General features: G+C 67.4%; 51 protein-coding genes (1 of these 51 only partly in view). 27 read left to right on the top strand and 24 right to left on the bottom strand.

Translation table 11 applies throughout. From position 1 onward, the window contains the following. Nucleotides 1–424: 424 nt before the first annotated feature. A complete protein-coding gene (locus tag OG804_RS22265) occupies nucleotides 425–1,378 on the top strand; it encodes an MBL fold metallo-hydrolase (protein WP_328389512.1) in 954 nt (317 codons plus the stop codon). Between the two features lie 301 nt (nucleotides 1,379–1,679). On the opposite strand, the gene OG804_RS22260 is transcribed toward OG804_RS22265, so the two are convergent. Further along, nucleotides 1,680–2,657 carry an NAD(P)H-dependent flavin oxidoreductase gene (locus OG804_RS22260; protein WP_328389510.1) on the bottom strand — a complete coding sequence of 326 codons (978 nt, stop codon included), beginning with the start codon at nucleotides 2,655–2,657 and terminating at the stop codon, nucleotides 1,680–1,682. 333 nt (nucleotides 2,658–2,990) lie between these two features. Here OG804_RS22260 and fadD5 point away from each other — a divergent pair, with 333 nt between their 5' ends. Further along, nucleotides 2,991–4,559 (top strand): fatty-acid--CoA ligase FadD5, encoded by a 1,569-nt coding sequence (gene fadD5 / locus OG804_RS22255; protein ID WP_328389507.1) that lies wholly within the window; start codon nucleotides 2,991–2,993, stop codon nucleotides 4,557–4,559. Between the two features lie 152 nt (nucleotides 4,560–4,711). Next, nucleotides 4,712–5,305 (top strand): cysteine hydrolase, encoded by a 594-nt coding sequence (locus OG804_RS22250; protein WP_328389505.1) that lies wholly within the window; start codon nucleotides 4,712–4,714, stop codon nucleotides 5,303–5,305. A gap of 346 nt (nucleotides 5,306–5,651) precedes the next feature. On the opposite strand, the gene OG804_RS22245 is transcribed toward OG804_RS22250, so the two are convergent. After that, nucleotides 5,652–8,036: a lysylphosphatidylglycerol synthase transmembrane domain-containing protein gene (locus OG804_RS22245; RefSeq protein WP_328389503.1), complete on the bottom strand. Its 2,385-nt coding sequence runs from the start codon at nucleotides 8,034–8,036 to the stop codon at nucleotides 5,652–5,654. A gap of 118 nt (nucleotides 8,037–8,154) precedes the next feature. Here OG804_RS22245 and OG804_RS22240 point away from each other — a divergent pair, with 118 nt between their 5' ends. Beyond that, entirely contained in the window at nucleotides 8,155–8,754 is a 600-nt protein-coding gene (locus tag OG804_RS22240) for a DUF459 domain-containing protein (protein WP_328389501.1), read from the top strand. A gap of 98 nt (nucleotides 8,755–8,852) precedes the next feature. Here the strand turns inward: OG804_RS22240 and OG804_RS22235 are convergent, their stop codons facing one another. Next, complete coding sequence (locus OG804_RS22235) at nucleotides 8,853–10,226, bottom strand: ABC1 kinase family protein (protein WP_328389499.1); 1,374 nt, start codon at nucleotides 10,224–10,226, stop codon at nucleotides 8,853–8,855. A gap of 99 nt (nucleotides 10,227–10,325) precedes the next feature. On the opposite strand from OG804_RS22235, the gene OG804_RS22230 reads away from it, so the two are divergent. Beyond that, complete coding sequence (locus OG804_RS22230) at nucleotides 10,326–11,117, top strand: GntR family transcriptional regulator (RefSeq protein ID WP_328389497.1); 792 nt, start codon at nucleotides 10,326–10,328, stop codon at nucleotides 11,115–11,117. A gap of 142 nt (nucleotides 11,118–11,259) precedes the next feature. Continuing rightward, on the top strand, nucleotides 11,260–12,279 hold the full coding sequence (locus OG804_RS22225) for a zinc-dependent alcohol dehydrogenase family protein (RefSeq protein WP_328389495.1): 1,020 nt from the start codon (nucleotides 11,260–11,262) through the stop codon (nucleotides 12,277–12,279). A gap of 159 nt (nucleotides 12,280–12,438) precedes the next feature. Here the strand turns inward: OG804_RS22225 and OG804_RS22220 are convergent, their stop codons facing one another. Further along, nucleotides 12,439–13,566 carry an NAD(P)H-dependent flavin oxidoreductase gene (locus OG804_RS22220; protein WP_328389493.1) on the bottom strand — a complete coding sequence of 376 codons (1,128 nt, stop codon included), beginning with the start codon at nucleotides 13,564–13,566 and terminating at the stop codon, nucleotides 12,439–12,441. Between the two features lie 181 nt (nucleotides 13,567–13,747). Continuing rightward, on the bottom strand, nucleotides 13,748–15,145 hold the full coding sequence (locus OG804_RS22215) for a glycosyltransferase family 87 protein (RefSeq protein ID WP_442941599.1): 1,398 nt from the start codon (nucleotides 15,143–15,145) through the stop codon (nucleotides 13,748–13,750). Nucleotides 15,146–15,430: 285 nt separating this feature from the next. Here OG804_RS22215 and rpsF point away from each other — a divergent pair, with 285 nt between their 5' ends. From rpsF to dnaB, 5 genes are all read left to right on the top strand, one after another. After that, a complete protein-coding gene (gene rpsF / locus OG804_RS22210) occupies nucleotides 15,431–15,718 on the top strand; it encodes a 30S ribosomal protein S6 (protein WP_328389491.1) in 288 nt (95 codons plus the stop codon). A 95-nt stretch (nucleotides 15,719–15,813) separates the two neighbouring features. Further along, a complete protein-coding gene (locus OG804_RS22205; protein ID WP_328389489.1) occupies nucleotides 15,814–16,356 on the top strand; it encodes a single-stranded DNA-binding protein in 543 nt (180 codons plus the stop codon). Nucleotides 16,357–16,411: 55 nt separating this feature from the next. Beyond that, entirely contained in the window at nucleotides 16,412–16,663 is a 252-nt protein-coding gene (gene rpsR / locus OG804_RS22200) for a 30S ribosomal protein S18 (RefSeq protein WP_058856132.1), read from the top strand. 18 nt (nucleotides 16,664–16,681) lie between these two features. Beyond that, complete coding sequence (gene rplI, locus OG804_RS22195; RefSeq protein ID WP_328389485.1) at nucleotides 16,682–17,137, top strand: 50S ribosomal protein L9; 456 nt, start codon at nucleotides 16,682–16,684, stop codon at nucleotides 17,135–17,137. Nucleotides 17,138–17,816: 679 nt separating this feature from the next. After that, nucleotides 17,817–19,199 carry a replicative DNA helicase gene (gene dnaB, locus OG804_RS22190; RefSeq protein WP_328389483.1) on the top strand — a complete coding sequence of 461 codons (1,383 nt, stop codon included), beginning with the start codon at nucleotides 17,817–17,819 and terminating at the stop codon, nucleotides 19,197–19,199. A gap of 15 nt (nucleotides 19,200–19,214) precedes the next feature. On the opposite strand, the gene OG804_RS22185 is transcribed toward dnaB, so the two are convergent. The 3 genes from OG804_RS22185 to OG804_RS22175 form a co-directional block, all read right to left on the bottom strand. Further along, on the bottom strand, nucleotides 19,215–20,099 hold the full coding sequence (locus tag OG804_RS22185) for a hypothetical protein (protein WP_328389481.1): 885 nt from the start codon (nucleotides 20,097–20,099) through the stop codon (nucleotides 19,215–19,217). A gap of 114 nt (nucleotides 20,100–20,213) precedes the next feature. Further along, a complete protein-coding gene (locus tag OG804_RS22180) occupies nucleotides 20,214–20,987 on the bottom strand; it encodes a hypothetical protein (RefSeq protein WP_328389478.1) in 774 nt (257 codons plus the stop codon). A gap of 269 nt (nucleotides 20,988–21,256) precedes the next feature. Next, nucleotides 21,257–22,366: an FAD-dependent oxidoreductase gene (locus tag OG804_RS22175; protein WP_328389476.1), complete on the bottom strand. Its 1,110-nt coding sequence runs from the start codon at nucleotides 22,364–22,366 to the stop codon at nucleotides 21,257–21,259. Between the two features lie 68 nt (nucleotides 22,367–22,434). Between OG804_RS22175 and OG804_RS22170 the strand changes: the two genes are divergently transcribed. Beyond that, complete coding sequence (locus OG804_RS22170) at nucleotides 22,435–23,115, top strand: TetR/AcrR family transcriptional regulator (RefSeq protein ID WP_328389474.1); 681 nt, start codon at nucleotides 22,435–22,437, stop codon at nucleotides 23,113–23,115. Between the two features lie 206 nt (nucleotides 23,116–23,321). On the opposite strand, the gene OG804_RS22165 is transcribed toward OG804_RS22170, so the two are convergent. Beyond that, entirely contained in the window at nucleotides 23,322–23,702 is a 381-nt protein-coding gene (locus tag OG804_RS22165) for a DoxX family protein (RefSeq protein WP_328389472.1), read from the bottom strand. Between the two features lie 17 nt (nucleotides 23,703–23,719). Then, a complete protein-coding gene (locus OG804_RS22160; RefSeq protein ID WP_328389470.1) occupies nucleotides 23,720–24,166 on the bottom strand; it encodes a YybH family protein in 447 nt (148 codons plus the stop codon). 123 nt (nucleotides 24,167–24,289) lie between these two features. On the opposite strand from OG804_RS22160, the gene OG804_RS22155 reads away from it, so the two are divergent. Then, a complete protein-coding gene (locus tag OG804_RS22155) occupies nucleotides 24,290–25,180 on the top strand; it encodes a LysR family transcriptional regulator (RefSeq protein ID WP_328389468.1) in 891 nt (296 codons plus the stop codon). Between the two features lie 126 nt (nucleotides 25,181–25,306). On the opposite strand, the gene OG804_RS22150 is transcribed toward OG804_RS22155, so the two are convergent. After that, nucleotides 25,307–26,569: a Glu/Leu/Phe/Val dehydrogenase dimerization domain-containing protein gene (locus OG804_RS22150; RefSeq protein ID WP_442941898.1), complete on the bottom strand. Its 1,263-nt coding sequence runs from the start codon at nucleotides 26,567–26,569 to the stop codon at nucleotides 25,307–25,309. A gap of 217 nt (nucleotides 26,570–26,786) precedes the next feature. On the opposite strand from OG804_RS22150, the gene OG804_RS22145 reads away from it, so the two are divergent. Continuing rightward, nucleotides 26,787–27,785 (top strand): LysR family transcriptional regulator, encoded by a 999-nt coding sequence (locus OG804_RS22145; RefSeq protein ID WP_328389466.1) that lies wholly within the window; start codon nucleotides 26,787–26,789, stop codon nucleotides 27,783–27,785. Between the two features lie 169 nt (nucleotides 27,786–27,954). Here the strand turns inward: OG804_RS22145 and OG804_RS22140 are convergent, their stop codons facing one another. The 4 genes from OG804_RS22140 to OG804_RS22125 form a co-directional block, all read right to left on the bottom strand. Further along, nucleotides 27,955–28,512 carry a sugar O-acetyltransferase gene (locus tag OG804_RS22140; RefSeq protein WP_328389464.1) on the bottom strand — a complete coding sequence of 186 codons (558 nt, stop codon included), beginning with the start codon at nucleotides 28,510–28,512 and terminating at the stop codon, nucleotides 27,955–27,957. 94 nt (nucleotides 28,513–28,606) lie between these two features. Continuing rightward, on the bottom strand, nucleotides 28,607–29,767 hold the full coding sequence (locus tag OG804_RS22135) for an epoxide hydrolase family protein (RefSeq protein WP_328389462.1): 1,161 nt from the start codon (nucleotides 29,765–29,767) through the stop codon (nucleotides 28,607–28,609). A gap of 207 nt (nucleotides 29,768–29,974) precedes the next feature. Next, nucleotides 29,975–31,084 carry a DUF475 domain-containing protein gene (locus OG804_RS22130; protein ID WP_328389460.1) on the bottom strand — a complete coding sequence of 370 codons (1,110 nt, stop codon included), beginning with the start codon at nucleotides 31,082–31,084 and terminating at the stop codon, nucleotides 29,975–29,977. A gap of 204 nt (nucleotides 31,085–31,288) precedes the next feature. Continuing rightward, nucleotides 31,289–31,864 (bottom strand): TerD family protein, encoded by a 576-nt coding sequence (locus tag OG804_RS22125; RefSeq protein ID WP_328389458.1) that lies wholly within the window; start codon nucleotides 31,862–31,864, stop codon nucleotides 31,289–31,291. Nucleotides 31,865–32,143: 279 nt separating this feature from the next. Between OG804_RS22125 and OG804_RS22120 the strand changes: the two genes are divergently transcribed. The 4 genes from OG804_RS22120 to OG804_RS22105 are packed head-to-tail and all read left to right on the top strand — an operon-like array spanning nucleotide 32,144 to nucleotide 37,896. Next, nucleotides 32,144–33,361 carry a hypothetical protein gene (locus OG804_RS22120; protein WP_328389456.1) on the top strand — a complete coding sequence of 406 codons (1,218 nt, stop codon included), beginning with the start codon at nucleotides 32,144–32,146 and terminating at the stop codon, nucleotides 33,359–33,361. Between the two features lie 12 nt (nucleotides 33,362–33,373). Continuing rightward, nucleotides 33,374–34,585, top strand: coding sequence for an HpcH/HpaI aldolase/citrate lyase family protein (locus tag OG804_RS22115; protein WP_328389454.1), 1,212 nt, complete (start codon nucleotides 33,374–33,376; stop codon nucleotides 34,583–34,585). Continuing rightward, a complete protein-coding gene (locus OG804_RS22110; RefSeq protein WP_328389452.1) occupies nucleotides 34,582–37,044 on the top strand; it encodes a phosphoribosyltransferase in 2,463 nt (820 codons plus the stop codon). Before OG804_RS22115 ends, OG804_RS22110 begins: the two co-directional genes overlap by 4 nt. Continuing rightward, entirely contained in the window at nucleotides 37,045–37,896 is an 852-nt protein-coding gene (locus tag OG804_RS22105) for an HAD family hydrolase (protein WP_442941597.1), read from the top strand. 76 nt (nucleotides 37,897–37,972) lie between these two features. Here the strand turns inward: OG804_RS22105 and OG804_RS22100 are convergent, their stop codons facing one another. The 4 genes from OG804_RS22100 to OG804_RS22085 form a co-directional block, all read right to left on the bottom strand. Then, nucleotides 37,973–38,938 carry a DUF389 domain-containing protein gene (locus OG804_RS22100; RefSeq protein WP_328389450.1) on the bottom strand — a complete coding sequence of 322 codons (966 nt, stop codon included), beginning with the start codon at nucleotides 38,936–38,938 and terminating at the stop codon, nucleotides 37,973–37,975. Between the two features lie 76 nt (nucleotides 38,939–39,014). Beyond that, nucleotides 39,015–39,779 (bottom strand): AIM24 family protein, encoded by a 765-nt coding sequence (locus tag OG804_RS22095; RefSeq protein ID WP_328389448.1) that lies wholly within the window; start codon nucleotides 39,777–39,779, stop codon nucleotides 39,015–39,017. Continuing rightward, nucleotides 39,776–40,468 (bottom strand): AIM24 family protein, encoded by a 693-nt coding sequence (locus OG804_RS22090; RefSeq protein WP_328389446.1) that lies wholly within the window; start codon nucleotides 40,466–40,468, stop codon nucleotides 39,776–39,778. Before OG804_RS22090 ends, OG804_RS22095 begins: the two co-directional genes overlap by 4 nt. Before the next feature lie 3 nt (nucleotides 40,469–40,471). Further along, the gene (locus tag OG804_RS22085) at nucleotides 40,472–41,095 is read right to left on the bottom strand and encodes an AIM24 family protein (protein ID WP_328389444.1); all 624 of its coding nucleotides are present in this window, start codon (nucleotides 41,093–41,095) and stop codon (nucleotides 40,472–40,474) included. A gap of 203 nt (nucleotides 41,096–41,298) precedes the next feature. On the opposite strand from OG804_RS22085, the gene OG804_RS22080 reads away from it, so the two are divergent. Together OG804_RS22080 and OG804_RS22075 are read left to right on the top strand one after the other, a co-directional pair. Continuing rightward, nucleotides 41,299–42,651 carry a TerD family protein gene (locus OG804_RS22080; RefSeq protein WP_328389442.1) on the top strand — a complete coding sequence of 451 codons (1,353 nt, stop codon included), beginning with the start codon at nucleotides 41,299–41,301 and terminating at the stop codon, nucleotides 42,649–42,651. A 20-nt stretch (nucleotides 42,652–42,671) separates the two neighbouring features. After that, on the top strand, nucleotides 42,672–44,234 hold the full coding sequence (locus OG804_RS22075) for a TerD family protein (protein ID WP_328389440.1): 1,563 nt from the start codon (nucleotides 42,672–42,674) through the stop codon (nucleotides 44,232–44,234). A 54-nt stretch (nucleotides 44,235–44,288) separates the two neighbouring features. Here the strand turns inward: OG804_RS22075 and OG804_RS22070 are convergent, their stop codons facing one another. The 3 genes from OG804_RS22070 to OG804_RS22060 form a co-directional block, all read right to left on the bottom strand. Next, complete coding sequence (locus OG804_RS22070; protein WP_328398609.1) at nucleotides 44,289–46,124, bottom strand: glycosyltransferase family 87 protein; 1,836 nt, start codon at nucleotides 46,122–46,124, stop codon at nucleotides 44,289–44,291. A gap of 110 nt (nucleotides 46,125–46,234) precedes the next feature. Continuing rightward, on the bottom strand, nucleotides 46,235–48,853 hold the full coding sequence (locus OG804_RS22065; RefSeq protein ID WP_328389438.1) for a transglycosylase domain-containing protein: 2,619 nt from the start codon (nucleotides 48,851–48,853) through the stop codon (nucleotides 46,235–46,237). 448 nt (nucleotides 48,854–49,301) lie between these two features. Then, nucleotides 49,302–49,715 carry a DUF5318 domain-containing protein gene (locus OG804_RS22060; RefSeq protein WP_328389436.1) on the bottom strand — a complete coding sequence of 138 codons (414 nt, stop codon included), beginning with the start codon at nucleotides 49,713–49,715 and terminating at the stop codon, nucleotides 49,302–49,304. Between the two features lie 306 nt (nucleotides 49,716–50,021). Between OG804_RS22060 and OG804_RS22055 the strand changes: the two genes are divergently transcribed. The 6 genes from OG804_RS22055 (at nucleotide 50,022) to OG804_RS22030 (ending at nucleotide 55,670) form a co-directional block, all read left to right on the top strand. Next, nucleotides 50,022–51,119, top strand: coding sequence for a DUF1707 SHOCT-like domain-containing protein (locus tag OG804_RS22055; protein ID WP_328389434.1), 1,098 nt, complete (start codon nucleotides 50,022–50,024; stop codon nucleotides 51,117–51,119). Between the two features lie 3 nt (nucleotides 51,120–51,122). After that, nucleotides 51,123–51,908 (top strand): DUF1707 SHOCT-like domain-containing protein, encoded by a 786-nt coding sequence (locus OG804_RS22050; protein WP_328389432.1) that lies wholly within the window; start codon nucleotides 51,123–51,125, stop codon nucleotides 51,906–51,908. A 304-nt stretch (nucleotides 51,909–52,212) separates the two neighbouring features. Next, a complete protein-coding gene (locus tag OG804_RS22045) occupies nucleotides 52,213–52,773 on the top strand; it encodes a PadR family transcriptional regulator (protein WP_328389430.1) in 561 nt (186 codons plus the stop codon). After that, nucleotides 52,766–53,857 (top strand): inositol-3-phosphate synthase, encoded by a 1,092-nt coding sequence (locus tag OG804_RS22040; RefSeq protein WP_328389428.1) that lies wholly within the window; start codon nucleotides 52,766–52,768, stop codon nucleotides 53,855–53,857. Before OG804_RS22045 ends, OG804_RS22040 begins: the two co-directional genes overlap by 8 nt. 326 nt (nucleotides 53,858–54,183) lie before the next feature. Beyond that, a complete protein-coding gene (locus OG804_RS22035; RefSeq protein ID WP_328389426.1) occupies nucleotides 54,184–55,122 on the top strand; it encodes a hypothetical protein in 939 nt (312 codons plus the stop codon). A 26-nt stretch (nucleotides 55,123–55,148) separates the two neighbouring features. Beyond that, on the top strand, nucleotides 55,149–55,670 hold the full coding sequence (locus tag OG804_RS22030; RefSeq protein ID WP_328389424.1) for a type VII secretion system-associated protein: 522 nt from the start codon (nucleotides 55,149–55,151) through the stop codon (nucleotides 55,668–55,670). A 46-nt stretch (nucleotides 55,671–55,716) separates the two neighbouring features. Here the strand turns inward: OG804_RS22030 and OG804_RS22025 are convergent, their stop codons facing one another. Beyond that, nucleotides 55,717–56,556, bottom strand: coding sequence for an SDR family oxidoreductase (locus tag OG804_RS22025; RefSeq protein ID WP_328389422.1), 840 nt, complete (start codon nucleotides 56,554–56,556; stop codon nucleotides 55,717–55,719). 67 nt (nucleotides 56,557–56,623) lie between these two features. Between OG804_RS22025 and OG804_RS22020 the strand changes: the two genes are divergently transcribed. Beyond that, nucleotides 56,624–57,217: a TetR/AcrR family transcriptional regulator gene (locus OG804_RS22020; RefSeq protein WP_328389420.1), complete on the top strand. Its 594-nt coding sequence runs from the start codon at nucleotides 56,624–56,626 to the stop codon at nucleotides 57,215–57,217. Nucleotides 57,218–57,317: 100 nt separating this feature from the next. Here OG804_RS22020 and OG804_RS22015 read toward each other — a convergent pair whose 3' ends face one another. Further along, nucleotides 57,318–57,671: the 3' portion of a GyrI-like domain-containing protein gene (locus OG804_RS22015; protein WP_328389418.1), read on the bottom strand. The gene runs 72 nt beyond the window's last position; only the last 354 of its 426 coding nucleotides appear in the window; its start codon lies off the right edge, out of view; it ends in the stop codon at nucleotides 57,318–57,320.

Genomic DNA, 57,671 nt, shown 5'->3' with positions numbered 1-57,671 from the left:
CGGACAGCCGGTCGGCCGGACAGTAGCGTCCGAGGCGGATGCCGGAATCCGGGGTAGCGGACAGTGACCACGCAGCGATCCCCGTGGTGGGGTCAATCCAGCACAGCAGCTGCGTGTCCGGCCTCACGCCTCGATTATGCCGGAGAACTCGGGCCGCACGGATTTTCGATTCTGTTGGCGCCGTGTGTCTTCCGGAGTCGGCCGATCGGTCGAGGGATGTAGCCTGCCCAACTGCCCGGTACGCGTCATCCTTGCTGGGTGCTGGGTGCTGGGTGCTGGGTGCTGGGTGCTGGGTGCTGGGTGCTGGGTGCTGGGTGCTGGGTGCTGGGTGCTGGGTGCTGGGTGCTGGGTGCTGGGTGCTGGGTGCTGGGTGCGACGGCCGAGTTCGGTGATCTCCGATGGTGCCGGGCGGTACCGTTGCCGGGTGGCCGATTCCACGGATGGACGAACCCGCACGCTGCCGACTCTGCTGAGCTGCTGCGCGGCACTGGCCGCCACGCCGGCGCGGTTGCTACGCCCTCGACGTGCCGATACCGGGTTCCTGGCCGGGCTCGAATCGGCGCCGCTGCCACCGGTGCGGGCGAGTGTGGGGCTGACTGTTCTGGTGCAGGGCCGGATGTCCGCGCCGACGACCGTCGTGGCGGAGGGTGTGCGGAGTCTCGGCCATCTGCCGATGGCCATGGCCGCCTATATCGTCGAGCATCCGTCTGCACGGTTCGTGGTGGACCCGGCGCTGTGCGCGCAGGTGCACCGGCGGGTGCTGCCGGGGTTGCCGTTCCCGCTTCCCCTGCTGGTCGCTCCGGACAAACCGGTACTCGGACTGGCGGACGCGCTGGCCGCCCGTGATATCGACCCGGCCGCGCTCGATTTCGTCCTGCCCACCCATCTGCACTGGGACCATATCTCCGGTGTGCTCGAACTGCCCGAGGCGGTGCCCATGCGGTTGCCGTCCGCGGAACTGAGTTGGGCGCTGGACGGTCCGCACGCCCCGGCCGGAGTGGTGCGGGGTCCATTGGCGGGCCGGTCGCTGGATCCGCTCGAACTCGATGGACCGCCGGTGCTCACCTTCGCGCGCAGCCGGGACCTGTTCGGGGACGGTTCGGTATTACTGGTGGACCTGGCCGGGCATACGCCGGGCAGTATCGGTGTGCTGCTGGCCACCCGCGACGGTCGCCGGGTGCTGCTGGCCGGTGACTCGGTGTGGAACCGGCTGCAGATCGAGTTGATCCGGGAGAAGGCACCCATGCCGGGGCAGTTGTTCGACGCAGACCGGGACAAGGCCTTCGAGACAATCCATCGTTTGCATGCGCTGCCCGACGGTATCGAGGTGGTCGCCGCGCACGACTACGACGCGGTGGCCGCGCTCGCCGCGCACTGAGCCGACCACTCGAGACCGTGCGTGCCTGCGGTGAGGTCATCGCCGACTGGTTGCTCGCCCGCCCCGAACCGTTCGGCTCGCCCACTTATCGCCGAGCCCGCCCTGGCACTACGCCGCATCGGGCGGCCATGGGCGCCCGAGCCGACCGGCGTCGCACGAGCCGGCTATCCGCCCGGCCGGCGGTGGAAAAGTGCGGGAAGCCAACCTTTCCCGGATGACTTCCCGCCCTCCTGCGTCGGATCGAATCGCCATTGGTCCGACGAGGCGCAGGGTGTTCCGACTCCCGTGGAAACGGGATCGTTCAGGCCGACGCCACGTAACCGGCCAACCGGGCGCTGATCAGTTCTTCGGCCTCGGTGACCATCCGGTCGATGAGTTCGGCGCAGCTCGGAATGTCCTCGATCAGGCCCTGGCACAGGCCGACCGACCAGATACCGGCGTCGAGATCGCCTTCCTCGAAGACCCGGCGGCCGCGGGCGCCCGAAACCAGTTCACGGACGTCTTCGAACTTCCCGCCGGCTTTCTCGATCTCGACCACCTTGCGGCTGATCTCGTTGGCGGCGACACGTGCGGTGTTGTGCATGGTGCGGAAAATGAGCTTGGTATCGCGCTCGGAGTTGGCGACGATCTGCTGCTTGACCTGCTGATCGATGGAGGATTCCTGGGTACACAGGAAACGGGTGCCCATGTTCACTCCGTCGGCGCCCAACGCCAGGGCTGCGACCAGACCGCGCGCGTCGGCGATACCGCCGGAGGCGACGATCGGGATGGTCAGCGCGCGTGCCGCGGCGGGGATGAGCACCAGACCCGGAATATCGTCCTCGCCGGGATGCCCGGCACATTCGAAGCCGTCGATGCTGACCGCGTCCACACCGATCTTCTGCGCCTTGAGGGCGTGCCGCACGCTGGTGCACTTGTGCACCACCTTGATTCCGGCCTCGCGATAGGTGGGTAGGAACGGCTCGGGGTTGCTGCCGGCCGTCTCCACGATCTTGATGCCGCTGTCCACGATCGCCCGCGCGTACTCCTCGTACGGCGGCGGGTTGATGGACGGCAGGATGGTCAGGTTCACCCCGAACGGCTTATCGGTGAGTTCGCGGGTGCGCTCGATCTCGCGCCGCAGATCGTCGGGGGTGGGCTGAGTGAGTGCGGTGATGAAACCGAGCCCACCGGCGTTGGCCACGGCCGCGACGAGTTCGGCCCGGCCGACCCACATCATCCCGCCCTGCACGATCGGTTGTTCGATACCGAAGGTTTCGGTGAACCTGGTCCGCAGCATCGGTGCTCTCCTCTACTTTCCGCGGATAGTCCGCGTCTGCTGCATGGTGCCACGGGAATCGACGCTCGATCAACCCTGGAAGTGAGTCGTGATTCGCATAAGTGATGGTATCTGGTGTAGCTGGGTGATGCATCGATAGCCGCGTATCATCGCAAATACACGCTTCAACGAGCGCGAACTTGTTCCCTGGTCCGGTTCCTCGGGATTAACCGCTATTCGGTCCTGATTTCCTTGCCGGTGCTCAAGTGAATTGTTATTCTGCCGACACGTTCACACCGCGTGTGGCGCCGGACACTCCGGTGGGGTCACGCGGTACCGAGAGGAGTACGTGGGATGACCACCGGTGCGCAGGCCCTCGACGAGCCGATCAGATCGCGTCGCAATCACTGGAACAACCAGATCGCCGCGCACGCGGTGATGCGGCCGGACGAGGTGGCGCTGCGTTTCCGCGGCGCCGATACGACCTGGCGCCAACTGCACGAACGGTCCCAGAAATTCGCCGACGCGCTATCGCGCCGCGGCATCGGGTTCGGTGACAGGGTGATCATTCTGGCCCTCAACTACCCCGAATACCTGGAGGCTGTGTTCGGTATCAACGCCCTGGGCGCGATCGCGGTCCCGGTGAACTTTCGGCTCACCCCACCCGAGGTCGCCTATATCGTCGGCGACAGCGGCGCCAAGGCCGTGGTCACCGACTCGGTGCTGCAGCCGCTGGCCACCGCGGTGCAGGCCCAGGCGCCGGGACTCGAGCACTGCTTCGTGATCGGCGGGAACAGCGGCGAGGGGGTGATCGGCTTCGAGGACGCGCTCGCCGAAGAAGGGCAAGCGCACACCCCGCTCGATATCCCCGAGGACACGCCCTCGCTCATCATGTACACGTCGGGCACCACCGGCAGCCCGAAGGGCGCCATCCTCTCCTACGGCAATATGAACTCCCAGGCACTCACCTGTATCCGGGCGATGCAGCTGGACCAGGAATCGATCGGCTTCTGTACCTCGCCGCTGTTCCATATCGCCGGCCTGGGCAGCCTGGCGCCGGCCTTCCTGCTCGGCGCCAAAACGGTGCTGCATCCGCTGGGGGCCTTCAGTGCGTCCGAGTTCCTCGACGCCGTGGAGGCCGAGCAGGCCACCTCCGCGTTCTGTGTGCCCGCTCAGTGGCAGCTGATCTGCGACGATCCGACCGTGAAACAGCGCAAACTCGCGCTGCGGGCCCTGAGCTGGGGCGCGGCCCCCGCGTCGGACACCGTGCTGAAGGCGATGGCCGACGCGTTCCCCGACGCGTTCAATGTCGCGGTGTTCGGGCAGACCGAGATGTCGCCGATCACCTGCGTGCTCGACGGCAAGGACGCGATCCGCAAGCTCGGCTCGGTCGGCAAGGTCATCCCCACGATCCAGGCCCGCATCGTCGACGAAGAGATGAACGATGTGACGCCCGGCGACGTCGGTGAGATCGTCTACCGCGGCCCCACCATGATGGCCGGGTACTGGAACAAGCCCGCGGCGACCGCGGACGCCTTCGCCGGTGGCTGGTTCCACTCCGGTGATCTCGTTCGCGCGGACGAAGAGGGCTTCATCTATGTGGTGGACCGCAAGAAGGACATGATCATCTCCGGCGGCGAGAACATCTACTGCGCCGAGGTGGAGAACGTGCTGTTCGCGCATCCGAAGATCCGCGAGGCGGCCGTGATCGGCAAGGCGCACGAGAAGTGGGGCGAGGTTCCGGTCGCGGTCGTGGCGCTCAACGATCCGGACGATGAGCTCACGCTCGAAGACCTCGGCGCGTTCCTCAATGAGAACCTGGCCCGCTACAAGCACCCCAAGGAACTGGTGATCGTGGCGGAACTACCGCGTAACGCCAGCGGCAAGGTCGTGAAAGTGGAGCTGCGCAAGGGTGATTCGTAGGCAACGTTTCACGTGAATCATGGGCCGGATCGGCCGGGCCGGTGGCTCGCCGATCCGGCGCATCTCCGCGGGGGCGACTCCGGCGCGCCCGGTGGCCAGGATTTTTCCCGGGAGCTGTGCGCCCGCGGCGCGGATAGTCGAGTATCTACGCCATGTCGGATCAACATGCTGCAGTTCTCGCCCTGCACTGGCAGGTGAACGTTATTCGGCCGGAAGGTTTCTTCGGCCCGATGCTGGCCGGACCGGTGGCCGCCAGCGGTGTGGTGCAGCGGGCTGCGGATTTCCACAAACAGGCGGCGGAACTGGGCTTGCCGATCATCTGCACCCGGTTCACCGTTCCCGAAGGAGAGGGCCGGCTGGTCCGCAACACCGGATTCATGCAGTCGGTAGGGGCGGCCCAGCACGAGTTCCGGCCGGATTCCGCGGGCGCCGAGCTGATCGATGAGATAGCCGGCCAGGCCGACCGGATCGTCGACAACCAGAAACTGTCGGGTCTGGCCGGTAACGATCTGCCTCGCTGGCTGGCCGAGCACGATATCGACACACTGTTCCTGACCGGTGTCGCCACCAACCTCACCGTCGAGCAGACCGCGCGCCACGGAACAGACCTCGGCTTCACCGTTTATACGGTTGCCGACTGCGTGGCCGCCGCCGACCACCAGGTGCACACCGCATCACTGGCCAATATCGCGCTCGTGAGCGCAGGCCTCCGCACGACCGCAGACGCCTTCGACGACCTCGATTGACCTCCCGTGGTCGGGGCCCGCCCCGGTTCTGCAGGGGTGAAGCGAAGCAGCCCAGTCACCGACCGCCAGAAATGACGACCCACGACCACCACACCGAACGGTCACCGTCCCATGGTCGGAGCCCCGCCCCAGTTCTGCAGGGGTGAAGCGAAGCAGCGCAGCCACCCACCCCCAGAAATGACGACCCACGACCACCACACCGAACGGTCACCATTCCATGGTCGGGGCCCGCCCCGGTTCTGGAGCGACGAAGCGAAGGAGCGCAGCGACTGAGCGCAGGAGTGAAGAACCGGGGTTGACAAGGGCCCCGACCCGCCCCGCCGAAGGCGGGGCAATTAGACACAGCTCAGATCATGTTCTTCTCGGTCATCCAGCGCATCACCTGCCAGCCGCAGAACACCGGAATCCAGCAGGTGAGTACCCGGTAGAGCAGGACCGAGGGCACCGCCACCTCGGCGGGCAGGCCGAACGCGGCCAGACCGCCGATCAGCGCGGCCTCCACCGCGCCGACGCCGCCCGGCGTCGGCGCGGCCGAGGCCAGGGTGCCGCCGATCATCGTGACGATGGTGACGGTCACGAAAGTGGTGCCGCCGCCGAACGCCTGCACGCTTGCGAACAGTGCGAGGGCCTGCCCGAGGGTGAGCGCCGCGCAGCCGAGCACGATGATGGCGCAGCGTTTCGGGTCGCGTGCCAGCAGGGCGAGTTCGCTGACCACCTCCTGCACTTGGGGGAGTACCGAGGTGTTGAGCCAGCGGCGCAGTTTCGGCACGAACATGAAGGTGCCGATGATCCCTACCCCGACTCCGGCGATCAGATACAGAACCGTCGGCGAGGGGACGAAATGGGAGAGGTCTGTCGACGTCCCGGCGGCGACGCTGAACAACACCAGTAGCGCGATATGGGTGCAGACCTGCACGGCTTGCTGCAACGCGACCGCGGCCGTGGCGCGTACCGCCCCGACACCGCCCTTCTGCAGGAACCGCACACTGAGGGCCAGTCCGCCCACCCGTGCGGGGGTGGTGGTAGCGGCGAAGGTGTTCGCGATCTGCATGAGGACCAGCGGCCAGTACTTCACCACATTGGACGCGCAGGCCCACAGTGCCGCGGCGGTGCCCAGGTAGGTCAGCGAGGACAGCGCCAGTCCGGCGAGCGCCCACCACCAGTTGGCTTCTTTGAGCTGGGTGAAGAAGGTCGGGACCGCGCTGATGAACGGGTAGGCCACGTAGACCAGGCCGATCAGCAGCACCAGCTGGATGAGGCTCTTGCGGCTGAACCGGGTGATCTGTTCGGCTTCGATACGGTCCTGGCCGGTCTGGGTGCGGACCTCGTCGCGGGCCGCGGTCACCACCGACTTCCAGCCCGGAATGGATTTGCGGATCCCGCCCGGCATCGCGAATTTGGTGAGGCGCCGCGACGCGGTGAGCACGGTCTGCTCACCGAGTTCGCTGATCGCCGACCGTACCGCCGCTTCCCGGCCGAACACCGCCGTCATCGAGACCAGCAGCTGGGCGATATCGGATTGGAGCTGAGCGTCGGAGGCGCACAACTCGGCCGCGGTGAAACCGCCGAACAGCGCGCCGTCGGGACCTATCCGGATCTCCGCGGGCCGCAGTTCACCGTGGGCGATCCCGCGGTCCCGCAAGACGGTGAGTGCCCGCCACACCGCGTCGAGCGCATCGGTGTCACCGGGATCCTGTTCGATCGAGCGGCCGGCGGGCAGTGTGTGGGCGTACAGCATCCAGCCGCGCGGCAGGCCGGCGACCGTCACCGGCCGGTGCGCGGACAGGCCCAGTTCGCCGAGCGCGATCGCCATCAGCGCGCGATGTTCGACGGCTCGGTGCATGGAGCCGTGTAGCGGGGCGGTTTCGCTGGAGCGGAAGGTCAGCCAGCGCCACAGCTGCCGTAATGCGCTGAGCGAGCGCTGGTTCTTTCCGTAGAGCTCCACCACCAGTGCTCGTTCGCGTTCCTCCACGGTGGCGGAGAGCATGAGCGCTCCGGGGCCGGCCGGACGGACGACGGTGAACCGATTGACGGTGTACCCGTGCCGGGCCAGCTGCCGGACCGCCGCGTCCAGCGGCACTTCCAGGGCGGGGGTTCCGACCAGCAGGACGATCACGGCCCCCACCAGCCAACCCACCACCAGCCCGAACATGGCTCGGGCTGGTACCACGGTGCTGACCACCAGGTGGATCGGGGCGAAGGCCAGCAGCAGTACCCAGAGCCAGCGGCGGGTACGCACCGGCAGCCAGGGGCTGGCGACGGTGAGTACCGCCGCCAGCATGGCGATCCATCTCGGATCGTCGAGGAATTGCTGGAGGAAGGTCTTGTCGTCCAGATTCTCCGGGACCTGTAGATGCCATTGCGGGGCCGACAGGCCGCTCGGTGTGATCGACAGCAGCAGGACCGCCACCAGCCCGGCGGTGGCATAGCCGGCGAGCAGTTTCCACTGCCGCCCGAACGCCAGTTCCACCAGGATCGCGAACGGCAGGATGAGGATGGCTATCCCGTACAGCAGATAGACCAGGTTCGACTGGTCGGGATTGAGGAACCCGACGATATTGGAGACCGACCGTTCCAGTGCCAGCCATTCGGGCCGGGTGATCAGCGAACCGGCGATGACCACGGCCACGCCGACGGCCGCGAATACGACGCGGAGGATATCGCTGGTTCGCCGGGTGAGCGGTTGTAGCAGGCTGCCCGTGACCGGGATTTCCCGCCCATCGACTCGCATGTCGTATCGGTACTTTCGGATCGAGGTGGAGCTATCGGGCCGCCCACGCCCACTAGCTGGTGAGTATGCAGGAGCCCGAGCCGGACGATACACACCAACACGCTGTCAGAATCGGGGGGTGAGTAGTGATCTGCGCATCTGTTTTGTCGGGGATTCGTTCGTCGCCGGCGTGGGAGACCAGCGAGCCCTGGGCTGGAGCGGGCGGCTGACGGCGCATGCCCGGGCCGCCGGGGTGGCGGCGACCGCGTACAACCTGGGTGTCCGCGGGCACACATCGGTGGATATCGCCGCGCGGTGGTCCGCGGAATGTCTGGTGCGGCTGCCGGCCGCGGCGGACGGCCGGGTGGTGTTCTCGTTCGGGGTCAACGACACCATTTTCGTCGACGGCCGCCCCCGGGTCGACGCGCAGACTTCGACGGCGAACCTGTCGGTGTTGCTCGCGGCTGCCCGGGACCAGGGTTGGTCCGTGCTGGTGGTGGGGCCGCCGCCGGTCGACGATTCCGCGCACAACCAGCGGATAGCCGAGTTGGACGCGTACTTCGACCGGACCTGCGCCGAGCTCGGGATCCGCTACGTCGCGTCCTACCGTTCGCTGGTGGCCGACACGGTCTGGATGGAGCAGGTACGGGCCGGTGACGGGGCGCATCCCGGAGCGGAGGGTTACGCCGCGTTCGCGGACCTGCTGTTGCCCACGTGGCGGAAATGGCTCGATTACTGAGCGATCCCGCGGATAAATAGGATAGAATTTCCGCAAAATAGTCGTGCTCACCGGAAAATGTCCCAGACGGTGAGGGTGCGAGCGGCCGGGCCGGGCGTTCAGCTCGCCGGAACGCCCGGCGCCGGGTCTCGTCCCATCGCGTCGAAGACGGCCCCCAGTTCGGGAACCGACCGCACGAGTTCGGCGCCGTAGTCGCATTCGCACTCCAGTTGGCTCAACGTGCCGACCATGGTGAGCGAAGCACGCGCGAACGGCGTGCACCCCGGCGGCAGGGTCAGCTCCCGCATCACATTCGTCAGGCGCAGACTCGTCGTGCGCAACACCTGTTTGCGCAGCCACGCCGTGGTGATGCGGAACCGCTCGTGCCGGACGGGTTCACCGCACGCCGCCAGCGCCGAATCGAGCGCTGAGGCGTCGAAATCCCTTCCGGGCAGCGCGAACCCGTGCGTGCGCACCGCGGCCTCCAGCGCGGCCGGACCGCCGTTGAAGATCGCGTCGCACATCTCGACCGTCAGCTGAGTGAAACCCGGATGAGGCCACGGCGCGCAGGCGCCGAAATCGACCACCCCGAGCCGCCCGTCCGGCAGCAGCCGCAGGTTACCGGGGTGTGGATCGCAGTACAGCAGCCCGTGCCGCTCCCACCCGGTCAGCACGAACCGCATCATCAACTCGCCGACCCGGTCCCGCTGCGCCCGGTTCCCGGAGTCGATTATCCGGGTCGCGGGAATCCCGTCGAGCCATTCCGAGACCAGCACATCGCCGCGCTGCTCCAGCACTTCCGGCACCCGGAATTCCGTGCTCTGGGCACAGGCCTTCGCGAAAGCCCGCTGGTTATCGGCTTCGGCCGCGTAGTCCAGTTCCGCGCGCACGCTCTCGCACAGTGCCTCGGTGATCGACTTCACGTCGGCCCCGGGCAGGAAGACCGACGCCAGCGTCGATATCCGCCGCAACTGCACGAGGTCGGACTCCACCGCCGCCCGGGCGCCCGGGTACATCACCTTCACCGCGACCGCGCGGCCGTCGTGCCAGATCCCGCGGTGCACCTGGCCGATCGAGGCCGCGGCCGCGCGCCGGTCGTCGAACTCCCGGAACAGGTCGCGCCAGTCGGCGCCCAGGTGGTCGGCCAGTACGCCGTGCACGGTGGCGGGCAGCATGACCGGCGCCGAATCCTGCAGCCGCGCCAGTGCGACCTGGTACGGCGCGGCGATATCGCGGGGCAGCGCCAGCTGATAGATCGCCAGCAGCTGGCCCAGCTTCGCGGCGCACCCCTTCAGTTCGCCCAGGACCTCGAACATGTGCTCGGCCGTGCGGGTCTGGATATCCCGATTCACCTCGTGCGCCGGGCGGCCCAACGCCCGGCGTCCCGCGCCCGCGGCCTGCCGGCCCGCGAAGGCGACCGGCAGCGCCATGAGCTTGGCGCTGCGCAGCGCCTGCCGCATCGGCGGCGCGCCAGGATCACGTCGACTGCTCATACCCCATCCCATGAACCGATTCGCCTGTTCTCCTGTGCAGTCTGGCATATTTGCGCATAGACTGTCTGGGACGTAACAGCTGCCGAGAAAGGTGTATCCATGGGGTCCCGCACGGTGGTCGCCGACGTCGCCGACGAACTGGCCCGGCGGGTCGCCGCAGGGGAGTATCAGCCGGGCGAGTTGATGCCCTCGGTCCGTCAGGTGGCCGAGGAGTTCGCGATGAACCGCGCCACCGCCCAGCTCACCCTCGGCCGCTTGGAGTCCTACGGATTCGTCGAGGCCCGGCGCGGAAAAGGTTTCACCATCCGCGAGGTGCGCGCCGCCGGCGGCCTGGACGTGTATCGGCATCTGTTCCGGTTCTCCGTCCCGATGCCGGAGGTCGCCATCGAGATGTTCCGGGATATCGTCGAGGTGGAACGCGGCATCGTCATGGACGCTCTGCTCTCCTATACCGGCCTCGCGCACGGTGTGGCCGCCGCGGCCGGTATCGACCTCGCTGAACTGAAGGCCGAGATCGATACTCTGGAAACCCTGGCGCGCCTGGATGTTCCCGACTACCGCCGGATTCTGGCCATCGAGATCGACGTAGTGCGCAAACTGCTGGTCGCCCTCGAGTCGAGTATGCAGCGCGCCATTCTGAACTCCATCGGCGAAATGGTGCTCGAGGTACCCGAAGCGGTGGAAGCCTATTTCGCGGGCGCCGCCGATCTGCACGTGCTGGTGTGGCGGGCGCTGATCGCGGTCTGGGAATCGGAGTCGGGCCCCACACCCGCGCAGCTCGCGCTGTTCGAGGACCTGTTCGGGATGTACCACACCAAGGTGGTCGCCCGGTTCGAAGAGCTGCTCGGCGCCGACGGACAAGCAGAAGAAGTTCACGCCGCGACCGCTTGAGTTTTTCGTTCCGCTCCGCCGTGCACCGCGAGAGCGGTGGCGGCCGGGGATTCGGTCAGCGGGGATTCGGTGAGTTCATTTCCGGCGCGCTCATTCCCTGCGGGGAATCGCGCGATGTACCGGCCGCGGACATGCTCGCACCATGAATGCCATTGCCTATCGAGTAGATCCGCGGCGCGGCCGCGACGGCCTGACCACCCGTGTCCAGCACATTCCGGAACCCGGGCCCGCCCAGGTTGTCGTGCGGGTGCGCGCGGCCTCGCTCAACCGGAGGGATCTCCTGCTCATGGCGGGCACCTACCCGGTGCCCATGCGACCGGGCGCGGTTCCACTCGTCGACGGCGTCGGCGAGGTGATCGCCAAGGGCGACACGGTGACTCGCGCCGAAATCGGCGACCGGGTGACGGGCACGTATTTCGTGCACTGGGTGGACGGCCGTCAGACCCACGCGCTCGGCTCGCAGCAGTACGGCGCGAACTTCGACGGCTGGCTCGCCGACTACATCGTGCTGGAGGAGGACTCCGTCGTCCATCCACCCGAGCATCTGACCGACGCGGAGGCCGCCTGCCTCACCTGTGCGGGCGTGGTGGCCTGGGCCGGCATCGCTACGCCCACCCCGGTCGCGCCGGGCGAGACGGTGCTGACGGTGGGAACCGGCCCCGTCGCTCTGTTCGCGGTGCGGCACGCAAAGATGTTCGGCGCACGGGTCGTATCGATCACCTCGTCGCCGGAGAAAGCGGCTCGGCTGCGCGAGATCGGCGCCGACGAGGTCGTCGACCGCTGCGCGACTCCGGACTGGGAGCGCGCGGTCCTGGAACTCACCGGAGGCGAAGGCGTGGAGCATGTCATCGACGCGGTAGGTATGCCCACCCTGCCGAAATCACTGGCCGCGGCAGGCTATAACGCACGGGTCAACTTGATCGGGGCCTTCCCGGCGCCGACTGGCCAGGGGCTCGCCGACCCGCTGGGCGCCAAATATCTGTCCCTGCGGCGTCCGGCGGTCGGCAGCCGCGCCGATTTCGAGGCCATGAACAGCGCGCTCGACGAACACGGCGTGCGCCCGGTGCTCGATCGGGTGTTCCCGTTCGAGCGGGCCGTCGACGCCTTTCGCCATTTCGAAGAGGGCGACCCGTTCGGCAAGGTCGTCATCACGATGGCCTAGGGCGCGAATCGCGCCGGGGCCGCCCGGCGAAGGCGACGTGACAAGTTGTCGGGCCCGGCGGGACGGGGCCGGTGTCCGCGTCGGGCCGACGCCGCGTGCGGGCGGGGATCCGGCCGGGACAATCCGGCCGGACGTCCACCCCGCCGCCGCGCCTCGAACTCAGATCGAGCCGTTGAGCTTGTTCAGTCGTTCGCAGGCCGTCACGTAATCCTCGACGAGGCGGCTCATGACATCGGCGGAGCGCTCCATCTTGTTCATCATGCCGACCACCTGGCCGACCGGATTGAAGTTCACATCCTTGGCGGCTTCCGGGTACCGGTGGCCGCGTTTCACGCCGTCGAGCGCCACCATCATCTGCAGCGGCATGGGCAGCGGATCCGGGTTCTCGGCGGACTCCCAGGCGTCGGTCCAATCGTTGCGCAGCATGCGGGCCGGTTTGCCGGTCCAGGCGCGGGAGCGGATGGTGTCGTGGCTGGTGGCGTCGATATAGGTCTTCATCTGGGCGGGGGGCACATTCGCTTCCTCCACGGTCAGCCAGATGGAGCCGGTCCAGGCGCCCGCCGCGCCCATCGCCATGGCCGCCGCGACCTGGCGGCCGTCGCCGATACCGCCGGCCGCCAGGACCGGGAGGTCGCCCACGGCATCGATCACCTGCGGCCACAGCACCAGCGAGGAGACCTCGCCGCAGTGGCCGCCGCCCTCGGTCCCCTGGCAGACCACGAAGTCCAGCCCGGCCGCTTTGTGGTTCAGGGCGTGTTTCACCGAACCGCACAGCGCGCCGATCAGCCGCCCGGACTCCTGGATCTGGGAGACGAACTCCGGCGGCGGGGTGCCGAGCGCGTTGGCGACCAGCTTCGCCTTCGGGTGCCGCAGGATCACCTCGACCTGCGGTCCGGCGGTGGTGGCGGTCCAGCCGAGCAGCTGCGGATGCACTTCTTCTTCGGGCAGCTTCGGGACGCCGTGGTCGGCGAGGATCTTCTCGGCGAACTCGCGATGCCCTTCGGGCACGTGCTTGGCCAGCTCTGCCTCGAGTTCCTCGGGGGAGAGGCCGTCGATGCCCTTGCCCTCGTATTTGGACGGGATCACCAGATCGACCCCGTAGGGGTTGTCACCGACGTGCTCGTCCAGCCAGGCCAGTTCGACCTCCAGCTGTTCGGCGGTGAATCCGACCGCGCCGAGTACGCCGAGACCGCCGGCGTTGCTGACCGCGGCCGCCACGTCGCGGCAGTGGGTGAAGGCGAAGATGGGGAACTCGATCCCCAGCCGGTCGCAGATATCGGTACGCATGGCGGTGCTGCTCTCCCTATGCCTGGAACAAGTTACATAATGCCGCGCGGCGGCTGATTCGTCCGCTGCCACCCTCCGCGCTCGAAAGCGCCGCGTACCGCAGGTAACGGCAGGCGGTGCGCACGATCCCGACGGGTGTCACACTTTGAATGTAACACGTTCTAGTTTTAATGGAACCGATTCAACCGCGCGCCTCGGGAACCGGCCGCCCCGACCCGGCCGTGCGACTCCCGATCTCCACTCCGTGTGCGCGCGGCGCGCGCAGTGGGACCTTGAGGAAGAGGGAGAACAACAGCACCAGCAGCGTGGCCCGGCCCCACACCCCGAACCGCACCACCGCCTCCATCAACTCGACCGAATGCCCCGTCCCCATCGCGTAGAAATAGCGGAAGACGCCCACGCCGATGGCGATATCGGCGACCAGATAGCTCCACACCACCGGCCACGGGACCGCCAGCAGTACCAGGAACGGGATCAACCACAGCGTGTACTGCGGCGAATGCACCTTGTGAAAGACCAGGAACCCGCACAGCATCGCCCCGCTGACACCCAGCCACGGATAGACTCCCGTCTCCGCGAACCGCCGCCGGCCCACCCACAGCGCGATCGCGAACGACGTGATGATCAGCGTCGGTGAGGCGATCGCCACCGTCTCGGAGAACGCGGCGCTACTCAGCGGATCCGAGCCGAACAGCGGTCGCAGACCCCAATACCAGATCGAGTTCGTGGTGATATCGGCTTCGCGCTGCTGCTGGAATTCGATCGAGGCGCGCCAGCCGTCGTAGCCGGCCAGCGCGAAGGGGAGATTGACCGCCACCACCGTGCCCAGCGCGGCGGCAACCGTGCCCAGTGCGCCCCGCACGTCCAGCCGGGCGCTCCCAGGACCTGTGTCGCGCTGGTCGCCGCCGGTCAGTACATACAGCGCCAGCGGGATCACGAAGATCGCCGGATAGATCTTGAAACAGAATCCCAGTCCCAGCAGCATCGCCGCCAGCGCTCCGCGAGCCCGCAGGGGAAACGGCGCGAGGGCCATCACCCCGGCCGCCGCCACGGTCGTACACACCACCGGCAGTTCCCAGTTGTGGAACGCGTACAGAACCAGGGGCGGCCCCGCCGCCCACAGCAGCGCGGCCCGGCCCGCGAGCCGGGTCAGCAACCAGGCTGTGAGCAGGGCGAACGGTGTCAGCAGCAGCGCCGAATGCAGTAGGAAGATCGCGTCGTTGTGCGCCCCCAGCGCCCCCAGCCACATCAGCAGGCCGCTCAGCACCGGATATTCCACGGCCCCGCCGGTCAGGGTGCCGTCCGGAGTGATCCCGCCGTGCACGTACGGAAAGATGTGCTGATCGATATCGCGGCCCAGCCAGAGGAACTGGATATCGGAATAACAGACTCGGGCGTCCTTGACGGAATCGAAAGCGGCACTGCGTCCGTCGGAGCGAAACGGGGATCCGGCGCAGCGCGCCTTATTGAGAAAAGCCACAGCCAGGGTGACGCCGCACAGCAGCATCACGGTGATCACGGCGGAGAGACGGGAAGCGCGACCGGCCCCGAACACACCCGTGGCCGGTCCGATCGACATAACGACACCCTAGTGGGCGTTACCCGGGCCGCGGTCGAATCCTTGCCGGCCGTCGGCGAGGTGGGAGTACAGCCAGATCATCGGGGTTCGGAGCGGATCGGAGACCGGCCGCCCATCGATCGTGGGAAGCCTGCCCGAGGCTGCCGTGAGCGGGCCGCACGGGCCGGGCAAGATCGATTTCATTCCGGACCGCACGCTCGGGTACTCTTGCCCGGTTGCTGACGCGACGACCTCCTGCCACGGACCGTCCGTGGCCGATCACAGACCACAGGAGGTGATTGGTTCGTGCGTCATTATGAAGTGATGGTCATCCTCGATCCGAGCATGGACGAGCGCACTGTCGGGCCGTCCCTGGAAACCATGCTCGGTGTTGTTCGCACCGAGGGCGGAAAGGTCGACAAGGTCGACATCTGGGGCCGTAAGCGCCTCGCCTACGAGATTCGCAAACAAGCCGAAGGCATCTACGCGGTGGTCGATCTGACCGCGGAGCCCGCCACGGTGAACGAACTCGACCGCCAGCTGGGCCTCAATGAGCAGGTGCTGCGCACCAAGGTTCTGCGCAACGACAAGTAGTTCCGGCGGTACCGCCGATTCGTCGGAGCCTGTCTCTAGGCTCTAGCGCAACAGGCGAGTACACCCGGACTGCACACCGAGCAGGAGGAACCCCCATGGCAGCAGGCGATACGGTAATCACGGTCATCGGCAATCTGACGGCCGATCCCGAGCTTCGATTCACGCCCGCGGGCGCGGCGGTGGCCAATTTCACCGTGGCCTCCACGCCCCGCATTTTCGACCGTAATACCAACGAGTGGAAAGACGGCGAGGCGCTGTTCCTGCGCTGCAATATCTGGCGCGAGGCCGCGGAGAACGTCGCCGAAAGCCTGACCAGGGGATCCCGCGTGATCGTCAGCGGACGACTCAAGCAGCGCTCCTTCGAGACCCGCGAGGGCGAGAAGCGCACAGTCGTCGAGCTGGAGGTCGATGAGGTCGGTCCCTCGCTGAAATACGCCACGGCCAAGGTCAACAAGACCAGTCGCGGTGGCGGTGGCGGCGGTGGATTCGGTTCCAACAGCGGCGGTGGTGGTAACTACAACGCCGGCAACGGTGGCGGTGGAAAATCCGAGCAGGGCGCAGCTGAAGACCCGTGGGGTAGCGCGCCCGCGGCCGGCTCCTTCGGGGGCGGCCGGATGGATGATGAACCGCCGTTCTGAGACGGCCCGCACCGGCCCGCGACGGCGGGCCACCAAGAATACGGAGTGAACGCAAATGGCCAAGGCACCGGCGCGCGAAAAGGTGCTCAAGAAGAAGGCTTGCACTTTCTGCAAAGAAAGCAAGACCGGAATCGTCAACATCGACTACAAGGACGTTCCGCTGCTGCGGAAGTACGTCAGTGAGCGCGGCAAGATCCGGGCTCGCCGGGTTACCGGCAACTGCGTACAGCACCAGCGCGATATCGCCATCGCGGTGAAGAACTCGCGTGAGATGGCGCTGCTGCCTTACGTCTCGACGGCTCGCTGAGAAAGGTCGGTCAAGCAAATGAAGCTCATTTTGACTGCCGATGTGGACAACCTCGGCGTTCCCGGCGACACAGTTGAGGTCAAGGACGGCTACGGCCGTAACTACCTGCTGCCCCGTGGGCTGGCCATCGCTTCCAGCCGCGGCGCGGAGAAGCAGGTCGCCGGAATCCGACGGGCCCAGGAGGCCCGCCGGGTGCGCGACCTCGGCCATGCCAACGAGTTGAAGCAGGCCATCGAGAACCTGGAGGCGGTCTCGCTGTCGGTCAAGACAGCGGGCACCGGCAAGCTCTTCGGTTCGGTCACCCAGTCCGATGTCGCCGCCGCGATCAAGACGGCCGGCGGCCCGGTTCTGGACAAGCGCAGCATCGAACTGCCGAAGTCGCATATCAAGGCCACCGGTAAGCATCAGGTGACCGTGCATCTGCACCCGGACGTCGCCGCGAAGTTCGCGCTGGAGGTCGTGGCCGCCGGTTGATCCGGCCCCGATACGCACCCGAAGCCGGAGATCACGTTCGTTCGCCCACGGACGGACGTGATCTCCGGCTGGCTGTGTACTGTCACAGCTAGCCATGATTTGCTGATTATTAGCCAGCATTCGAGTGCTGGCGGGCGCCAGCGTTGCCGCTGTCCGTGCCCGTTTCGGCTCCGCGTGTCTTATCCACAGGATGTGAGTCCTGTGGATCAATCACAAAACCAACCGGACGTAATGTGACCCAGCTCATATCTGTTCGCTTGTCTGTTAACTCAACACGCCCGGATGTTCAACATCTCCGACACGCCGACACTTTGTTTATCCACACTGCGCTGACCGCAGAAATCCCGATCTAGCTGGATATTTCTGGCGGCTGACCTGCGTTTTCCCCAAGTTATCCACAAGTTGTGCACAACCTGAGGTGAACTATCCCCAGGTTATCCACAGGTCTGTGCACAGCACTGGTTGGCATGTGGATAGAACCTCGCCTACGTTCATCGCAGCACCATCGGCGATATCCCGGCGCGGCGCGGCGGATCGGATCTATCTGGGTGATAGCTGGTATGCCTGACCACTGGTCACCGGCACTCCGGCACCCGACAAAGCGACATTGTCGGACCCGTGGGGTAGAACCGGTCGTCTAAGGGTGCGTCCGGTCTGAAGGAGAGGACGGTCGAGTCGGATGGCAGTCGTCGATGACCGCGGGCACACGGACTTCCCCCCGGAGCCGCCCGGCGAGGATTTCGGGCGTCAGCCGCCCCATGACATGGCGGCCGAACAATCGGTGCTCGGCGGCATGCTGCTCAGCAAGGATGCCATCGCCGACGTGATCGAGGTCTTGCGTTCCGGTGATTTCTATCGGCCCGCCCACCAGGCCGTCTACGACACCATCCTCGACCTCTACGGTCGAGGTGAACCCGCCGACCCGGTCACCGTGGCCGCCGGCCTGGACCGCAGCGGTGAGCTGAAGCGGATCGGCGGCGCACCGTATCTGGTGACGCTCACGCAGACCGTTCCGACCGCGGCGAACGCGGGTTTCTATGCTGAGATCGTCGCCGAGAAGGCGATCCTGCGGCGGCTGGTGGAAGCGGGAACCCGCATCGTGCAGTACGGCTACGCCGGCGCCGACGGCCAGGACGTCGCCGAAGTGGTAGACCGCGCCCAGGCCGAGGTCTACGAGGTCACCGAACGCCGTACAGCCGAGGACTTCCTTCCGCTCGAGGAATTGCTCCAGCCCACCATGGACGAGATCGACTCCATCGCCTCCCGCGGTGGAATCTCGCTCGGTGTGCCCACCGGGTTCACCGAACTCGACGAGGTCACCAACGGTCTGCACCCCGGTCAGATGATCATCGTCGCGGCTCGGCCGGGTGTCGGAAAATCGACATTGGGAATGGATTTCATGCGCAGTGCCTCGATCCGGCACGGGCTGGCGAGTGTGATCTTCTCGCTGGAGATGAGCCGGACCGAGATCGTGATGCGCCTGCTGTCGGCCGAGGCCAAGATCAAACTCGGCGATATGCGATCCGGGCGGATGAGCGATGACGACTGGACCAAACTCGCACGGCGGATGAGCGAGATCAGCGAAGCGCCGCTGTTCGTGGACGATTCGCCGAACCTCACCATGATGGAGATCCGGGCCAAGGCCCGGCGGCTCAAACAGCGCCACGACCTGAAGCTCGTGGTGGTCGACTATCTGCAGCTGATGACCTCCGGCAAGAAGGTCGAATCGCGCCAGCAGGAGGTCTCCGAATTCTCTCGGCATCTCAAGCTGCTGGCCAAGGAACTGGAAGTTCCCGTGGTGGCGATCAGCCAGCTCAACCGTGGCCCGGAGCAGCGCACCGACAAGCGACCGCAGGTCTCGGATCTACGTGAGTCCGGTTCGCTCGAGCAGGACGCGGATATGGTGATCCTGCTGCACCGGCCGGACGCGATCGAGCGTGACGATCCGCGCGGCGGTGAAGCGGATCTGATCCTCGGCAAACACCGTAACGGGCCCACGGCGACCATCACAGTCGCCCATCAGCTGCATCTGTCGCGTTTCGTCGATATGGCCCGCGGCTGACCGGCTGCGGCCTGATTACCGCCGCTTCAGTCCGTCCAGAGTCTGCCGGGCTTGGTTCCGGGCGATCACGCCGAGCTCGTCCGGATTCACCGGAGGCTCGCCGTGCTGGCGCAGTACGGGGATTCGTACTCGCAGCGAGACATTGTCGTCCTGCACTCCCACGACGTAGTCCAGTCCGGTGGTATCGCTGGAGTCCGACGTCGCGGTGTGCCAGTAACCCTGGGAGCCGATTTCGGTGACCTCGCCGGAATTCGCTCCGGGCCCGGTGGTGTCCTCGTGTTTCCACTCGTCATAGGCAGGTGCGGCTCCGGCGGCGGTGAACTCGACCTCGAGGTCGATGGCGGCTTGATTCCAGTGGACGCCGTCACCGGACTGGCTTTTGTAGGTGAATTGGCATGACAGCCGGCCGGGGCGGTCATCAGTCGGCGGAGTTTCGTGGTGGTAGGGCGCTCGGTCCGGTGCGGACGACCACTTGTGCAACGGACTGGGGTCGACCAGGTCACACGCATCGGCGATCCCGTTCATCGAATACGTTCCCGGTGCCGCTGCCGGGGGCGGTGTAGTGGTGGGGATAGGGGATGGCCTCGCTGGGGTGCTGGAGGACGCCGCGTCAGCGGCGGGCCGAGGTTCACTGCCGCCACCGGCGATGATGACGCCGATCACCACACCCGCGGCCAGCAACACCACCGACCCGACGACACCGGCGGCGATCAGGCCCGCCTTATCGGGGCCGGTCGGTGCGGGTACGAATTGCGGTGGCGGCGGCTGGTATCCCTGTCCGGGCCGACCGTACCCGGTGACGGGGTGTGTCTCCTCGCCCTTCGAGAAATGTGGTTGCTGTGCAGTCGGATCGGCGTTGCCTGCGAGCGGCCGGTCGGGCCCGTGTCGAGGGTCCGTCATCTCCCGCGACCCTTCCGTTCCTCGACGTGCTCCCCGCCGACCTTCCATGCCGCGCCGATCCTACTGTGCCGTTGGCCGAGTAGTCCCTGAACAGTCTCCACCAGGCTGGTCTTTCTAGTTCTGCCGCAGTCCGTCGAGCACCTTGCGGGCCTGGGCCCTGGCGACCGTATCGAGTTCGTCGCGACCCACCGCCGGGGAATCCTTCTCACGGGAGAGTTCGATCTGCACCTGCACCGCGACACCACCGTCCAATACGCACACCCCGTATTCGGCGTCGACGATGCCACCGAAGTTGTCGGCTTCGAACTGCCAGTAGCCCCGGGTGCCGATTCCGGTGAACTCCCCGGACGTCACCTCCGAACCGCTATCGGCGAGTTCGGCGGTCGTGCGTGTGCAGTGGTCGTACTTTCGCGCGGCAGAGCCGTCCACAACGTCGGCCCACACCCTCATTGCGGCGGTGTTCATCGGAAACTCGTCGCCGGTCGAATTGTCGTAGTAGACACTGCACTGCAGGTTGCCGAAGTTGCCGGACGCCGGAGTCTGCTCATGGGCAGGATCGGGACGCGGCGTGGACGCCCACCTGGTCAACGGCGTGGGATCGACCAGATCGCATGCATCGGTGACCCCCCTCATCGAGTAAGTCGCCGGTTCCGGCCCAGCGGTGGCAACAATTTCGTCATCTCGGCCGCCCAGGATCACACCGACCACCACACCGATCAATAGCACCACCACGGCCGCCCCGACAGCACCGGCGACGATCAGCCCCGATGTGCCGCGACCGGTCGGCCGCGGCGGATACGCCGTCGGCGGAAGTTGCTGCTGCGGCCGATATCCTTGACCGCCTTGCTGATAGCCGAAAACGTGTGGGCCGGAGTCGGAACCCGACACGGGTGGGATGCGAGTGTCCGGGATCGACCGGCCGTCTGTCGGCCGATCCTGTTGCCGGACAGCGGAATCGGCATCGCTCACCCTCGGCTGATCACCGGAACTGTGCGGAGAACCAGTCATGCCCGGTAAACCCTCCCGTCTCGGCCGGGCCTCCCCGACCGGCCATAGACGCCGACCCGGATTCTAGTTGCTCGGTGACGCAACCGGACGACGAGGCAGCGCGCCCACCGGAGACGTCACCCGGGTGCGTATCGCCTTCTCGGTTGTTCTCAGCCCGGTTGGAAGAACGCGAGCATTCGCCGGCTGGCGTCCGGCGATGTCAGGATTTCCTGTATCTGCGCGGACATCCGGGCGGCAGCGCTGGTGCGTTCGAACATCTCGCGTTCGTACTCCTCGACGGCGGCGGAACGGTCGGCCGGGTGCGCGGCCAGCGCGAGACCGAGCAGGGCGCCGTCCAACAGCGCCATGTTGGCACCCTCGCCCGCCGGCGGCATGAGGTGCGCGGCGTCGCCGACCAGCGTGAGGTCAGGGCTCGACGCCCAGGTCAGGCCGACCGGGAGAGTGGTGATCGACCGCGGCACGACCGTGTCGTCGCAGGCCGCGATCAGTGCGGTGAACCGTGGGTCCCAGCCGGGCAGCAGTTCGATCAGCCGCGCCCGGGCGGCGGCCGGGTCGTCGAACGGGATCCCGCTGGTGGTGAACCAGTCCTCGGCGGTGTTGTAGAAGTTGAGGCCGATGCGAACACGGCCGTCGCCGTTGCGCTGCGCCGCCAGGGACAGTCCGTTGCCGAGGACCCAGTAGTTGCCGCGCCCGACCCTCGCCGCGAGGTCGGGGTGCGTGCGGTCGATATCGGGAATGCCGACCTCGACGACGTTCTGACCGATATGCGCCGGGCGGGCGTCGGTGAGCAGCGCGCGCACCCGGGACTGCGCGCCGTCCGCGCCGACCAGTAGGTCGTAGGTCGCGCTGCTGCCGTCGGCGAAGTGCAGCAGTCCGTTGTCGGCGGATTCGTACGCGTGCCCCCAGCGCACCATGTCTTCGGGGAGGGAATCCAGCAGCAGGTTGCGCAGATCGGCGCGGTCGACCTCGGGTCGAGCGAGTGGGGCGTCCTCGGGCGTGTCCTCTTGGAGCAGCAAGGTGCCGTCCGGCTCCAGCAGGCGCATGTCCTGCCCTTCGCCGCGGGCGATCGCGTGGAACTGATCGATCAGGCCGGCCACACGTAGCGCGCGCTGCCCGGAATGTATGTCGAGCATGCCGCCCTGACCGCGCGCGGCGCGCGAGGTTTCACGTTCGTACACGACGGCGTCGATTCCGTTCACGTGCAACACCCGGGCGAGGGCGAGGCCGCCCAGTCCGGCTCCGACGATGGTGATGGTCATGGTCAGCCTTCCGATACACTGCATTAGCCAATACACTGTATCGCGCCAGGCGCTATATCGTCAGCTGCATGTTGGTGTGGGAGCGGCCGGAGCCGCCGGATAGACCGGTGCCGGCCCCATTGAGCCGGGAGCGGATCGTCCGAGCGGCGATCCGGCTGGCGGACGCGGACGGGCTGGCGGCGGTGTCGCTCCGCAAGGTCGCCGCCGCACTGGATGTGGGGCCGATGCGGCTGTACGGCTACATCGCCACCAAGGAGGAGTTGCTCGACCTGATGGTCGATGCGATCTACGCCGAGATGCGGCCGACCGGAGACGGTTGGCGAGAGGTGCTGCGGTCCCTTGCCGAAACCACCCGGACGGTCGCCCACCAGCACGAATGGTTCGCCGACCTGATCGGCGGGCGGCCCCAGCTCGGGCCGCACGCGCTGGCACGGGGAGAGGCTGTGGTGGCCGCGATGGGCGGCGTCGATGTGGACAGCGTCATGCCGGTGGTCGACGCGGTCAATGCGTATGTCGTCGGCGTGGTGCGCCGGGAGATCACCGAGCGGCGCGCCGAGCGGGCCACCGGAATGGACAAGAGGCAATGGCAGGCCACCTTCGGGCCATATCTGGAGCGGACCCTCGCAACCGGCCGGTTTCCCGCGCTGGCCACGGTCATCCGCGACGCGGCCCACTGGGACGCCGACCGAACCTTCCGCACCGGCCTCGACTTCCTCCTCGACGGCATCGAAGCCCGCATCTCGCGATAACGCGCGGCCGAAGGACCGGACCGGTACCGTCCGAAGAAATGCCATGGAACCGGGATTCGAGCCGCAGTGCATCCCGTGAGACAGCTGAGGGATCCGCTGGTCAGCTGAGATCGACAGGTCCCCCGCGATCCGAGTGTCCTCGGTGGGGTCGCCGACGCCGATCAGCTGACGAGCGGATCGAGTGCTGTTGCGCGGCAACGCGGTGCTCAGCTGAAGGGCTCCAGTACGAAGCGGCCCCACGCTACGTAGGCGGCCAACGCGAGATAAACGGCATTGAGCAGCACCAGCTTGAACTGGCCGAGCCTGCCATGGGTGATCATCGCGCCGATCATGAGCAGTACCCAGCAGGTCGCGGTTACCGCGACCATGACCGGTGCGATATCGAGTACCGCGGGCAGAATCAAACCGGCGGCGGCGAGCAGTTCGAGGATCCCGAGGGTTCTGATGAACCCGGCACTGGCGTCCCGGGTCCATTCGCCGCCGTGCTGAGCGGCCAGTTTCTCCTTCGGAACGAATGTTTTGCTGATTCCGCCGGCCAGTGCGACGAGTGCCAGCAATACGGTCGCGATCCAGATACCGATATTCACGGGTGCTTCCTTATGTGTCAGTGGTTCGTGGGGAGCGGCGAGCCGGGCAGCGGCGTCGAATCGAAGTACCTGACCTCGTATTCGCGTTCGCTGAACTTCCAGCCGTCGGGGGTGCGCCGGTAACGGTCGTGATAGAGGGCGTAGTTGCGCTGCGAGCTGCCGTCGTGCATCCGCCCGAACTCCTCGATGTAGGCACGGCCCATGGCGGTGTCGCCGCTGACGCGGACGATGCCCGGGTGAACGTTCTGAATGAAGAACTCCCACAGTCCCTGCCCCCATTCGATGCCCGCGCGGATCTCCTGGCGGCCGACGAACTCCCTGTCGATATGCGGCCACCGCATCACCGCGTCGGGCGTGAACAGTGCTGCGACGCGATCGAAGTCGCGCATCATCACCGCGTCGGTGAGTTCGCCGCACAACGCCTCGACTTCGATCCGGTCCGCGATGTCCAGCTGGTCGCTCATCGGGTCCACCTCTCTTATCGGTCTCCACCGGGGATCTGCCCCGGCGACAGATCCAGCATCGGCGCAGGCCACCGACCGAACAACGTAAACTTCGTGTACTGATCCATAACGCTGGAGTTATTTATGGAGCTACGTGATATCGAGATCTTCCTGACGCTGGCCGAGGAATTGCACTTCGGCCGTACCGCCGCACGACTGCACGTATCGCAGGCGCGTGTCAGCCAGGCCATCCGGCAGCAGGAACGGCGTATCGGCGCGGCCCTGTTCGAGCGCACCAGCCGGCACGTGAGCCTGACGCCGGTCGGCCGGCGTCTCCAGCAAGACCTGCAACAAGTCCACGACCTCCTCCAGGAAGCGCTGGCCCGTGCCGAAGCGGCGGGCCTGGGCGCGGGCCAGACGCTGAGAATGGGCGTGTTCGGGCACGCCGGATATGAATTGCGCCCTCTGACAGACGCATTCCGCACTCGCTACCCGGGCAGCGATATCGCGTTCGGCGAGATCAACGGCAGCGACCCGTTCACCTCACTGCGCACCGGGGAACACGATGTGAATGTGCTCTGGCTGCCGGTTCTCGAACCCGACCTCACCGTCGGCCCCACCGTGCTCACCGGCCGGCGGGTGCTGGCGGTGTCCGCCGCTCATCCGCTAGCCGAGCGAGGTACGGCGTCCCTGGAGGATCTCGCCGACAATCGTGTCGTCGACTTCGGCCCCGACGCCCCCGAGTACTGGGTCGCGTCCATGGTCCCCACTCGCACGCCGCAGGGTCGCCGGATCCCCCGCGGGCCGGTCGCGAAGACCTTCCACGAAATCCTTTCGCTGGTCGCGTCCGGGAACTGCGTCCACCCGCTGGGCGAGATCGCCGCCCGTTACCACAGCCCTCCGGGCATCGTCTTCCTGCCCGTGCCCGACGCCCCCGACCTCCAATGGGCGCTGACCTGGCGTTCCACCGCCGATAGCGCGGCCGTCCGCGCCTTGGCCCGCACGGCCGCCGATATCGGCCCGATCCAGCTGTGACGCTGCGGAATCCGCCACTCGAGGCTGCCCGGTGTCACTGCCGCGAATCTGCTGCGTCGTGATACGCGAAATCCGCCGACCGCTCCGAAAAGGAACGGTCGGCGGATGCGTTCGGTATGTCCGGGATCAGGGAACCACGACCGGGCCGGCGAGGGGCTGCGGGTCGTCGGCCCAGCGGTGGCCGGTCTCCCGCGGCGTGGCGCCGTGGTCGGCCCACGCGGCCAGCAGCTGCGCGACCTTGTTGTGCATGACGGTGCGGAGCCGGTCGAACGAATTCTCCGGGGTGTCGTCCACCTCGCCGAGCAGCAGCCACCAGGCCCAGGCCACGGCCCCGGCGTTCGCGACGAAGTCGGGCAGCACCGGGATGCCGCGGGCGGCGAGCATGGCCTCCGCTTCCGGTGTGGTGGCGGCGTTCGCGGCCTCGACGATGATCCGGGCGCGGACATCGAACGAGTTGTCCGGTGTGATCGCGTAGGAGATCGCCGCCGGGACAAGGATATCGACGTCGGCGGACATGATCGTGTTACGCGGCAGCTGCGCGATTCCCGCCGGCAGCCGGGAGCGGTCGATCTCGCCGTAGCCGTTGCGCAGGTCCAGCAGCGCCGGAACGTCCAGGCCGTCGGCGCAGTGCAGGGTGCCGACGGCATCGGCCACGGTGGTGACCTTCATTCCGGCCTCGTGCAGGTAGTAGGCGGCCGCCCCGCCCATGGTGCCGACGCCCTGGATCGCGACGGTCGTCTCGGCGGGCGCCTGCCCCCACCAGACCGAGGCGGCGAGACAGGCGTGCGCGACCCCGTAGCCGCCGATCACGTCGCCCAGCAGGAACCCTCCCTCGACTGCCGCGTTGAGCCCGTTGCGGACCCGTTCGAGGGTTGCGGCCGGGTTGTCGGCGCGACTGATCGCGGCGTGGTAGCTCTGCCCCAGGCCGAGCTTTTCGAAAACCTCGTCGATCAGGTGCTGCGGGACTCCGAGGTCTTCCGCGGTCACCCAGTGCGAATCGAGCCACGGGCGCATGGCCTCGCAGAAGCGTTCGAGCACTTCGATGGCGCGCGGATCCTTGGGGTCGAAGTCGATCCCGCCCTTGGCGCCGCCGATCGGCAGATCGAAGGTGGCGGTCTTGTTGGCCATACCGCGGGCCAGGTCCTCGACCTCGGTCAAGGTGCAGCCGGCCCGCATCCGGGTACCGCCGGTGGCCAGGCCGGCCCGCAGGGTGTGCACGACGAGGTAGCCGACCGCGCCGGTGAGCGAGTCCGTCCACTGCAGGCGCATATACGGCTCGGAACGACGGATCGCGGGGGCGACGGTTGCGGCGGGAATGGTCGGAACGGTTTGGGCGGTCAGCTGTGGGGTAACCGCAATGTGCGGGGTGCCATCAACCGGGTTCTGCATCGTCGTCACGGCGAACTACCTCCTCGTCGGGCTCGGTGCCGGTCACCACCACCCACAGGGAAATACGGGGCTACGTCATTTCCCGTGCGGACTCCGTCGTCTCGCCGATGGTTCGCATCCGGTGTCACCAGGGTGCGGGTGTACGTGCCGTCGCGTCTATTTACGGTTCGTTCACGGCAGTGTTCAGCGTTGCTGCACAACGCTTAGGCTCGGATACATGGACCTGTCGCTGGCTCGTCTGCGAATGCTGCGTGAATTGCACCGGCGCGGCACGGTTACGGCCGCCGCGACCGCGCTGCACTACACCGCGTCCGCGGTCTCCCAGCAGCTCGCGCAGCTGGAACGCGATGTCGGCACCCGGCTGTTCGAACGGCGGGGGCGGCGGGTGCAGCTGACCGATCTCGGGGTGCTGCTCGCCGAGCACGCCGAGGAGATCCTCGCCTCGGTCGAGCGGGCGACCCAGGCCCTCGAGGATGCCGGCGAATCGGTGGCGGCGAAACTCACCGCCGGGGTGTGGGCGTCGGTGGCCTCCGGCCTGCTGCCCGACGCGCTCACCGCCCTCGCGCACACCCACCCGGGCATCCTCGTGCGGACGCGGGAACTCGCTCCGGAGGCGACCGCCGCCGCGGTTCGCGACGGCGCACTCGATCTGTCGTTCGTACTCGACTACTCGAATTATCCGATGACCTGGGACCGCGGTCTCGAACGCGCGGTGATCGCGGTCGAGCGGATCTACGCCGCCGTCCCGCCCGGCGCGGTGCCGGCGGCCAGCGTGACGCTGGCCGAGCTGACCGAGCACCCGTGGATCCTCGCGCCTGCCCGCTCGCATTTCGGCAATGCGGCTCGGCTGGCGTTCCAGTCGGTCGGGCTCGAGCCGCGGATCGACCACGAGGTGGAGGAGCAGGCGACCGCGATGGCGATGGTAGCGGCCGGACTCGGTGTGACACTGGTGTCGGACCTGGGCCTGGCGCTGCGCCCGCCGGGAGTGGACATCGTCGCGCTGGGCGACATACTCACCCGGACCGTGTCGCTGGCCTACCGCACCAATACGGCGCGCCGAGCGGCACTGCTGCTCGTGGTGGACGCGGTCCGGACCGCGGCGGCGGAGAAAGGGCTGGGCGCCGACACCGTGCTGCCCGCGCCGGCCGATACGAAGTCCGCACCGCCGACACCGGAGCCGAACGGAGCGACCGACAGGAACCTGGGGCTCGGCTGATCGGTCCCGGTCCGATCGGGCGCGGTGCGCGCCGGAGGGGGACCGGTACGGGAGGATCTCGTATCCGGCCGGGTCAACAGCATTGTGTTACCGTGCAATTCGGGTTCGATCACCCACACGGCATTCGATTTCAGGGTGACCGAGGTCCGTCCGTGGGGTCGTAGGGACCCTACAGCTCCCGGATGACCCGGCACGGGTTTCCGGCCGCGAAGACCTGGGGTGGGATATCGCGGGTGACCACACTGCCGGCACCGACCACCGCGTTCTCGCCGATGGTGACGCCCGCGCATACGACGACCCCGCCGCCCAGCCAGACATTGTCGCCGATCGTGACGGGCGCGGCGGATTCCCAGCGTCGGCGGCGCAGTTCGTGATCTTCCATGGGGTGCAGCGGGGTGAGGATCTGGACGCGAGGACCGATCGACACGTCGTTGCCGATGGTGACCGGGGCGCAGTCGAGGATGACGGCGTCGTAGTTCAGGAAAGTGTTCGCACCCAACTGGATCGTGTAACCGTAGTCGCAGCGGAAGGGCGGCATGATCACCGTGTCCGCGCCGCAGGAACCCAGGAGCCGATCCAGGATCTCCCGGCGTTCGGTGTCCGCGTCCGGGGCGGTGTCGTTGTAGCGGGCGATCAAGGTGCGGCAGGTGCGGCGTTCCGCGACCAGTTCGGGGTCGTTGTCGCGATAGAGATCGCCGCGCAGCATACGTTGCTTGTCGGTCGCCATGGCATGATCCTGCCGCATCACCGTGGCGGGCACGGTGATGCGGCGTGGTGGGCACGGCGCCCGGCCTACCGACCGGCCCGGCGTGCGTTCCGGATCATCCGGCTGTCGTGACGGTCCGCCGGGCGACCGCGGCGAAGAAGTTCCGGATATCGCCGGCCAGCACTTCGGGGGCTTCGTGCGCGGCGTAGTGTCCCGGCGCGTCATTGGGTCCGCCGACGACCGATCCGGCGTCGTAGGAATTCCAGCTGACGATATCGGCGTGGTCGCGGTCGGCGAACCGCCGGATCGACTGGAAATCGCCCTTGAACATCGCCAGTCCCGTCGGCACCGTGGTCGGCCCGGTCGGGTGATCGGTGGTGTGGGCGTTCTCGTAATAGAACCGGATCGAGGAGGCCGCGGTGCCGGTGAGCCAGTAGAGCGCGATATTGGCGATGACGAATTCCGGGTCGAGGCTCTCCCCGAACAGTTGCGTGTTCCAGCCGAGCAGGCCCAGCGGTGAATCGGTCAGCGCGTAGGCCAGCGTCTGGGGCTGCTGGCTGCAGAGGAGATTGAACGCCATCTTGTTGTCCTGGAACCACTGCAGATGTTCGAGCCCGGCCAGATCGTCTGCGGAGAGATTCTCGAATTCCGCCGGATCACCGGACGGGAACGAGAACAGCTGGGTGACGTGCACGCCTACGATCCGATCGGGAACGAGCCGGCCGATCTCCGGCGAGATCATCGATCCGCCGTCGTTGCCGATCGCACCGAAGCGCTCGTATCCGAGCCGGTCCATCAATTCGATCCAGGCCTTCGCGGTGCGCTGGGAGTTCCAGCCGGTGCTGCGGGTCGGTCCGGAGAAGCCGAAGCCGGGCAGCGAGGGGATCACCAGGTGGAAGGCGGGTGATTCGGGTGACCCGGGTTCGGTCAACGGTGCGACGAGGTCCAGGAATTCGAGCACCGAGCCGGGCCAGCCGTGGGTGAGGATCACCGGCGTCGCGTCTTCTCGGGGTGAGCGGATGTGCAGGAAGTGGATGTCCTCCCCGTCGATTTCGGTGACGAACTGCGGGTGGTCGTTGAGCCGCGCTTCGATCTTGCGCCAGTCGAACTCCGCCAGCCAGTACTGCGCCAGCGCGCGCACCCGGGCGCCGGGTACGCCGTAGCTGTCGCCGACCCCGGTCAGCTCGTTCGGCCACAGCGCCCGGCGCAGGCGGTCGGCCAGGTCGTCGAGCTGTGCCTGCGGGATCTGGACGGTGAACGGGCGGAGAGAGGTCATCGTAGAACTCCTGTCTGGAACGGAATGTTTCGTTCTGTTAAGAGAGTAGCAGAACGGATCATTCCGTTTCAACTCTTGCGCCGAGATGAGTCGTATTCGTAGATGCAAGCACTGATCGGGTGGGTCGAACGACGACTGCGGCAGCGGACAGGATGTCCGCTGCCGCAGTCGGGCGGTTCGAATCGGCAGGCCGAGGCCGCCGTGGGATCAGGCGACCGGAGTCGGCTCCGAGGCGGCGGCCGGCTTCTCCTCGTCTTCCTTGCGGTTGCGTCGGATGCTCGAGATCACCGCGGCGCCGATGAAGGCGATGCCCACGAGACCGGTGATGAGCTCGTTGACGTGGACACCGATGGAGATCAGCAGGATCAGCGCGAGCGCGCCGATCGCCCAGTGGGCGCCGTGCTCCAGGTACACGTACTCGGACAGGGTGCCCTTGCGTACCAGATAGACGGTGATGGACCGGACGAACATGGCGCCGATCAGGCCGAGGCCCAGCGCGATGATGATCGGATCCGAGGTGATGGCGAACGCGCCGATGACACCGTCGAAGGAGAACGACGCGTCCAACACCTCGAGGTAGAGGAACAGGAAGAACCCGGCCTTACCGGTGGCCTTGGCCAGGCCGGACGGTCCTCCGGCCGCCTCTTCGGCGTGCTCTTCGGCGTTGAACATCGAACCGAGGCCGTCCACGGCGATATAGACGACCAAGCCGAGCAGGCCCGCGAGCAGCACGGTGGACCGGTCGTTCTCGTCGGCCAGGAACTCCGCGGCCAGGATCAGCCCGACACCGGCGATGACCACCGAGACCATATCCAGCTTGCCCGCCTTGGCCAGCGGGCGCTCCAGCCAGGTCAGCCAGGTGAGTTCACGTTCGGCGAGGATGAAGTTGAGGAACAGCATCGCCAGGAACATTCCGCCGAACGCGGCGATCTGCGGATGCGCGTCGGTGAGCAGGGTCTCGTAGCTGGGGCTGCCGTCCGGGAAGTAGGCGGCGTCATCGGCCGGCGGATTCAACGCCAGGTCGAAGGCTTGAACCGGGTTGAGCCCCGCGCTGAGCCACACGATGGCCAGCGGGAAGATCAGTCGCATACCGAAGACGGCGATCAGGATGCCGACGGTGAGGAAGATCTTCTGCCAGAACTCGCTCATCTTTTCCAAGATGGTGGCGTTGATGACGGCATTGTCGAAGGAGAGGGAAACCTCGAGGATGCCGAGGATGAGGCAGAGTGCCAGGGCGGTCGGGCCGCCGTAGAGGAAGGCCACCCCCAGCGATATCACCGTGACTACTAACGATAAACCGAATATGCGCAGGACCACGCTGGGACCTTTCGTGTGCGGTGGCCGGACTGCGGTCGGTATACCGGCCTGAACGAAAACCTGGTCGGCGGCGTCGACGACCAGTTGTCACCAGCGTTGCCGTCCACCGCCTAATTGTCCAATTTGTCCCCTCACGCCTCACTGGGAAGGTGAACGAGGGGGCCCGTGGCCGGACCCCCTCACGCTACCCGTGGGTGTGAATCGTCAGACGTTCACTCCGTAGTCGCGGGCGATACCGGCCAGACCGGAGGCATAGCCCTGGCCGATGGCACGGAACTTCCACTCGGCGCCGTTGCGGTACAGCTCGCCGAACACCATCGCGGTTTCGGTGGAGGCGTCCTCGGAGAGGTCGTAGCGGGCCAGCTCTTCGCCGTTGGCCCGGTTCACGACGCGGATGTAGGCGTTGCGCACCTGACCGAACGACTGCTGACGGCCGTCGGCCTCGTAGATCGAGACCGGGAAGAAGACGCTCTCGATCGTCGGCGGGGTGTTCGCCAGGTCGACGTTGATGACCTCGTCGTCGCCCTCGCCTTCACCGGTGGTGTTGTCGCCGACGTGCTCGATGGCGCCGTCGGGGGACTTGAGGTTGTTGAAGAACACGAAGTGCTGGTCGGAGACGACCTTCTTGTCCGCCCCCGTGGCGATCGCGCTGGCGTCCAGGTCGAAATCGGTGCCCGTGGTGGTGCGGACATCCCAGCCGAGGCCGACAGCGACCGAGGTGAGCCCCGGAGCCGCTTTGCTCAGCGAGACGTTGCCGCCCTTGGACAAACTGACACCCATGCGGGATTCCCTTTCGTAGTTGTCTGTGGTTCCCAGCATGTCCGTGATCGCCGGGTACGAAATACGACAGTAGTGGCTTTCGGCGAACTTGCGCAGAAACTCGGGCAAGCCCGACATCGGTCCGGGCACCCCGCGCGCCCGGATGGTTTGGTGCGACACGGTTTCGGGGCCCGCCGCCGCCGACCGGCCGCGTTGACTGCCTGCGGTGCGGTGCACGCCCGACCGGATGTCGTGACCTGCGGCGGCGCGTACACGGTGGGATCTCATACCATCGGGTCTGTGGCAGGCCGTAGGCGTGGATGGTTCCGGTCGGGGGAGGATCCGTGGTTCGAACAGGTCCGCTCGGCGCTGACGACGACGTTCCTGGACATGGACCGGCGGCAGTCGGCCGCCGACGCGGCCGTGGTCGCGTCCGAAGAGATCTTCCCGGAGCGGGAGCTGGGCCGCCGGTGGGCGCCGGTGCGCGATACCTGCTACGCGGCCGCGGCGGCCTATCTCGAGTTCACCGGTGCGCTCGACGAGGACGAAGAGGCCGGTACCCGCCGGCCCGACCGGCAACAGCGGGTGGACGCCGTGCTGCGCCAGTTGCGTGGGGCCGCGGAGGGGGTCGACCGGTTCTACCACGGTGACAAGGGCGCGCTGGAGGAAGCGGTCGCGGTGCGAGGAACAGTGCCCGAACTGGTCGACCGGGTCACCGCGGCCGCGGCGCGGGTTCGCGGAGTCGCGGCCGAATCCGAGTACGCCGGATACCCCTCTGTACATGCGGCCGCGACCGCCGTGGATGAGGCGCTCGTCACACTCGCCGCGTTACCCGCGGACGCGCGCGGCCGGGTCCGGGCGGCGGCGAACCGCTTGGCGGCCACCACCGGCGAATTGTCGGAAGCGTTGGCCCACGCCCCATCTCGCGCTGCAGCCGCCCGCAACGCGATCGCCTCGGTCACCACCCGGATCGCCGCGGTCCGCACGCGGGCCGAGCGGATCGGGCCCGCGCACTCGGCGCTGCTGCGTGAGTTCAATGCTGCGAGTTCGGCGGATCTGGCCGACAATGAGCGCACAAGCGAGCGTCATATCACCGCCGCGGACACCGCCCTCGCCGGGGCGCGCGCCGCCGCGGCCGAGCACAACCCGGAGCCGGCCCTTGACCTGACCACGACTGCACGCGGCCACCTCGCCGACGCCGAACAACTTGTCGACGCCGTGACAAAGCGGCTGGCCGAGTTGCGGGCGGTCCGCGACGATCCGCGCCAACGCGCCGAGGCCGTACGGTTCCGGCTCCGGGACGCTCAGATGCTGGCGGTCTCGCGGGGGCTGGTCGCCGAATGGGGTTCGGTACTCGACGCTCAGGTCGAACGCCTCGACAGGGTCACCGCATCGCTCACGGGGCGGCACCCCGATTATTGGGCGTATGTAAACGAACTCGACACCATCTCCGAATTCATTGCCGGGGTGGTCGAGCGGATGCGGAAACAACCACCACCGGGACAAAGACGAGGATGAGACGGGGGCTCGATGACCGCAGGCATGGCCGTCCGGCAGGAAATCTCCCTGCACAAACGGGTACCGCGCCGACATTTCAGGCAACTACAGGGTCCGGACGCCAGAGCCCTGTTCCACCGCCAACCGGAAACGCTCGACGATCACGCCGACCGGGAGACGCTGGCGGTGGCCTTGGGCGCCACACTGTATGTACCGGCCACCCGGACCGATCTGACGTCGACGATCGTCCGCCGCGCCGATCAAGGTGTGTGCTCGATGGTCATCGATCTCGAGGACGCTGTCGCAGACCACGAGGTAGAGGCCGCCAAACGGCAGACCGTGCGCACGCTCGACGAGCTGGCCGCCCGCCCGGATCCGAGCCCGCTGCTGTTCGTCCGGGTCCGTGACGCCGATACCGTCCCCGAACTGCTCGACCAGTTGGGCGCGGGTGCGCAGGTGCTCACCGGTTTCGTCTTCCCCAAGTTCGACAGCGCTTCGGCGCCCAAATACCTCGCCGCCCTGTCCGCCGCGGCGGCTCGGTCGGCCCGCCCTGTCTACGGGATGCCGGTGCTGGAGTCGGCGTCGCTGGTGCACCGGCAGACCAGGGATATCGAACTCACCCAGATCGCGGCGATACTGGCCGAGCACCGGGAGAACATTCTCGCCGTGCGGATCGGCGCGACCGATATGTGCGCCACCTTCGGCATCCGCCGCGACCGCGACCTGACCATCTACGATGTGCGGGTCATCGCGGATGTGATCGCCGATATCGTCAATTATCTGGGTCGCGCCGACGGCACGGGCTTCGTGATCACCGGGCCGGTCTGGGAGTATTTCGCCGACCATGAGCGGATGTTCCGGCCGCTGCTGCGCACCGCGCCGTTCGAGGAATCCGACGCGGTACCGTTCCGCAGCTACCTGGTGAGCCGCGACCTCGACGGGCTGCTGCGCGAGATCACGCTGGACCGGGCCAACGGCATCCAGGGCAAGACTGTCATCCACCCCTCGCATGTGGCGGCCGTGCACGCGCTGTCGGTGGTCACCCACGAGGAGTATTCGGATGCGCTGGACATCCTGCAGGTCGAGGTGGGCGGGGTCGCCGCGTCCGGTTACCGGAACAAGATGAACGAGATGCGGCCACACCGCAGCTGGGCCCGGCACACGCTGGCCCGGGCGCGGGTCTTCGGAGTGGCGAAGAAAGGAGTGTCCTTCGTGGATCTGCTATCGGCACTGGTGCAGGGATGAGTGCACGAACCGGCGGTGAGTCGTATTGGGCGACTCGCACTCTCGGTATCGAACTGCTGCATCGGAACACTTTCCGGTTCGGCGACACCCCCGATACGTTGCCGGACGAACCGGCGATCACCGAGCTGCTGCAACCCGGGCTCCGCAAGAATCCGCGGCGCGCCCATCTGCTGGTGTCCACGGTGCTGGGCAAACATCTGCCGACCGATCCGCTGCGGATCCGGGATTCGGGCAACCGGCTGGGCGATCTCGTCCGCGCGGTTCTCGGCGAACAGGACGCGGTGGTCCTCGGATTCGCGGAGACCGCTACCGGCCTCGGGCACTGTGTGGCGACCCGCATCGATGCCGCGTGCTACCTGCACTCGACCCGCCGGACGGTACCCGGGGCGGTGACGCTGACCGGCTTCGAGGAAGGGCATTCGCACGCGACCTCGCATCTGTTGCAGCCGATGCCGGGGGACGTGTTCACCGCCGGGCTGCCGCTGGTGCTGGTGGACGACGAGATCTCCACCGGCAATACCGCGCTGGAAGCGATTGCGGCGCTGCACGAATTCGAGCCGCGCACCCACTATGTGCTGGCCGCGCTGGTCGATATGCGGACGGAGGCGGACCGCGATCGGTTCGCGGCGGCGGCCGCCGAACTGGGCGCGCGCATCGATACGGTCTGCCTGGCGTCGGGCGGCATCGTCCTGCCGGACGGGCTGGTCGCCACCGTCGCGGAGCTGCCCGGGGCCGAACTCAATCCGGTCGCGGACCGGCGAGGCCGGTCCGCGCGACTCGATCTGCCCTGGCCGCCGGACGTACCCGAGGGCGGCCGGCACGGGTTCCTGCGTGCGGACCGCGCCGCCTTCGAACAGGCCACCACCGTGGCGGCGAAGATCCTGCGGGACCAGTTGGTGACCGAATACTCCGGCCGTCCGGTCGTCGTGCTCGCCCACGAGGAGTTGATGTATCTACCGCTGTGCCTGGCGGTGGCGACCGCCGAGTCCGGTGTTCCGGTGCGGTACCAGACCACTACCCGTTCGCCCGCGCATGTGCTCGACGAACCCGGTTATCCGCTGCGCCGCGGCTTCCGTTTCCCGGCTCCCGAATCGGGCGAGCAGCAGCCGCGCTATCTCTACAATGCCTGCTGGCCGGCCGAATCCGGCGCCGCCGCCGATCCGGTGCTGGTGTTCGTGGCCGATACTCCGGCCGACAGCGCACGCCTGTACGCCCCGGGCGGACTGGTGGACGTGCTCACCGCCGCGGGTTCCGACGTTCTGGTCGCGGTAGTTCCGGGTGCGGACCCACGAACCCTGGCCGCCGCGCGGTCGGGGCGCACGGTGGAGTTCGCCGGACCCGATCCGCTGTACGGTCCCGAATTCGGATCCTACGGCCGTGCCGATGTGGCCTGGCTGCTGAAGGATCTTTCCGGCGTCGACCTGGAAGCCGATATCGCATACCGGGAAGAGCGGATCCAGGCCGGGGTCGCGCACTACGCCGAATCACTGCCCATCGAATACCAGCCCGACGCGGCCTACCGCGAATTATTCGACCGGGTGCTGACCGAGAGCGCACAGCGGCTGGCGCTCGCGGTGGGAACGGTAGCCGAAGTCGTCGTCGCCGAACGCGGTACCGATATCGTGCTGGCGTCATTGGCCCGCGCCGGTACCCCCATCGGGATTCTCATCCGGCGCTGGCTGGCAACCGGGCACAATGCCCGCCCCGGCCTCGATATCCCGCATTACGCGGTGTCGATCGTGCGTGATCGCGGCATCGACTCCGTCGCACTGGACTATCTCGCCCACCATCACGATCCCGGTTCGGTGGTGTTCGTCGACGGCTGGACCGGAAAGGGCGCGATCGCGCGGGAACTCACCGAGGCGCTCGACGCCTATCACGCGGCGGGCGGCGCCCGGTTCGACGACGATCTCGCCGTGCTCGCCGATCCCGGCCACTGCGCGCGCACCTTCGGGACGCGCGATGATTTCCTGATCGCTTCGGCGTGCCTGAACTCCACGGTCTCCGGACTGGTTTCGCGCACGGTGCTCAACCGGGACCTGATCGGTCCGGACGAGTTCCACGGCGCCAAGTTCTATTCCGAACTCGGCGCCGATGACGCCTCGGCGCGGCTGATCGACACCGTCACCGCGGCTTTCGAAACCGTCCGTCCGCGGGTGGACGAGCAGGTCGCGGCGTTGCGGACCGGCGACCGCGCACCCACCTGGGCCGGTTGGGCCTCGGTGGAGCGAGTGCGGGCCGAGTACGGGATCGACACCGTCAACTTCGTGAAACCCGGGGTCGGGGAAACCACCAGGGTGCTGCTGCGGCGGGTGCCGTGGCGGGTGCTGGTCCGGGAACCCGATGCCGCCGAGCACGCGCATATCCGCTTGTTGGCGCAGGCCCGCGGGGTACCGGTGGAGGTAGTACCGGACCTGGCGTATTCGTGTATGGGTCTGATCAAGGATGTGCAGCGGTAGATGCCGGCCCCGAAACCGCTACTGGTAGCCACGGATCTGGATCGCACCATGATCTACTCCGGGGCTGCCGCCGGCGCGACCGAGTCGGCGACCGTGTGCGTGGAACATCTCGACGGCGCCCCGCTGTCCTATATGACCGCCCGGGGCGCCGACCGGATGCGCCGGCTCGCCGCCACGGCGGCGGTGCTGCCCACCACCACCCGGACCATCGCACAGTTCGGCCGGATCCGGTTTCCCGGTGAGCCCTGGCCGTACGCCGTCACCAGCAACGGCGGAAACATTCTCGTCGACGGCAGGCCCGACGGGCAGTGGCGCCGGAGAATCGACGCGGCGGTGCGGACCGGCGGCGCCACGCTCGCCGAGATCGCGACGGCGCTGCGCGCCCGGATCGACGATTCCTGGGTGCTCAAGTTCCGCGAAGCCGATGATCTCTTCTGCTATCTGGTGGTGGATCTCGCGGCGACCCCGGCCGATTTCGTCAGCGAATGGGATACCTGGTGCCGGGACCGTGGCTGGTCCGCGTCCCGGCAGGGACGCAAGATCTACACGATGCCGACGGCGGTGTGCAAGAGCCGGGCGGTGGCCGAGGTCCGTGCCCGGCTCATCGCGTCGGGTCGCCTGGACGCGGCGGCGCCGACACTCGCCGCCGGTGACGGCGCCCTGGACGCCGAAATGCTCGTCGCCGCCGATCACGCCATCCGGCCCCGGCACGGCGAACTCGAAGAACTCGGCTGGCAGCGGCCCGGCCTGATCGTCACCGCCGCCACCGGAATCGCGGCGGGCGCGGAGATCATCGACTGGTTCACCGCCGCGCTGCCCGACCAGGTGCTCGCGGCCGAACCGACGTCCTAGCTGCCTGCTCGCTCGTGTGCGCTCGAGCACGCTGGTCCTCTTCTCGCGCACCCGGATCGAGCCCGGCACGACCGAGTCAGAGCATGCGCCGCCGGGCCCGGGCCTGCGCGCGGGCCCGGCGCAGCGAGACCCGCGACCACACGAGGTCCTGCAACGCCAGGGTCGCCCAGCCCGCCAGCGCCATCCCGGCCAGGTTGACCGCCAATTGCAAGGTGCTGCCCCAGATGGCCGATCCGACGCCGAATGCCAGTCCCAGCGCGATATTGCCGGCCGCGGGCACGGTGGTGACCGAGATGAAGACCCCGACCAGCGCTCCCGACTTCGACGAGGTCAGGGATAGCACCCCGGCCGCCGCCGCGATCAGCGCGACGATGAACGACCATTTATCGGGCGTGTAGACGAAGGCGGTCTCCGGCCGGTCCCCGGTCACCGCCTCGATGGTGATCCAACCCAGCCCGCGCCCGACCAGGACGAGAGCGAAAGCGATGGCGATCGCCGCCGCGAAGCCCGCGAGCAAGGTGGCGACCGCGCGCCCGAACAACGCGGCCCGGCGCCGGACCAGCGCCACGCCCAGGGCGGCGATCGCGCCGAACTCCGGCCCCAGCACCATCGCGCCGATGATCAGGATCTGCGAATCCACCACGATCGCGATACTGGCCAGGGCGGTCGCCAGCGTCATGAAACTCAGGTAGGTCCAGTTGAGTTCGGTTTCCTCATAGGAGCGCTGAGTTACGTCCGCCCAGATCACGGCGTCGGAACTGTAACCGGGAGTGCGTAATTCGGCGAGATATCCGGACAGCGACATCCAGGTGTGCACCGGTTGCAGTTCGATACTTCCGTGATGGTGCAAGCCGGTGGCGCGGAGGCGTTCGAGGATATCGTTGGCGGCTTCGCGGGCCAGGTCGGCCAGCACGATATCGCCCGGCGGCCGTATCGCGCTGCCCCGTAGCACCGCCAGTCCGCTGACGGCGTCGTCGGCTTCGAGGATCGCCACCACGTCGTCGGTGAGCTCGGCCGGAGCCATTATCCGCAGATGCAGCATCCGCCAAGTCTGCACGGGCGGCCGCGCGGTGCGCAGTCCGACGGGTCCGGCCGCACCGGACAGCCCGCTCAGCCGGTCAGTACCCCTGCTGCTGACCCGCGAGCTGCCCGGCGATGACCCCTTGCAGACGTTGCAGGCCGGGTACCGTGATCCCGCTCTGCAGCTGCCCCTCGATGGTGCGGATCAGGGCGGAGTCGCTCAGCACTTTCTCGCTCGACTGGATGAGTACGGTTCCGGCGCCGGTGAAATCGAACTGCCGCTCCTCACCGGAGTTGACACCGAACGCGGCCGCGCCCGCGGCCAGGAAACCCGATACCCAACGCTGGTCGTAGTGGTGGCTGGGTGAGGGGCAGTCGGCCCAGCCCACCAGCGATTCCGGATCTACGCGCAGCGGCGGTTCGGCGAAGATCACCGGGCCGTTCGACGACGCCAGGAACTTCCCGGTGCCGATCAGCGTCAGGAACCCGGGCACGATCGACTGGTTCAGCGACAGCCCCGGCTCGAAGGCGAGCAGGTTCGCCGCGCGGATGGTGAGGTTGCCGTCGTCGAGGTCGTAGGAGTTGATGTCGTAACCGCGGTCGCCGATCAGCAGTTTGCCCTGCCCCTCGGCCACCACATAGTCGCCGGTGAACAGCGGCGCGGAGAACTGATGCGCCACCATGTGCAGGAGCTGGCCTTGCAGGCCGTGGGTGAGTGCCTGGAATCGCATCTGCCCGTAGTAGGCGATCATCGCGCCCTTGCGCATGAACCACGGCTTCGTGAGATCGATGCAGTAGGCGTAGCTGTTGCCGGGGACGTTATCGCTTTCCCCGAGATTCATCGGGTTGAGGATCTCGCTCACAGTTTCTCCTCCGACGCCTGCACGTACACCGTGCCCTGACCCGCGCACTGCAGTTGCACGGCCTCACCGGATCCGCGGCCGACGGCGTCCCGCCAGCTCACCGCGGCTTTCAGGTCGGTCTGCACATTTCCGTAGGAGGCGATGAACGCCTGCGGGTCCACGACCACCGGATTCGGCCCGCCCACCGGCAATTCGAGGAAACCGCCGTGCGCCAGCAGTACCGCGCTGCCCTGCCCGGACAGCTGGGTGGTGAACATGCCCTGGCCGGTCAGCGCGCCGGATGCGGCGCCACGCAACGCGCCCATGAGGCCCCCGCCGCCTCCGCCGCCGGAACCGGCCACCGATACCACCGAGGTCTGTAATCCGGCGGTGTAGGAGAGCAGCCGGGATGCCTCCACCTGGAGCACCGCCCCCGGCTGCACGGCGACCACGTGCACTTCCAGTCCGGCGAACCCGTAGTGGACGCGACCGGTGCCCTGGGCGAGCATGGTGCGCTGGTGCTCCCCGGCCATCATCCGGCCGGCCATCCGGACCAGACCGCCGCCGCCCATCCCGCCGCCGCCCGGTATCTCGTGCGGGGCGAACGACACGTCGCCGGTGTAGAACAGCATGCCGCCCGCCCGGGCGACCACACCGCCCGCCATACCGATATCGACCGCGACGACCTTGGAATTGATCTTCTCGAACATGCCCTACCGTTCCGCCGGTTGGATCGAGACCACGCCCTGGCCGTCCCAGCGCAGCGAGAAAGCCTCTCCGCCATCGTGTCCCAGCACCGAACGCCACGAGACGTCGGTGACGAACGACTGGTTGAGATTGCCGCGCGCGGCGACGAACGCGTCGGGGTCCACCACCAGCGGGAACTGGGGTGAGACCTCCAGGTGGATGAGCGGGCCGCCCGCCGAGAGCAGCGCGACCTGGCCCTGGCCGCTGACCGTGGTGGTGAACAGTCCCTGACCGCTGGACGCCCCGCGCACTCCGGCGAACCGCACATCGGTGCGCAGATTCCCGGCGAAGGCGAGCAACTGCTGCGATTCGACCTGCAGGGTCTCGTTGTTCAGGTTCACCACCGAGACGTACTGGCCGTTGACGGCCAGGAACACCCGCCCCTGTCCGCCGCATTCCATCAGCGACAACTTCTCGCCGGTGGCCCGGCGTTTCATCCCCGCGAGCACACCGTCACCGCCACCGAACCCGGCCGATTTGAACTGCACGGCGCCCTCGTAGGCGACCATCGAGCCGGAGATGGCGCGGATACTGGTGTTCGCGAGGTGTGCCTCGATCACCTTCTTCGACTGTTCGAAGAGTTGTGCCATGCGAAAATCGCCTGTCGTCGCCGCCCCGAGCACCGGACAGCGGCCGGTGCTCTTCCGTCGCCGTCACCTTAATGTGCGCGGTGGGACACAGTCCATCGGTCGGCGATACCATGTCCCGTTCGCCACCTGTGTTAACGCGATTCGTGGTCGGCACGTTTCTCGTAGAGTGGCATGCATACGCACCGACAAGCGAAGGGTCTGACTTGTCCGCAACACTCGCCAAGGGCCAGAACGGTCCACTGGCCACGAACGACGTGGTGGTCTCCATCCAGTTGGCGGCTCCGGCCGATCTGTCCGCACTATTGGTCACCGAGCAGGGCAAAGTCCGGACCGACGCGGATTTCGTCTTCTACAACCAGCCCAGCGGTCCCGGGGTGGACCTGCGGCCGGGCCCGGCCGGGCAGCCCGCGTCACTGGCCGTGAACCTCAGCGCGGTGCCCGCCGATATCGCGCAGGTACGGGCGGTGATCACACTCGACGACCCGAATACCAGTTTCGGGCAGTTCGCGCCCCCGGTCGCCGCCGTATCCGATCAGTCCGGGGCCCAACTGTTCGAGTACCGCATCGACGGGCTGGCTTCCGAGTCGATCGTGATCGCGCTCGAACTGTACCGGCGCCAGGGGACATGGAAGGTGCGGGCGGTCGGCCAGGGCTATGCCGGTGGTTTCGCGGCGCTGGTCACCGACCACGGTGTCACGGTGGACGATTCCCCGGCCGAGACGCAGACCGCCGCGGCTCCGCCCGCGTCCCAGGCCCCACCACCCCCGCCGCAGCCCGTACGGCAGAGCGCGCCCCCGCCGCCCCAGCAGGCCTACCCCACGCAGCCGCCGCCGGCCGCACCCTACCCGCCGCCGGCCGCGCCTTACCCGCCGCAGGGTGGCGGCTACCCGCCGCCGCCGGGTCCCGGGTATCCCCAGCAGCCCGGCCAGCCCGCGCCCACCCAGCAGCATCCGACCGAGATCAGCCTCAGCAAGACCGGCCCGGTGAGCCTGCAGAAAGGTCAGCGGGTCAGTCTCCGGAAGGAGGACGGCGCGGCGCTCACCTTCGTGAAGATGGGTCTGGGCTGGGATCCGGTGCAGCAGCGCGGCATGTTCGGCAGCCGCACCGTGGATATCGACCTCGACGCCTCGGTAATGATGTTCGCCGATATGAACCCGGTGGATGTCGCCTACTACGGCCAGCTGACCTCGAAGGACGGCTCGATCCGCCATCAAGGTGACAACCTCACCGGCGAGGGCGCGGGCGACGACGAGGTGATCCTGGTCGACCTCACCCGCGTCCCGGCGCACGTCAACAGCTTGATCTTCGTCGTGACCTCCTACAAGGGGCACACTTTCGGTCAGGTGCAGAACGCGTTCTGCCGCTTGATCGACGGTGCCAGCAATGCCGAGATGGCGCGGTATTCGCTCACCGGCGGTACCCCGACCACGGCGATGGCGATGGCGAAGCTGTTCCGGGTCGGCGGCGATTGGAAGATGCAGGCCATCGGCGAGGGCTTCAACGCCAAACATCCCGGTGAGGCGATTCCGCAGGTGGGTCGGTTCCTGGGGATATGAGCGGTCGCGGGGGACAGGATATGACGCAGTTGCAGGCTGGGCAGAACATACCGCTCAACGGCGGGGTCGCCCGGTTCCAGGTGAACGCGGCGGTACCGCTGACGGTTTCGGCGCTGGTGGTCGCGGGCGATCTGCGGGTCGGTTCGGCAGCCGATGTGCTGGTGACGGAGCGGCCGACCGGCCCGGGCGTCCGGGTCGACCACGGGGGCGCCACGGTGGTCGTCACCCCGGCGGATGTGCGCGCCGACGCCCAGGCGGTGCTCCTGGTGGCCGCCGCGCAGAGCGGAATCGGGGTGGTGACCGCGCAGCTGTCCGAGAACGATATTCCGGTGGCCGAGTTCGTGATCGCTCCGCAGGCCGGGGAAACCGCCCTGATCTGCTTCGAACTGTATCGGCGCGCAACGGCCTGGAAGCTGCGCGCGGTAGGCCAGGGCTACGCCGGTGGTATCGGGGAACTGTTGCGGGCGCACGGGGCGGACGGCTATGTGACGCCCGCACCCGCGACGGCGGCCGCCGCTGCCACCGTGCTCGACGCGACTGTCGTCTCCCCGGCCGGGGTGACCGCTTCGGCCGAGGTCACGCCGATCGAGGTCGGACACGGGCTGGAACGACTCTGGATGATCTTCGAGGACGCGGCGCGGTCGGCGGCGGCGCTCGAATTGGCGCGCGGCTACGCGGCCGAACGGCTCGACCAGGAACTCTCGGCCGCGGTATCCGATCCCGCCACGCGCAACACACCTGCCGCGGACGCGGCGCGTGCCGAGGCCCAACGGCGTCACGATGAACTCACGGCCACCGCCGAGAGCAGCTACCGGCGCGACAGTATCCAATTGCGGGGCGAACTGAACGAGGCCGACGCGGTCCTGCCCGCGGCGCTGGCCTCGTGGCACTCACCGGCCTGGGATCGACCGGCCGCCCCGGCGGACGGTATCCGGCTCGGTGAGCTCTACGCCCTCGACCGGGGTGAGCTCCGGGTCCCGTACTGTGTGCCGGTGCCGTTGAACCGGCCGCTGTGGGTGGATACGGAATCGTCGGCCGCGGTGGCGCCGGTGGTCGGCGCTCTGCTGGCCCGGCTGCTGCGCGCCGCGCCGGGCCGCCGCACCGTGGTCGACATCATCGATCTCACCGGCGCTTTCACCGGTTTCACCGGGATGCTGGCACCGGTACTGGCGGGTCCGCCGATCACCGATCACTCCGATATCTCGCCGCGACTGCAACAACTGGTCGATGCCGCCGAACTCGCGGAGATGGCCCACAACTCCGGGCAGGGCGCCCCGCCCGCCGAGCACCGCATCTTGCTGGCCGCGGATTTTCCGCACGGCTACCAGGCCGCGGACGCGCAGCGGCTGGTGGCGCTGGTCGCCCGCGGCGATCTGATAGGTCTGTCGACGGTGATCCTGGGCGGCAACGAATCCGAGTCCGGCGACAGCACAGTGGCCACGCTGTCGCGAGCCTGCCGTCATCTGCCGACTGTCACCGGAACCCCGCTGTTCGATCCGTGGACCGGTAACGCCTGGCAGTTGGATCTGGATCTGCTGCCGCACGAACCCGAACAGCGGGCGCGGATTCTGCGGGCGTGCTGAGCCGGGGGGCGCCCGCGGTATCGAGATCGGCTCCAGAGCACCGGGGTCCGGGGATCAGACCGATCGTGCGGGCGGCTGGGCAGCCACCGGATCCGAGGTGCGCGCGACCGGTTCCCGGTGTGGCGGAATCGGTTGCGCCGCGGGTGCGGTGTCCCGGCGGGGTGCGCGTGCGGCGGTCGCCGCACCGGTCCAGTGGGTATCCAGGGAGATCTGCGGGCGCAATACTTCCGGGAGCCACGGCAGCAGCGGGTCCGGGGCGCGATCGACCACTCCGCCGACGGGATCGTCGAGGTAGTCGCGCCGCACCAGATCCTCATCGGATCGGTAGATCTGCCGGATGATCAACCCGCACAACCCGATCACCGCCACATCGCGCAGCAGGACCGTCGCGGTGAACCACTGTTCCGGCAGGCCCTTGCGGTCGATACCGAGGTAGTAGAACATGCGCGGCGCCCACACCAGGGCGTCGATCGTCATCCACGCCAGCAGCAGTCGCCGATGTGGCAGCGCCAGCACCGCGATCGGCACCAGCCACAGCGAGTACTGCGGGCTCCACACCTTGTTGGTCAGCAGGAAAGCCGCGACCACCAGGAAGCACAGCTGTGCCAGCCGGGGCCGGCGCGGCGCGGTCAGGCCGATGTAGGCGATTCCCAGGCATGCCGCGACGAACAGCAACAGGGACACCATATTGAGGATGGATGGTGTTTCCCCGTGCCGCAGCACACCGTCGAAACCGGACCAGCCGGTGAACGACATCACCACGTTGTACAGCGAATCGGGGTCGGCGTGGCGCGTGGTGTTGAGCCGGAAGAACTCCCGCCAACCGTCCGGGTACAGCAGCGCGATCGGCAGATTCACCAGCACCCAGGTGACCATCGCGGCGCCGGTGGTCAACCCGGCGGCGCCGAGCGGCCGGTCGGCGAGCAGCCGGACCCGGGCGGGGAGTCCGGCGCACCAGGCGCGCAGCGCCGCGGCACTGTCGATATCGCGCAGCCGGGTAGCCAGGTGTGACCGCGGAATGCGCTGCATCGTGTCGGCGCGCAGGCACAGCACCAGGATCGGACCCAATAGCAGCAGCGGATACAGTTTCGCCGCGCCACCCAGACCCAGCAGGACACCGGCCAGCAGCGGCCGCCGCCGGGCCCAGGCCAGCAGGCCCAGCGCCGCGAACGCGGTGGCGAGAAAATCGAAATTGGTGAAGGCGTGCACGATCACCAGCGGCGAACACGCCACCAGCGCCGCGTCCCAGACCCGTCGTCCGGACAGCAGCGCCGTCGCCCAGACGGTGACCAGCCAGGCCACCGCCAGACCCAGCGCCACCACATTGAAGTACAGGACCACCTGGAGCGCGCCCGGCAGCGGGCTCGCGTCCCAACTCTTGGCCACCAGCATGGATACGTACTGGTACATGCCCGACAGCACCGGATACTCCATATGCCGGATCTCGGTATCGCCGCCGGGAGCTTCCTCCACCCAGGACTTCTTGTACGGGAATGCGCCCTCGTTGAGTCGTTCGGCCCCGTAGAGCGGCACGGTGTCCGAGTAGCACATGGCCGTGTACTGGCGGCCGTTGTTCCAGTCGAGGGTGAGCAGGCCGTTCGAGGTGGTGGTCTGCTGGATGCAGCCGGCCTTGGCGAACCAGCCGAGCGCCAGGAAGACGACGGTGAAGGCCAACAGCACCCGCATCGGAGTCCAGAAGCGGGTCCGTCCGATGAGGGCGTGGTCGCCGACCGGGCCGCCCACCACGGTGCACAACTGGGCGGTCATCGAATCGTTGCGGCTCGGTTTGTCGCGGGCGTCGGCCGAGCGCAGATCGCGGGCGAGCGGGGCGGGTGAGTCGTACCCGGCGACCACAGCGGCCCGGCGGGTTCTCCCGTTACCGGGATCCACCCCGTCGTCCGGCCCACCCACCAGTCGCTGCTCGCTCACGGCATCCGACGTTACCTGTTACCGGGGGCCGGGCCGGGACCGAGCCGGGCCCCCGGACGGTGTTCGAGGTTCTATCCGTCGTCGCCGTCGTCGCCCTCGTCCCCGGGACCACCGCCGTCACCGCCGCTGTCGGTGCCTCCGGCGGCGTTCGGGGCCTGGGTGATCGTGGGCGACGAACCGGTCGGTTGTCCGGCTGTCGGCTGTCCGGGCATCGGTCCCGCGCCATTGTTGTTGTTGCCCTGTGGCTGGTTCTGCGGTTGCGTCTGACTGCGCGGGTTGGGCTGCACTCCGGGGACGGGGATGGTGATACCGGGCAGGATCTCGACCTGGCTCGGCTGGATCACCACCGGCGGCTCGAAAGTCGGCATCGTCGTCGACGGCGCCGTATAAGGGGCTGTCCACTTCGGTACACCGGCCTGGCCCTTGATGGGCGCGGGTTTGGGGAACTTCTCGATGGGCGTGCCCTCGAGGGCCCCGTCCATCGTGCCCTTCCAGATATCCGACGCCAGGCCGGAACCGTAGATCATCGCGCCGCCGTAGTTGCGCAGCGGCGAGTTGTCGGTACTGCCCACCCAGACCGCGGTGGCCAGTGACGGCGTGTAGCCCACCATCCACACGTCCTTGTTCTCCCCGGTCTCACCCAACTGCGCGGTACCGGTCTTGGCGGCCGAGGGACGACCTCCGGCGAGCCCGTGGTTGCGGGAATATTGGGCGATCGGTTCCATGGCCGCCGTGACATTGTCGGCGACTGCCTCCGAGACCCGCCGCTCTCCGGCGACGTCGCCGCGATCGAGCAGCACCGTACCGTCCGCGGATACGACCTTGGTCACGAAATGCGGCTTGTGGTAGGTACCCGATGCCGCCAGCGTCGCGTAAGCCGATGCCATGTCCAGGGGCCGGGCCTGGTACTGGCCGAGCACGATCCCGTTGTTCGGACCGGCGCCGCCGGGTTCTGTCAACGTGGGGCCGACTCCGGGAAGTTCCTCCGGAATCCCCAGTTTGTGCCCCATATCGGCGATCTTCTGCGGGCCGTTCTGCATTTCCAGCTGCATCCGGTAGAAGCTGGTGTTCAGCGACCGCTTGAGGGCCTCGGCGATCGTGCAGGTGCCGCACTGCTCGCCCTCGACATTGGTGATATCGATACCGTTCACCGTGATCGGCGCGCTGTCGTACATCTGGGACAGCGGGACACCGTTCTCCAGGTTCTGCGCCAGGCCGATCACCTTGAACGAGGAGCCGGTCTGCAGGGCGGCGTTGGCGAAGTCGTAGCCGTAACCGTCCTCGCCGCCGTAGTAGGCGCGTACCGCACCGGATTTCGGGTCGATCGAGGCCACCGCGGTCCGCAGCTTGTCCGGCTCGCCCTCCATGTTCTTGTGGACGGAGTCGAGCGCGGACTTCTGTGCCTGCGCGTCGATGGTCGTGGTGATCTGCAGACCGGAGGTGTTCATCTGCTGTTCGCTGATACCGGCCTCGGAGAGTTCGCGCAGCACTTGCGCTTTGATATGGCCCTCCGGTCCGGTGGCTTCGGTCTTCTGACCGGCCATCGACGACGGCACCACGGCGGGGTAGGTGAAGCCCGCACGTTCGGTCCGGTCGAGATTGCCGCCGGCGACCATACCGTCGAGCACATAGTTCCAGCGGGTCTTGGCGCCTTCCGGATTGGATTCCGGGTCCAGCAGCGAGGGGAGCTGGATGGTCGCGGCGAGTACCGCGCCCTCGGCCGGCGTCAATTCCTGCACCGGTTTGTTGAAGTAGGCCTTGGACGCGGCATCGATTCCGTAGGCGCCGCGCCCGAAATAGATGGTGTTCAGGTAGGCGGTGAGGATCTCGTCCTTACTCCACTGCCGGGCCATCTTCGCCGAGATCACCAGCTCGTGCAGCTTACGGGTGAGGCTGTGTTCGTCGCCGACCAGCGCGTTCTTCACGTACTGCTGGGTGATCGTCGAACCACCACCGGCGCTTTCCCGGCCGAGCACATTGTCGCGCGCCGCTCGCATGAAACCGGATATCGAGAATCCGGGGTTGCTGTAGAAGTCACGGTCCTCGGCCGCGATCACGGCATTGCGCACATGCGGTGGAATCTGATCGATCGTCACATCGGTGCGGTTGCCCTGCGGGGGCACGACCCGGGTGATCTCCGTTTCGCCGTCGGCCGCGAGAATCGTTGCGACCTGGTTGGTTTTGAGATCGCCGGGTTCGGGAACCGACACCGTGGAGTACGCGATCAGGAAGACGGTGCTCGGTACCACGATGGCCAGCGCGACCAACACGTAGGTGACCCGCCGCGCGATCTTCCACCAGTTCCTGCGCTTCTGGCCCGGTCCGCGGCCGTCGGGCCCGCCGGGGCCGCCGCCGCGGCCGCCCGGCCGTCGTGGCGGCGCTCCGCCACCGGGACCGGAGCGGCCCGGTGTCCGGCTGTCCGAGCCGGTGGCCCGGCGCTCACCGGTATTCGAGCCGGGCCGGCCCGTTACCGGTCGCGGGCCGGTCGCGGGCCGGTCGCGTCGTGTGGTTTCGGTGGGCGCACCGGGCTGTGCGACCTTCGCGGTGGTTTGTTCGCCGCGCGGCGCGCCGGGCTCACCCGGCCGGCCCATGCGCTGGGTCGGCTGATTCGGCGGCTGTCCCTGCGGCGGTCGGCCCGGCGGCGGGCCGGGCCGCTGCGGCGGTTGCGCACCGCGCGGCGCACCGGGCATCCCGCCGGTGTTCGGACCCGGACGTCGCCCATCGGGGCCCGGCCGTGGACCCGGCGCCGGTGGGTGCCCGGGATTCGCCGGCCGTGGGCCGTTCGGTCCGGGACGCGGCCCGTTCGCGACGGGACGTGGACCCGTCACCGGTCCCGGTCGTGGCCCGTTCGGTCCCGGCCGCGGCCCGCCGGGCCCCGGTGGGCGTCCACCCGGGCCGGGGCGTGGTGCGTTCGCGTTCGGTACGGGACCGCGGTTCGGCGCCGCCCCGGGACGGGGTTGCGGCTCTCGACCCGGAAGCGGTCCGCGCTGGGTACGACCACCGCGCGGGTCATCGCCGGGTGGGGTCTCGTAGGGCGAAGTCACTGACAAGGTCTCCAAAGCTCGTATCGGTCTGATGGGCTCGCGTCACAGCCCCCCGCGGGGCCGACGCGTGCACCATCGGCGGGCCGGGTGGTGCCTATTCCGCAGCGGTGCGCCGGTTCACCCGGGAGCCGGAACGCCGCCGCTCCGGCGTCTTCCCGAGTACATAGGACTGCACCAGATGATTCCAGCTGCACGTCCGGCACACCTCGACTACGTGAACCGAGAATTCCTCTCGGGTCTCGGCCAGGCGTACCAGTTCTTCCGGGCTGCGCGCGGAACCCGCGACCGGCCCTAGGCCGTCGCCGTAGACCCAGGATACGAGGGTGAGTTGTTCCTTCCGGCAGATAGGGCATGTGACCTCGCTCCCCCGGCCGTGAAATTTGGCCGCACGCAGCAGGTAGGGATTAGCGTCACATACCTCGGCGACATCGACACGGCCCGCATAGACGTCAGCCAGCAGCGACTTGCGCCGGAGCGCATAGTCCACCACTTGCCGCTGAATTCGCACGCTCCCAGAGTAGCGGTGTTGTATTTGCGCCGCCCGCGCCCGCATTGGATCCGTCCGAGCGGATCCGGGTCGCCTGGGCGCGGTCGGACCTGCCGCGGCCGGCGGCGTATTCGCACGACGCGGGATTTTTCCGCTCCCGCGGTGCGGAGGCGCCCGGTCGCCGGGCGGTGGTGAATGCGTATCTCACATGCCGATTACCCCGCTTTTGGCGCACTTGGGCCATTCGGACGCCGCTTTTCGGTGGTAGCGGTCGCGGGAACGGCGGAAGGACGCGGTACCGGCCCAGGTGGCCCGTACGATCCTGAGGTGGCCACCGCAGTACCCGACGATCCCACCCGCGCACGGGATATCGATCGCGCCGAGACGTCCACCCTGCTGGACGCCGCGTACGCCGAAGGGCAACTGGACGCCGACGAATACCACGATCGGGTGGCGCGGGCGCGGGCCGCGAAGACTCTCGGTGCACTGCGGCCGTTGGTGGTGGATCTCCAGGTGCCCGCGGGAATGCGAGGTCTGCTGCCGCGACCGGAGGGCGATACCGGCCCGACGGTACGGCGGACCGGATCGCGCCCGGACTATTCGCCGCGTACGCGGGCCCGCGACGCCGACCGGGCGAACGCCGGCGAGCTCATCGATGCCGGCCGCCGTGACGGTCAGCTCACCGAGGAGGAACACCGGACGCTGACCGAACTGCTCGATTCGGCGCGCACGCTCGGCGAAATATCGGATCTGGTGTCCGATATCCAGGGCAGCCGCCGGGTGCCGCGTCGCCCGGCGCCCGCCGGATCGGACGGGCCCGGGTGGTATCCGGCGCTGCTGGTCGGGGTGGGCCTGCTGGCGGCTTTCGTGGGCTTCGCCGTGACCAGTCGCGATGCGGAACCTCCCGCACCGGCGGCCACCGCCGAGACCGTGTCGGGACTCGACGACGTGGAACCCGTGGTGATCGCGACCCCCGATCTCCTGACGGCCGACGGTATGACCGTCTTCCTGGAGCGGTATCGCACGAAATTCGGCGATCTGACGGCGGACAGTCTCCACCTCTACACCGAATTCGCGACAGTCGACCGGGCGGTGCCGGGCGCCCCGAACCGGGAGGTCGGATACGACTATCGCGGCGGGTTCCTGCAGTCCGGCGATATCACCTCGCGCAAGTCCGACACCCCGACGGTGGACCTGGCGACCCTGGACCCCGCCGCCGTCGCCGCGGCGGTCGCGACCGCGGCCGAGACCACCCGGGTGCCCGACGGGGCGGCCGACATGATCATCGTCGATACCGAGTCCGGCGGGGATCTCGCCGGCCGGCCGGTCGTCCGGATCGTCGTGAGCAACAAGTTCGACGAATCGGGCTCGATCTATCTGGATCCCCGCGGCGCGGTTCTCGACGTCCAGGTTTTCGAAGGGTAGAGCGTGGCGACGAACGAACTCCGGGCGCGCGACAGCGATCGGTCCGATACGTGCGGTCTCCTCGATACCGCGTTGGCCGACGGTCAGCTCACCGCCGGTGAGCACGAGCAGCGCACCGCGGCCGCGATGCGCGCGAAATCGTTCGGCGAACTCGACGCCCTGATCGAGGATCTACAGATTCCCGGCGAACTCGCGAGCACGCCGGTCGTGGTCGGCCGGCGGCGCGCACCTCGTTGGCGGGTCACGGTCGGTGTGGTGGTCGCGGCGCTGGCGTTCGGCGCGGTGGGCGGATTCTCGTCGCGTGGCGACGACTCCCCGGGTCCGCGGTCGGTGCAGCCGGATACGACGACCGCCGCCGGTATCGCCCGTTTCGTGGAGGCCTATCGCGCCGAGTTCGGCGATACGGTCGCCGACGAGTTCTCCTTCTACCCCGATCACGCGTCGTTCGACCGCTACGACCCCGGGACCGGGGTGCGGACCTCCTACAACTTCCGTGACGGTGCGTTCGACGAATGGACCACCAGCACCTCGCGTGACGCCGACGAACGCACCGTGGACGTGGCGAAGATCGATCTGGCCGCACTGGCGGGACTGCTCGCGGGGGCGCCGCGGACCCTGAACGCGCAGGGTGGCGCCGTGAGCCATATCTCGGTCGAATACGAGACATCGGGGCATGCCGACGCCGAGCCGATCGTGCAGGTTTTCGTGGACAACGCGGCGAAATCCGACCGCGGCTGGTTCGACCTGGCCTTCGACGGGGAACCGCTCGACGTCCGACCGATCGACTGAGGACCGGGGCCGCGGCGAGGCCGGACGATGGGCACGCCCCGCGCCCGTCCGCGGCGTCCTTCTACACCGGGCTCGGGCCGTGCCCGCAGATCGAGCATCGTGACCGTGACCGTGGCGTCGTCCGCCCCTGACCGGCCGGACTCTCCGGGTGAGGACAGTCCTCGACGACGGTCACGAAGATATGGGTTCACCTGGTCCTATGTGTGATGCATCGCGCTGAACTATGCGTGGTTATATCGGTCCGATATAGTGGGTAGTCGCATCCATCGGTTAGGTCTGTACGGAAGTCAGGGGGTGAAGCCCGTTGCTCGAACTGGCAATCCTCGGGCTGCTCCTGGAATCGCCCATGCACGGCTACGAGCTGAAGAAACGGCTCACCGGTCTGCTCGGGGCGTTTCGGGCTTTCTCCTACGGATCGCTGTATCCGACCTTGAAACGTATGAGTGCGGATGGGCTGATCGCGGAGGAAGGGCTCGAAGGCTTGGTGACCGCCCGCCGCGCGCGGCGGGTTTACCAGCTGACCCCGGAGGGTCGGGAGCGTTTCAAAGACCTCCTGGCCGATACGGGTCCGCAGAACTACACCGATGACGGCTTCGGCGTACACCTCGCCTTCTTCAGCCGCACCCCCGCGGAAGCGCGGATGCGGATCCTGGAGGGCAGGCGGCGTCAGGTCGAGGAGCGCCGAGAGGGGCTGCGGGAGGCGATCAAGAAAGCGAGTGGCTCGCTGGATCGCTACACCCGCCAGCTCCATCAACTCGGACTCGAATCAAGCGAGCGCGAAGTGCGCTGGCTCAACGAGTTGATTGCGGCGGAGCAATCGACGAAGGCGCCACCACAGAAAGAGGGAAATACCGGCCATGAGTAGTGGAGATACCAACAACCCCAGTGTTCGCGTCGCCATCGTAGGCGTGGGCAACTGCGCCTCTTCGCTGGTCCAGGGCGTGCAGTACTACCGGGATGCCGACGAATCCACGACGGTGCCCGGACTGATGCACGTGCGGTTCGGCGAATACCACGTTCGTGACGTGCAGTTCGTGGCCGCCTTCGATGTGGACGCCAAGAAGGTCGGCTTCGACCTGTCCGAGGCGATCTTCGCCAGCGAGAACAACACGATCAAGATCTCCGACGTACCGCCGCTCGGCGTGTCCGTCCAGCGCGGCCCCACCCTCGACGGCATCGGCAAGTACTACGCCGAAACCATCGAACTGGCCGAATCCGATCCGGTCGACGTCGTCAAGGCGCTGAAGGATGCCGAGGCCGACGTCCTCGTGTCCTATCTGCCGGTCGGTTCCGAAGAGGCCGACAAGTTCTACGCCCAGTGCGCGATCGACGCCGATGTGGCGTTCGTCAACGCGCTCCCGGTGTTCATCGCCTCGGATCCGGAATGGGCCGAGAAGTTCCGCGCCGCGGGCGTCCCGATCGTCGGCGACGACATCAAGAGCCAGGTCGGTGCCACCATCACCCACCGCGTGATGGCGAAACTGTTCGAGGACCGCGGTGTTCAGCTCGACCGCACCATGCAGCTGAATGTCGGCGGCAATATGGACTTCAAGAACATGCTCGAGCGTGAGCGGCTGGAGTCGAAGAAGATCTCCAAGACCCAGGCGGTCACCAGCAACCTGAAGAAGGAAATGGGCGCCGGCGATGTGCATATCGGCCCCTCCGACCACGTGGGCTGGCTCGACGACCGCAAATGGGCCTATGTCCGCCTCGAAGGCCGTGCCTTCGGTGATGTGCCGCTGAACCTGGAGTACAAGCTCGAGGTGTGGGACTCGCCGAACTCGGCCGGCATCATCATCGACGCGGTCCGCGCCGCGAAGATCGCCAAGGACCGCGGTATCGGCGGACCGGTCATCCCGGCCTCGGCATACCTGATGAAATCCCCGCCGAAGCAGCTGGCCGACGATATCGCCCGCACCCAGCTCGAGGCTTTCATCATCGACGCCTGAGTGTGCGGCTCGCCGGACGGGACAGGCCGACCGGGCTTTCCCGTCCGGGCGGCCTACCCGCGAAGGTGGCAGTAGGCCGGGCGTGAACGCTGAAAGTCGGGTCGGCTCACCCGGGTGAGAAGGGGCTCTCCCGCCGAGGCGGATAGGTCAGCTCCTTCGTGAAGCTCTGCGTTCATCCGCGCGTCTTCGGCGTGTTCGACCTCTGAGATGTCGGCTGAATTCGACTCCTCAGCTGTGAAAACCGTCGATAGGTGCCGAGCCGCTATAGATTTGTGTGGTGCTGCGAGAGATGTCCTCGACCCGGTGCGTGAGGAGGGCGGAGCAGCATGATCGATCCCAGAATGATCGATTTCAGCACGATCGGGATCGGTCCGGCGTGTCGATATGCGCGCGATCTCATCCGGCTGGAGTTTCAGCGCACGGCGTTGGCTCGGGTAAAGATGACCTCTGGTCTCGCCGATGAACTGAGAGAGGCAGCCCGCGCGTACTACCACGGTGACCGTGAAGCATACGACCGGGTGAAATCGCTGACCGGCACGACTTTCGAGGGCAAGCGGGTCAGGTTCCGGCCATCGGATGTGTGGAGTCGGCCGCTGAACGACTCCGATGGCAACCTCATCGGAGTCACCTTCGAACACGGGGGGGACAAATTCGGGTACGAAGATCTGGTCAGGTGGGCGGAACAGGAGACGAGACGGGCTGATACCGAGGTTGTCCCCAAGGTGCACGGGAAGTATCTTCCACCGGAAGATGCCCCGTGGGCCGAGGCCGTCCGCCGGTCGGGTCGACCACCCAAGTACACCTTCATTCATGGGGGAGCGATCCGAGGAGGAGACTCCGGCGACCACTTCTTGGTCAGTGTCAACCGAGGAGCCGGCAGCAACCATGAGTCCGATATCCGCAACGGATCCGACCCCAACTGGATCTCGGTGTACTTGGACGGACGCGAAGGCGGGGAAATGCTCGAGGCGCACGAGACCTCCGCCGTTCTCTTCGGCCTGAACCCGGCCGATGAGCTGGTACTCGTAGCGTGCGAAACCGCGAGATCCGCCACCTCTGCGGCACCGGGGGCCGCCGAGTACCTTCACTCGAAGCGGGTGGTCACCGGTAATATCCACGCCCCCACCGACGTGGCGAATACGCCGATTCCCGAGCACGCGGGAATGCCGACCGACTTGTATGTGAAGCGCGAAAGCCCTGATCGTCAGTTGTTCGAGACCTACTCGGCACCAGAACGCGAGTCGGCGCGACCTCAGGATTCGTGACAACGAACAGGAACGGGACACAGCCGATGGATCCATCCGCAGCAGTCCGTCAGGGCGACTGGTTCGTGCTCCTCGACCCGAGCTGGATCTCGGAAGGTCATCCCGGAGATCCTCCGCTGGAAGTCCTGGTCGGCGGATGGCGGCGCGAAAAGGACGGAGAACTAGGGCCTTTCCAGCCGAATCCCGGCTACCTTCCGCAATCCCCCCGAAGCCCCAGCGATCCCATCGACGCCCTGCTGCGCCTCATCGACCTAGGTGAGGACCGCGGCGACCGGATCGTTCCGACGCTCCTGCGCACAATCGTCGAGATCGCATGCGACGAGCAGGACCAGCCGCGGATAGCTTTCTCCCCGGACGGCATCCGATGTGTTGTCGTCGTCACCGCCGAAATTCACAAAAAACAGCTGGGCGTGCGGGACTGGGTACCAGTTGTCGGTTCCCAGCTGCACGAGGCCCTGCCCGAAGGCGTGGACGTATTGTTCAACCCCGGTAGCGATCATTCGTTCCGTCTCGGCGCCGACGCGATTCGTCCGGCCGGTCAGGTGTGACGCCACCGAGCGATGCCGTAGGTGTCGGGCAGTTCGCTTATCGGATTCAGCCGACGGGCGCGACGGGAACATCCCATTCGTCCAGCGCGGCGAGCTGGCCGGTCAGTTTGGTGCGGATCGCGTCGACGGCGTCACGCCCCACGGGCAGCCGCAGCGGCGGCGCAGCGGATTCGACGGCGTCGACTATCTGGCGCGCCGCCCGGTCAGGGTCGCCGTAAATGCTCGGATCGAGCTGGGCGAGCCGGTCGTGTGCGGCTTCGACACTGGCGGAGTAGTCCGGGTCCTTTGTGGGTGTGATTCCCAGCGATGCGACGAAACTCGTGCCGAACATCCCGGGCTCGACGATCGTCACCCCGATTCCGAGGTGGGCGATCTCCCGCGCCAGCCCCTCGTTCAACCCTTCGACCGCGAACTTGGTGGCCGCATAGATACCCAATCCCGGTGAGGGAGAGGCGACACCGGCTACCGACGAGATCTGCACGATATGCCCGCTCTTCTGCCCGCGCAGTACAGGTAGGGCCGCGCGGATCACGTTCAGGGATCCGAAAACGTTCGTCTCGAATATCTCCCGCACGGCGCTGTCGGGTACCTCCTCCGTGGCGCCGAATACCCCGTACCCCGCGTTGTTCACCACGACATCCAGGCGACCGAAGGTATTCACCGTCTGTGTCACGGCTTGCTGCGCCTGCTCCGCGTCGGTGACATCCAACCGGGTGACGAGGATGCGGCCGGGATGCGCTGCCGCGAGTTCGCGTAAGGACTGCGCGTGTGACGGGTTCCGAGCCGTTGCCACCACGCGTGCGCCCTCGGCGGCCACCGCTCGACTCACTGCCGCGCCGAATCCGGAGGAAGCGCCGGTTATCAGCCATACCCGATCGGTGTTCATTGTCGATCTCCTTCTTCGAACTATTTTAATACTGATCGTATCGTATCTGAAATGATAGAGTGGCGCCATGATGAAATCGGAGGAGGGGCGCGGACCGGGGCGACCGCGCAGCGAACGGTCGCGCCGAGCGGTTCTCGCCGCGGCACACGAACTGCTGACCGACAGTGGGTTGCCCGGGCTGAGCGTCGACGACCTCGCCGCACGAGCCGGGGTCAGCAAGAACACCATCTATCGGTGGTGGCCGACCAAGGCGGCGGTATTGATGGATGCCTTCACAGAAGCATTCGCCGACCGGATGGAGGCCCCGGCCGACGGTGATGCGCTGACCCGGTTGCGGATTCAGGCCCGGCGGGTGGCGGAGTTGATGAACACTCCTGAAGCTCGCCGTCCGTTCGTCGCCCTTGTCGCGGCGGCCCAGCACGATCCCGAACTCGCCGACGCGCTACGCGAACGATTCCTCGACGGCCGGCGAGCCGAGGTGAGCCGGCTCATCTCCACAGGGATCGCCGACGGCGACCTCCGGCGCAACCTCGACGCCGACGTCATCATCGATCTGATCTACGGAGCGCTCTACTATCGACTCCTCGTCAGCGGTGCGCGAATCGACGCGGCATACGCCGACCGGCTGATCGAGACGTTGACACCCATTGTCCGGGCCTGACTCAGCGGCTGCTCATTCGCGTGCGGGTGCTCGCGACGGTTACGTGCCGAGGACGCGCCGCCCGACCGTCACGACAGCGGACGCGATACGAGGAACACGGTCAGTCGAGGGAGACGTAGACCTCTACTGAGGTCGGGCCGATGTAGCGTTCCAGTTCGGCGGTGTGGGAGCGGGTTATCGTGCCCGCCTTTTCCGCTTCGCGGACCCTCGCCCATGCCGTGCGGAGGAGGTCGTAGGGTTTCTCGGTGACCACGAATTTCGCGTAGCGGCCGGTCGGGACTCGGGTGAGTACATCGCCGGGATCCAAGTCGTCCATAGCTTTTATCTCGTAGCCGAGTACGGCGACCGCGTGGTCCTGCTGGCCGATATAGGCGGCGACCCGGGGGACGTTCTTCTCTCGGCTGAGGTAGCGGTCCCAGGTGAAGTTCACCAGGTCGAGGTCGCGGGCGGTCAC

The sequence above is a fragment of the Nocardia sp. NBC_00416 genome, assembly GCF_036032445.1.
Taxonomy (GTDB): domain Bacteria; phylum Actinomycetota; class Actinomycetes; order Mycobacteriales; family Mycobacteriaceae; genus Nocardia.
Note: the sequence above shows the minus strand (reverse complement) of the source record. Positions and strands in the feature narration are given on the sequence as shown.

Bases quoted from the DNA above. Each gene is read 5' to 3' on its own strand.
- OG804_RS22260 (WP_328389510.1), bottom strand. From the start codon at position 2,657: ATGCTGCGGACCAGGTTCACCGAAACCTTCGGTATCGAACAACCGATC.
- OG804_RS22040 (WP_328389428.1), top strand. From the start codon at position 52,766: ATGAGTAGTGGAGATACCAACAACCCCAGTGTTCGCGTCGCCATCGTA.
- OG804_RS22150 (WP_442941898.1), bottom strand. From the start codon at position 26,569: ATGCAGAACCCGGTTGATGGCACCCCGCACATTGCGGTTACCCCACAG.
- OG804_RS22175 (WP_328389476.1), bottom strand. From the start codon at position 22,366: ATGACCATCACCATCGTCGGAGCCGGACTGGGCGGCCTCGCCCTCGCC.
- OG804_RS22110 (WP_328389452.1), top strand. From the start codon at position 34,582: ATGAGTGCACGAACCGGCGGTGAGTCGTATTGGGCGACTCGCACTCTC.
- OG804_RS22145 (WP_328389466.1), top strand. From the start codon at position 26,787: ATGGACCTGTCGCTGGCTCGTCTGCGAATGCTGCGTGAATTGCACCGG.
- OG804_RS22100 (WP_328389450.1), bottom strand. From the start codon at position 38,938: ATGCTGCATCTGCGGATAATGGCTCCGGCCGAGCTCACCGACGACGTG.
- OG804_RS22225 (WP_328389495.1), top strand. From the start codon at position 11,260: ATGAATGCCATTGCCTATCGAGTAGATCCGCGGCGCGGCCGCGACGGC.
- OG804_RS22025 (WP_328389422.1), bottom strand. From the start codon at position 56,556: ATGAACACCGATCGGGTATGGCTGATAACCGGCGCTTCCTCCGGATTC.
- fadD5 (WP_328389507.1), top strand. From the start codon at position 2,991: ATGACCACCGGTGCGCAGGCCCTCGACGAGCCGATCAGATCGCGTCGC.
- OG804_RS22030 (WP_328389424.1), top strand. From the start codon at position 55,149: ATGGATCCATCCGCAGCAGTCCGTCAGGGCGACTGGTTCGTGCTCCTC.
- OG804_RS22075 (WP_328389440.1), top strand. From the start codon at position 42,672: ATGACGCAGTTGCAGGCTGGGCAGAACATACCGCTCAACGGCGGGGTC.
- OG804_RS22065 (WP_328389438.1), bottom strand. From the start codon at position 48,853: ATGCCCGGTGCGCCGCGCGGTGCGCAACCGCCGCAGCGGCCCGGCCCG.
- OG804_RS22125 (WP_328389458.1), bottom strand. From the start codon at position 31,864: ATGGGTGTCAGTTTGTCCAAGGGCGGCAACGTCTCGCTGAGCAAAGCG.
- OG804_RS22160 (WP_328389470.1), bottom strand. From the start codon at position 24,166: ATGAGCGACCAGCTGGACATCGCGGACCGGATCGAAGTCGAGGCGTTG.
- OG804_RS22170 (WP_328389474.1), top strand. From the start codon at position 22,435: ATGTTGGTGTGGGAGCGGCCGGAGCCGCCGGATAGACCGGTGCCGGCC.
- OG804_RS22215 (WP_442941599.1), bottom strand. From the start codon at position 15,145: ATGTCGATCGGACCGGCCACGGGTGTGTTCGGGGCCGGTCGCGCTTCC.
- OG804_RS22135 (WP_328389462.1), bottom strand. From the start codon at position 29,767: ATGACCTCTCTCCGCCCGTTCACCGTCCAGATCCCGCAGGCACAGCTC.
- OG804_RS22205 (WP_328389489.1), top strand. From the start codon at position 15,814: ATGGCAGCAGGCGATACGGTAATCACGGTCATCGGCAATCTGACGGCC.
- OG804_RS22235 (WP_328389499.1), bottom strand. From the start codon at position 10,226: ATGAGCAGTCGACGTGATCCTGGCGCGCCGCCGATGCGGCAGGCGCTG.
- rplI (WP_328389485.1), top strand. From the start codon at position 16,682: ATGAAGCTCATTTTGACTGCCGATGTGGACAACCTCGGCGTTCCCGGC.
- OG804_RS22155 (WP_328389468.1), top strand. From the start codon at position 24,290: ATGGAGCTACGTGATATCGAGATCTTCCTGACGCTGGCCGAGGAATTG.
- OG804_RS22020 (WP_328389420.1), top strand. From the start codon at position 56,624: ATGATGAAATCGGAGGAGGGGCGCGGACCGGGGCGACCGCGCAGCGAA.
- OG804_RS22185 (WP_328389481.1), bottom strand. From the start codon at position 20,099: ATGACGGACCCTCGACACGGGCCCGACCGGCCGCTCGCAGGCAACGCC.
- rpsR (WP_058856132.1), top strand. From the start codon at position 16,412: ATGGCCAAGGCACCGGCGCGCGAAAAGGTGCTCAAGAAGAAGGCTTGC.
- OG804_RS22220 (WP_328389493.1), bottom strand. From the start codon at position 13,566: ATGCGTACCGATATCTGCGACCGGCTGGGGATCGAGTTCCCCATCTTC.
- OG804_RS22105 (WP_442941597.1), top strand. From the start codon at position 37,045: ATGCCGGCCCCGAAACCGCTACTGGTAGCCACGGATCTGGATCGCACC.
- OG804_RS22035 (WP_328389426.1), top strand. From the start codon at position 54,184: ATGATCGATCCCAGAATGATCGATTTCAGCACGATCGGGATCGGTCCG.
- OG804_RS22245 (WP_328389503.1), bottom strand. From the start codon at position 8,036: ATGCGAGTCGATGGGCGGGAAATCCCGGTCACGGGCAGCCTGCTACAA.
- OG804_RS22090 (WP_328389446.1), bottom strand. From the start codon at position 40,468: ATGTTCGAGAAGATCAATTCCAAGGTCGTCGCGGTCGATATCGGTATG.
- OG804_RS22230 (WP_328389497.1), top strand. From the start codon at position 10,326: ATGGGGTCCCGCACGGTGGTCGCCGACGTCGCCGACGAACTGGCCCGG.
- OG804_RS22085 (WP_328389444.1), bottom strand. From the start codon at position 41,095: ATGGCACAACTCTTCGAACAGTCGAAGAAGGTGATCGAGGCACACCTC.
- OG804_RS22250 (WP_328389505.1), top strand. From the start codon at position 4,712: ATGTCGGATCAACATGCTGCAGTTCTCGCCCTGCACTGGCAGGTGAAC.
- OG804_RS22140 (WP_328389464.1), bottom strand. From the start codon at position 28,512: ATGGCGACCGACAAGCAACGTATGCTGCGCGGCGATCTCTATCGCGAC.
- OG804_RS22115 (WP_328389454.1), top strand. From the start codon at position 33,374: ATGACCGCAGGCATGGCCGTCCGGCAGGAAATCTCCCTGCACAAACGG.
- dnaB (WP_328389483.1), top strand. From the start codon at position 17,817: ATGGCAGTCGTCGATGACCGCGGGCACACGGACTTCCCCCCGGAGCCG.